This is a genomic window from Niveispirillum lacus, assembly GCF_002251795.1.
Classification (GTDB): domain Bacteria; phylum Pseudomonadota; class Alphaproteobacteria; order Azospirillales; family Azospirillaceae; genus Niveispirillum; species Niveispirillum lacus.
The window spans coordinates 402,310-459,496 of the sequence record NZ_NOXU01000030.1 but is presented as its reverse complement, the minus strand read 5'-3'; the positions used below and the strand labels follow the sequence as shown (position 1 = coordinate 459,496).

The 57,187-nt window shown below is 62.8% G+C and carries 52 protein-coding genes and 2 tRNA genes (2 of these 54 running past the window's edge); 25 read left to right on the top strand and 29 right to left on the bottom strand.

Features of this window, described 5'->3' with window-relative positions; all coding sequences use genetic code 11:
* The 4 genes from CHU95_RS15015 to CHU95_RS15000 all read right to left on the bottom strand — a co-directional run.
* Window positions 1–894: the beginning of a methyl-accepting chemotaxis protein gene (locus tag CHU95_RS15015; protein WP_094457115.1), read on the bottom strand. It extends 1,074 nt beyond the left edge of the window; 894 of the gene's 1,968 nt are visible here — the first part of the coding sequence; its start codon is at window positions 892–894; its stop codon lies beyond the left edge, outside the window.
* Window positions 895–1,110: 216 nt separating this feature from the next.
* On the bottom strand, window positions 1,111–1,485 hold the full coding sequence (locus tag CHU95_RS15010; RefSeq protein WP_281255169.1) for a GcrA family cell cycle regulator: 375 nt from the start codon (window positions 1,483–1,485) through the stop codon (window positions 1,111–1,113).
* A 267-nt stretch (window positions 1,486–1,752) separates the two neighbouring features.
* Entirely contained in the window at window positions 1,753–3,204 is a 1,452-nt protein-coding gene (locus CHU95_RS15005; protein WP_094457114.1) for an NADP-dependent isocitrate dehydrogenase, read from the bottom strand.
* Window positions 3,205–3,416: 212 nt separating this feature from the next.
* The gene (locus tag CHU95_RS15000; protein WP_094457113.1) at window positions 3,417–3,590 is read right to left on the bottom strand and encodes a DUF4169 family protein; all 174 of its coding nucleotides are present in this window, start codon (window positions 3,588–3,590) and stop codon (window positions 3,417–3,419) included.
* 80 nt (window positions 3,591–3,670) lie between these two features.
* Between CHU95_RS15000 and CHU95_RS14995 the strand changes: the two genes are divergently transcribed.
* From CHU95_RS14995 to CHU95_RS14985, 3 genes are all read left to right on the top strand, one after another.
* A complete protein-coding gene (locus tag CHU95_RS14995; RefSeq protein ID WP_094457112.1) occupies window positions 3,671–6,850 on the top strand; it encodes an AsmA family protein in 3,180 nt (1,059 codons plus the stop codon).
* A gap of 69 nt (window positions 6,851–6,919) precedes the next feature.
* Entirely contained in the window at window positions 6,920–7,702 is a 783-nt protein-coding gene (locus CHU95_RS14990) for a 3-hydroxybutyrate dehydrogenase (protein WP_094457111.1), read from the top strand.
* A gap of 51 nt (window positions 7,703–7,753) precedes the next feature.
* On the top strand, window positions 7,754–8,794 hold the full coding sequence (locus CHU95_RS14985) for a patatin-like phospholipase family protein (protein WP_094457110.1): 1,041 nt from the start codon (window positions 7,754–7,756) through the stop codon (window positions 8,792–8,794).
* Between the two features lie 124 nt (window positions 8,795–8,918).
* Here CHU95_RS14985 and CHU95_RS14980 read toward each other — a convergent pair whose 3' ends face one another.
* On the bottom strand, window positions 8,919–9,776 hold the full coding sequence (locus CHU95_RS14980) for an ATP-binding protein (protein ID WP_094457278.1): 858 nt from the start codon (window positions 9,774–9,776) through the stop codon (window positions 8,919–8,921).
* A gap of 211 nt (window positions 9,777–9,987) precedes the next feature.
* Between CHU95_RS14980 and yajC the strand changes: the two genes are divergently transcribed.
* Window positions 9,988–10,326 carry a preprotein translocase subunit YajC gene (gene yajC, locus CHU95_RS14975; protein WP_094457277.1) on the top strand — a complete coding sequence of 113 codons (339 nt, stop codon included), beginning with the start codon at window positions 9,988–9,990 and terminating at the stop codon, window positions 10,324–10,326.
* Window positions 10,327–10,959: 633 nt separating this feature from the next.
* Here yajC and CHU95_RS14970 read toward each other — a convergent pair.
* The 4 genes from CHU95_RS14970 to CHU95_RS14955 form a co-directional block, all read right to left on the bottom strand.
* A complete protein-coding gene (locus CHU95_RS14970) occupies window positions 10,960–14,073 on the bottom strand; it encodes a TonB-dependent receptor domain-containing protein (RefSeq protein ID WP_165772192.1) in 3,114 nt (1,037 codons plus the stop codon).
* A 575-nt stretch (window positions 14,074–14,648) separates the two neighbouring features.
* Entirely contained in the window at window positions 14,649–16,010 is a 1,362-nt protein-coding gene (mgtE, locus tag CHU95_RS14965) for a magnesium transporter (RefSeq protein WP_245838273.1), read from the bottom strand.
* Between the two features lie 38 nt (window positions 16,011–16,048).
* Window positions 16,049–16,669, bottom strand: a complete 621-nt coding sequence (locus tag CHU95_RS14960) for a class I SAM-dependent methyltransferase (RefSeq protein WP_094457108.1) — start codon at window positions 16,667–16,669, stop codon at window positions 16,049–16,051.
* 60 nt (window positions 16,670–16,729) lie between these two features.
* Complete coding sequence (locus CHU95_RS14955) at window positions 16,730–19,021, bottom strand: NADP-dependent malic enzyme (protein WP_094457107.1); 2,292 nt, start codon at window positions 19,019–19,021, stop codon at window positions 16,730–16,732.
* A gap of 246 nt (window positions 19,022–19,267) precedes the next feature.
* Between CHU95_RS14955 and CHU95_RS14950 the strand changes: the two genes are divergently transcribed.
* Window positions 19,268–20,146 carry an FkbM family methyltransferase gene (locus CHU95_RS14950; RefSeq protein WP_094457106.1) on the top strand — a complete coding sequence of 293 codons (879 nt, stop codon included), beginning with the start codon at window positions 19,268–19,270 and terminating at the stop codon, window positions 20,144–20,146.
* Window positions 20,147–20,157: 11 nt separating this feature from the next.
* Entirely contained in the window at window positions 20,158–20,922 is a 765-nt protein-coding gene (locus tag CHU95_RS14945; RefSeq protein ID WP_094457105.1) for a class I SAM-dependent methyltransferase, read from the top strand.
* 167 nt (window positions 20,923–21,089) lie between these two features.
* Here CHU95_RS14945 and CHU95_RS14940 read toward each other — a convergent pair.
* Window positions 21,090–21,174, bottom strand: a tRNA-Leu gene (locus CHU95_RS14940).
* A 181-nt stretch (window positions 21,175–21,355) separates the two neighbouring features.
* Here CHU95_RS14940 and CHU95_RS14935 point away from each other — a divergent pair.
* The 3 genes from CHU95_RS14935 (at window position 21,356) to CHU95_RS14925 (ending at window position 23,538) form a co-directional block, all read left to right on the top strand.
* A complete protein-coding gene (locus tag CHU95_RS14935) occupies window positions 21,356–22,465 on the top strand; it encodes a branched-chain amino acid ABC transporter substrate-binding protein (protein WP_094457104.1) in 1,110 nt (369 codons plus the stop codon).
* Between the two features lie 188 nt (window positions 22,466–22,653).
* Window positions 22,654–23,055, top strand: a complete 402-nt coding sequence (locus CHU95_RS14930) for a response regulator (RefSeq protein ID WP_245838271.1) — start codon at window positions 22,654–22,656, stop codon at window positions 23,053–23,055.
* Window positions 23,056–23,289: 234 nt separating this feature from the next.
* On the top strand, window positions 23,290–23,538 hold the full coding sequence (locus CHU95_RS14925) for a hypothetical protein (RefSeq protein WP_094457103.1): 249 nt from the start codon (window positions 23,290–23,292) through the stop codon (window positions 23,536–23,538).
* Between the two features lie 213 nt (window positions 23,539–23,751).
* On the opposite strand, the gene CHU95_RS14920 is transcribed toward CHU95_RS14925, so the two are convergent.
* The 4 genes from CHU95_RS14920 to serS are packed head-to-tail and all read right to left on the bottom strand — an operon-like array spanning window position 23,752 to window position 27,713.
* Window positions 23,752–25,020: a LysM peptidoglycan-binding domain-containing M23 family metallopeptidase gene (locus CHU95_RS14920; protein WP_245838269.1), complete on the bottom strand. Its 1,269-nt coding sequence runs from the start codon at window positions 25,018–25,020 to the stop codon at window positions 23,752–23,754.
* Window positions 25,017–25,673, bottom strand: a complete 657-nt coding sequence (locus CHU95_RS14915) for a protein-L-isoaspartate(D-aspartate) O-methyltransferase (RefSeq protein ID WP_094457102.1) — start codon at window positions 25,671–25,673, stop codon at window positions 25,017–25,019. Before CHU95_RS14915 ends, CHU95_RS14920 begins: the two co-directional genes overlap by 4 nt.
* Window positions 25,670–26,446: a 5'/3'-nucleotidase SurE gene (surE, locus tag CHU95_RS14910; RefSeq protein ID WP_094457101.1), complete on the bottom strand. Its 777-nt coding sequence runs from the start codon at window positions 26,444–26,446 to the stop codon at window positions 25,670–25,672. The genes CHU95_RS14915 and surE overlap by 4 nt, the downstream gene beginning before the upstream one ends.
* A complete protein-coding gene (gene serS / locus CHU95_RS14905) occupies window positions 26,439–27,713 on the bottom strand; it encodes a serine--tRNA ligase (RefSeq protein WP_094457100.1) in 1,275 nt (424 codons plus the stop codon). Before serS ends, surE begins: the two co-directional genes overlap by 8 nt.
* Before the next feature lie 199 nt (window positions 27,714–27,912).
* Between serS and CHU95_RS14900 the strand changes: the two genes are divergently transcribed.
* Window positions 27,913–28,707, top strand: a complete 795-nt coding sequence (locus tag CHU95_RS14900; protein WP_207762508.1) for a rhamnogalacturonan acetylesterase — start codon at window positions 27,913–27,915, stop codon at window positions 28,705–28,707.
* A 1-nt stretch (window position 28,708) separates the two neighbouring features.
* Here CHU95_RS14900 and CHU95_RS14895 read toward each other — a convergent pair whose 3' ends face one another.
* Complete coding sequence (locus tag CHU95_RS14895) at window positions 28,709–30,187, bottom strand: pyruvate kinase (RefSeq protein ID WP_245838267.1); 1,479 nt, start codon at window positions 30,185–30,187, stop codon at window positions 28,709–28,711.
* A gap of 158 nt (window positions 30,188–30,345) precedes the next feature.
* Here CHU95_RS14895 and CHU95_RS14890 point away from each other — a divergent pair, with 158 nt between their 5' ends.
* The 3 genes from CHU95_RS14890 (at window position 30,346) to thiE (ending at window position 32,625) form a co-directional block, all read left to right on the top strand.
* Window positions 30,346–30,810, top strand: a complete 465-nt coding sequence (locus tag CHU95_RS14890) for a hypothetical protein (RefSeq protein WP_094457098.1) — start codon at window positions 30,346–30,348, stop codon at window positions 30,808–30,810.
* Window positions 30,811–30,928: 118 nt separating this feature from the next.
* Window positions 30,929–31,858, top strand: coding sequence for a class I fructose-bisphosphate aldolase (locus tag CHU95_RS14885; protein WP_094457097.1), 930 nt, complete (start codon window positions 30,929–30,931; stop codon window positions 31,856–31,858).
* Window positions 31,859–31,998: 140 nt separating this feature from the next.
* On the top strand, window positions 31,999–32,625 hold the full coding sequence (gene thiE / locus CHU95_RS14880) for a thiamine phosphate synthase (protein ID WP_094457096.1): 627 nt from the start codon (window positions 31,999–32,001) through the stop codon (window positions 32,623–32,625).
* Between the two features lie 21 nt (window positions 32,626–32,646).
* Here thiE and CHU95_RS14875 read toward each other — a convergent pair whose 3' ends face one another.
* Window positions 32,647–33,093, bottom strand: a complete 447-nt coding sequence (locus CHU95_RS14875; protein WP_094457095.1) for a VOC family protein — start codon at window positions 33,091–33,093, stop codon at window positions 32,647–32,649.
* 60 nt (window positions 33,094–33,153) lie between these two features.
* Between CHU95_RS14875 and CHU95_RS14870 the strand changes: the two genes are divergently transcribed.
* Entirely contained in the window at window positions 33,154–33,741 is a 588-nt protein-coding gene (locus CHU95_RS14870) for a TetR/AcrR family transcriptional regulator (protein ID WP_094457094.1), read from the top strand.
* 4 nt (window positions 33,742–33,745) lie between these two features.
* Here the strand turns inward: CHU95_RS14870 and CHU95_RS14865 are convergent, their stop codons facing one another.
* The gene (locus tag CHU95_RS14865) at window positions 33,746–35,533 is read right to left on the bottom strand and encodes an ABC transporter transmembrane domain-containing protein (RefSeq protein ID WP_094457093.1); all 1,788 of its coding nucleotides are present in this window, start codon (window positions 35,531–35,533) and stop codon (window positions 33,746–33,748) included.
* Window positions 35,534–35,745: 212 nt separating this feature from the next.
* Here CHU95_RS14865 and rpmE point away from each other — a divergent pair, with 212 nt between their 5' ends.
* The gene (gene rpmE, locus CHU95_RS14860) at window positions 35,746–35,967 is read left to right on the top strand and encodes a 50S ribosomal protein L31 (RefSeq protein WP_054166111.1); all 222 of its coding nucleotides are present in this window, start codon (window positions 35,746–35,748) and stop codon (window positions 35,965–35,967) included.
* A gap of 243 nt (window positions 35,968–36,210) precedes the next feature.
* On the opposite strand, the gene gor is transcribed toward rpmE, so the two are convergent.
* The 4 genes from gor to CHU95_RS14840 form a co-directional block, all read right to left on the bottom strand.
* On the bottom strand, window positions 36,211–37,578 hold the full coding sequence (gene gor / locus CHU95_RS14855) for a glutathione-disulfide reductase (RefSeq protein WP_094457092.1): 1,368 nt from the start codon (window positions 37,576–37,578) through the stop codon (window positions 36,211–36,213).
* Between the two features lie 83 nt (window positions 37,579–37,661).
* Window positions 37,662–38,444 (bottom strand): 3'(2'),5'-bisphosphate nucleotidase CysQ, encoded by a 783-nt coding sequence (gene cysQ, locus CHU95_RS14850; RefSeq protein ID WP_094457091.1) that lies wholly within the window; start codon window positions 38,442–38,444, stop codon window positions 37,662–37,664.
* Between the two features lie 13 nt (window positions 38,445–38,457).
* Entirely contained in the window at window positions 38,458–40,788 is a 2,331-nt protein-coding gene (locus CHU95_RS14845; protein ID WP_094457272.1) for a xanthine dehydrogenase family protein molybdopterin-binding subunit, read from the bottom strand.
* Between the two features lie 68 nt (window positions 40,789–40,856).
* On the bottom strand, window positions 40,857–41,117 hold the full coding sequence (locus tag CHU95_RS14840) for a BrnA antitoxin family protein (RefSeq protein ID WP_094457090.1): 261 nt from the start codon (window positions 41,115–41,117) through the stop codon (window positions 40,857–40,859).
* 231 nt (window positions 41,118–41,348) lie between these two features.
* On the opposite strand from CHU95_RS14840, the gene CHU95_RS14835 reads away from it, so the two are divergent.
* Window positions 41,349–42,071: an SOS response-associated peptidase gene (locus CHU95_RS14835; RefSeq protein WP_094457089.1), complete on the top strand. Its 723-nt coding sequence runs from the start codon at window positions 41,349–41,351 to the stop codon at window positions 42,069–42,071.
* Window positions 42,068–42,613: a thermonuclease family protein gene (locus CHU95_RS14830; protein ID WP_245838265.1), complete on the top strand. Its 546-nt coding sequence runs from the start codon at window positions 42,068–42,070 to the stop codon at window positions 42,611–42,613. The genes CHU95_RS14835 and CHU95_RS14830 overlap by 4 nt, the downstream gene beginning before the upstream one ends.
* A 141-nt stretch (window positions 42,614–42,754) precedes the next feature.
* Here the strand turns inward: CHU95_RS14830 and CHU95_RS14825 are convergent.
* Window positions 42,755–42,829: transfer RNA gene (locus tag CHU95_RS14825), tRNA-Val, on the bottom strand.
* 178 nt (window positions 42,830–43,007) lie between these two features.
* Here CHU95_RS14825 and CHU95_RS14820 point away from each other — a divergent pair.
* Window positions 43,008–43,808 (top strand): DUF3108 domain-containing protein, encoded by an 801-nt coding sequence (locus CHU95_RS14820; protein WP_165772191.1) that lies wholly within the window; start codon window positions 43,008–43,010, stop codon window positions 43,806–43,808.
* Between the two features lie 3 nt (window positions 43,809–43,811).
* On the opposite strand, the gene gph is transcribed toward CHU95_RS14820, so the two are convergent.
* Complete coding sequence (gph, locus tag CHU95_RS14815; protein WP_094457087.1) at window positions 43,812–44,489, bottom strand: phosphoglycolate phosphatase; 678 nt, start codon at window positions 44,487–44,489, stop codon at window positions 43,812–43,814.
* A gap of 86 nt (window positions 44,490–44,575) precedes the next feature.
* On the opposite strand from gph, the gene glmU reads away from it, so the two are divergent.
* Entirely contained in the window at window positions 44,576–45,934 is a 1,359-nt protein-coding gene (gene glmU, locus CHU95_RS14810; RefSeq protein ID WP_094457086.1) for a bifunctional UDP-N-acetylglucosamine diphosphorylase/glucosamine-1-phosphate N-acetyltransferase GlmU, read from the top strand.
* A gap of 88 nt (window positions 45,935–46,022) precedes the next feature.
* Here glmU and CHU95_RS14805 read toward each other — a convergent pair whose 3' ends face one another.
* Window positions 46,023–46,514, bottom strand: a complete 492-nt coding sequence (locus CHU95_RS14805) for a YajQ family cyclic di-GMP-binding protein (RefSeq protein ID WP_094457085.1) — start codon at window positions 46,512–46,514, stop codon at window positions 46,023–46,025.
* A gap of 85 nt (window positions 46,515–46,599) precedes the next feature.
* On the bottom strand, window positions 46,600–46,767 hold the full coding sequence (locus CHU95_RS22535) for a hypothetical protein (protein WP_165772190.1): 168 nt from the start codon (window positions 46,765–46,767) through the stop codon (window positions 46,600–46,602).
* 314 nt (window positions 46,768–47,081) lie between these two features.
* On the opposite strand from CHU95_RS22535, the gene CHU95_RS14800 reads away from it, so the two are divergent.
* A complete protein-coding gene (locus CHU95_RS14800; protein WP_094457084.1) occupies window positions 47,082–48,434 on the top strand; it encodes a TldD/PmbA family protein in 1,353 nt (450 codons plus the stop codon).
* A gap of 28 nt (window positions 48,435–48,462) precedes the next feature.
* On the opposite strand, the gene CHU95_RS14795 is transcribed toward CHU95_RS14800, so the two are convergent.
* Complete coding sequence (locus CHU95_RS14795) at window positions 48,463–49,215, bottom strand: response regulator transcription factor (protein ID WP_165772189.1); 753 nt, start codon at window positions 49,213–49,215, stop codon at window positions 48,463–48,465.
* 331 nt (window positions 49,216–49,546) lie between these two features.
* On the opposite strand from CHU95_RS14795, the gene CHU95_RS14790 reads away from it, so the two are divergent.
* On the top strand, window positions 49,547–50,212 hold the full coding sequence (locus CHU95_RS14790; protein WP_094457082.1) for a response regulator transcription factor: 666 nt from the start codon (window positions 49,547–49,549) through the stop codon (window positions 50,210–50,212).
* A 143-nt stretch (window positions 50,213–50,355) separates the two neighbouring features.
* On the opposite strand, the gene CHU95_RS14785 is transcribed toward CHU95_RS14790, so the two are convergent.
* Both CHU95_RS14785 and CHU95_RS14780 read right to left on the bottom strand, forming a co-directional pair.
* The gene (locus CHU95_RS14785) at window positions 50,356–51,426 is read right to left on the bottom strand and encodes an OmpA family protein (RefSeq protein ID WP_094457081.1); all 1,071 of its coding nucleotides are present in this window, start codon (window positions 51,424–51,426) and stop codon (window positions 50,356–50,358) included.
* Between the two features lie 229 nt (window positions 51,427–51,655).
* Window positions 51,656–51,841: a hypothetical protein gene (locus CHU95_RS14780; RefSeq protein ID WP_094457080.1), complete on the bottom strand. Its 186-nt coding sequence runs from the start codon at window positions 51,839–51,841 to the stop codon at window positions 51,656–51,658.
* A gap of 186 nt (window positions 51,842–52,027) precedes the next feature.
* Here CHU95_RS14780 and CHU95_RS14775 point away from each other — a divergent pair, with 186 nt between their 5' ends.
* On the top strand, window positions 52,028–53,062 hold the full coding sequence (locus tag CHU95_RS14775) for an MBL fold metallo-hydrolase (RefSeq protein ID WP_094457079.1): 1,035 nt from the start codon (window positions 52,028–52,030) through the stop codon (window positions 53,060–53,062).
* Between the two features lie 9 nt (window positions 53,063–53,071).
* On the opposite strand, the gene CHU95_RS14770 is transcribed toward CHU95_RS14775, so the two are convergent.
* A complete protein-coding gene (locus CHU95_RS14770) occupies window positions 53,072–53,710 on the bottom strand; it encodes a hypothetical protein (protein WP_094457078.1) in 639 nt (212 codons plus the stop codon).
* 318 nt (window positions 53,711–54,028) lie between these two features.
* Here CHU95_RS14770 and CHU95_RS22750 point away from each other — a divergent pair, with 318 nt between their 5' ends.
* From CHU95_RS22750 to CHU95_RS14755, 3 genes are all read left to right on the top strand, one after another.
* Window positions 54,029–55,300, top strand: coding sequence for a helix-turn-helix domain-containing protein (locus tag CHU95_RS22750; RefSeq protein ID WP_207762507.1), 1,272 nt, complete (start codon window positions 54,029–54,031; stop codon window positions 55,298–55,300).
* Window positions 55,301–55,468: 168 nt separating this feature from the next.
* The gene (locus CHU95_RS14760) at window positions 55,469–56,674 is read left to right on the top strand and encodes a GGDEF domain-containing protein (RefSeq protein WP_094457077.1); all 1,206 of its coding nucleotides are present in this window, start codon (window positions 55,469–55,471) and stop codon (window positions 56,672–56,674) included.
* An 84-nt stretch (window positions 56,675–56,758) separates the two neighbouring features.
* Window positions 56,759–57,187: the 5' end (the start) of a GGDEF domain-containing protein gene (locus CHU95_RS14755; RefSeq protein ID WP_094457076.1), read on the top strand. Its footprint extends 798 nt past the window's final position; only the first 429 of its 1,227 coding nucleotides appear in the window; it begins with the start codon at window positions 56,759–56,761; the stop codon falls past the right edge of the window.

The following is a 57,187-nucleotide window of genomic DNA, read 5'->3' as shown; positions in this document are numbered from 1 at the left end:
CACTTCCTCGCTGCGCTTGTTCATGTAAGTGATGCGGAAATCGTCATTCGGATCGCAGGTCATCACCCCCAGTGGCGCATCCGCGATCATCTGCGCCTGAGCGAAGGCCTGGGTGACCGTGGCACGCAACCGGTCGAAAGCCGTGGCCAAACGGCCAATCTCATCCCGGCGTGTCCAGGACAATGCTTGCGTCACCTTGCCTTCCGACAGGGTGGCAATGGCGGTGGATACCCGGTTCAGCGTAATCAGGATTGTACGGGCCAGGACAAAGGCACAGATCACCGCCACCACGGTCAAAGCTGCATTGACCGACCAGAGCATCGCGAACATCCCGCTCCAGCCTTCGTCGGCAATCAGGGACCGCTCCTGCAACTGGGCACGTTCATCGGTCTCGGCCGCCTCCAGCGCTTTGCGCAGCTTTTCCATGATCGGGGCACTGACATGCTGTGCCACCATCTCGCGCGCGGCCTGAAGCCCACCCGGTTGTTGGGCAAGGGCGATTTCGCGGTCAGCCACCTGGCTGCGCCACTCGGCAGCGACCGTGCCCACAGTGCGCAGCAGCGCCTGGGTGCTGGGTTGATCGGCGGTGAGGGCAATGGCCTCTGTCATCGCCCGGTCAAAACTGACCCGTGCGGGGGCCATCGCATCCAGAAAGCCGGGGTCACCGGTCACCAAAAAACCGCGCAGGCTGCTTTCCTGCTGCTGGACAGCGATCCGCAGAACCGAAACCCGGTCAAGGACCTGATGGCTTTGAGCATTCAGATCGACCGCCCCATGGGTACGGTTAAGAAAGCTCGTGATCCCCAAGCCAGAGACCACCACGACCGTGACGAGAACAGCAAAGGCCAAGTTGAGTTTGCCCATCACGGGAATATCGGAAAGGCGCACAGACATGACACGCTCCGTTTTTACCCCGGCGATTTTTCGCCTGAGTGAAAGCGTGGGCCGCAATTGCTAATTGACTTTTAACAAAAAGGGTCCACCGAGTGGACAAAACGGAAACTATCCGTTTGCACTGCAAAGACTGCCATTTGCATGCAGCGGTGCCATCGCAAAAAAGCCCCGGCACCATCCGGTACCGGGGCTTTTCAGCGGGATTGAAGCGCCGGCTCAGGCCACGCCCAGCTTCCGGTCATCGTCACGCTTGCGGGCGGGCTGATAGGCGATGGCCGCATGTTCAGCGCAATAGGGCAGACCATTCAGCGACGGCTTGCCACAGAAGTGAAAGTCCGGGGACTTCGGATCACCAACCGGCCATTTGCACATCCGCTCCGTCAAGGAGAGGATCGTCGCGCCCTTGGTTGGCTTTTTCTTGATGGGCGACGGCCGACCTGACAGGCCCAGACGATGGGCCTTACCGATCACAGCATTACGGGTCACGTTGCCCAGCAGCTCGGCGATCTCGCTGGCACTCATGCCTTGACCCCAAAGCTGGCGCAGCTTTTCAACGCGCTCTTCGCTCCAGGTGCTTTCCGTCGCTTCCACGTACAGATCCCCTTAATGGTATGGCAATTACCGCGCTGGATCAAACAGTTCACCGTGCCCAAGGCCGTCCCCAACCCCGCGGATCGCTGTCCTTCCGTTCCCAAGCCACTAAATATGGTGGCCTGTTGGATTTCAACCTACCAAATTTGACTCGACTTGTGTAGGGGGCGCCTCACGGATTCCTGTGGGTAACTGCGTTACCTATCCAAAGGGGGGAGAGGACATGTTATCCCCTCCCCCTTCCGGCTGAGTCACCCGACCGAACGGCTATTGTCCGGCTGCTGCGGAGAACCCGTTAGCCCCGTCAAAACTATACAGGCTGGCGGTCTGCACCACGTCCAGACCGGCATCGGCAAAACGGCCCAGCAAGGCCACGATGGTGGCCGGCAAGACCGCCGCCTTACCATCGCCCAGCAGGCGCAGGCGCCAATGATCGGTGCAGAAGGTTTCCGGCGCGCCGTCGGGCCAGACCTTTTGACCACGGTTAGAGATCATCGACAGTTTCAGGTCGTCACCGATCAACCCAGCGACGCGGGCGGCCATATCGTCGCCATTGCCGCCCTTATGGTCCAGAAACACGTCGACGCCGATCAGTTTCTTTTCCTGACGCGCATAATCTTTCAGAGCAATACCGGCAAAGCTCGACTTCTCGCCCACCTGATAGGAGGCGGGGATCAACTGGTTGGGGCGTTCGCCCAGCCGGTCGATCAGGTTCTGGGCAAAGTCACGGGTGCCGACGCGGGCCTTGGACACACCGCGCTTGAAGATATCAACGGTGTGGATGCCATCCTCGATCATGCGCAGCCAGGCATTGTGGATCTTCTCTGCCGCTTCGGCCTGACCGATATGGACCAGCATCATCACCGAGGCCAGGATCAAGCCCGACGGGTTGGCGATGTTCTTACCGGCGATGGTCGGGGCGGAACCATGGATCGCCTCGAACATGGCACACTGGTCGCCGATGTTCGACGACCCGGCCAGACCGACCGAACCCGTGATCTGGGCTGCAATATCGGAGATGATGTCGCCATAAAGGTTCAACGTCACGATAACGTCAAACTGCTCTGGCGTGTCGGCCAGACGGGCGGCACCGATATCGACGATCATGCTTTCATGTTCGATATCCGGATATTCGGCGGCAATTTCATCAAAGACGCGATGGAACAGGCCATCGCTGATCTTCATGATATTGTCCTTCACGAAAGCCGTCACCTTGCGGCGATGGTTCGCGCGGGCATATTCAAAGGCATAGCGGATAATCTTTTCCGACCCCGGACGGGTGATCAGCTTAACTGCCTGGGTCACTTCCTGTGTCTGGCGGTATTCGATACCGGCATACAGGTCTTCTTCATTCTCGCGCACGATGACCACATCCATGGTCGGGTGCTTGGTCGAGACGTAGGGGTGATAAGAAACGCAGGGACGAATATTGGCATAGAGGCCCAACGCGCCCCGGATCGTGACGTTCAACGACTTATACCCGCCCCCCTGCGGCGTGGTGATCGGCGCCTTCAAGAAGACCTTGGTGCGGCGCAGGCTGTCCCAGGCGCTGGGCTCCATGCCATTCATGATGCCGCGCTTATAGACGCTTTCGCCGATCTGGATCTCTTCAAAGGCCAGATTGGCGCCCGAGGCCTGGAGCACCTCCAGGGTGGCGTCCATGATTTCCGGGCCGATGCCGTCGCCGCGCGCGATGGTAATGGGGGTAGGTTCGGTCATGTGAATTTCCTTTCGTCAATGCCCGTCCCCTTCAGCGGGGTTTGCCGGGCCTGGCGGTCGGAAATTACGCGCGCCGCGCCAAGGGCGCAATCGCACCGAAGGTCGGGGCGGCCCTGACCGGGCGGCGCAAGTCGGGAATGACAAAGCACTTTTGTGTCCGGCAGGCCGGCGGGCCGGCATGATCCGAACCGGATTCCAGATGGGAGGGCCGGTCAGTCCAGCTTATGCCCATCCAGATGCTTCTTCGCCGCAGCGTCCTGCGCCGCGCGTTTGCGCTTTTCTTCCTTGGTCAGGCCGAAACGCACACGGTTTTCTGCGGCCTGCGTCTCCTGCGCGGCTTTTGCCTTGGCCTTGCGCGCACGGTTCAGATTCACGATTTCGCCCATTTCATTCCCTATGCTGCGGCGCACCGGTTCTATAGGTTAAGACCGGGTAGCAGAGCAAAGGCAAGAGGGATGGGCAAGGCGTGAAGCGGATCGCGGTGACCCTGGGGCTGACGCTGGCCCTGCTGATCCTGGTGGTCCTGGTCGGGCCGGCCCTGGTGCCCTGGAACGAGTTCCGGTCGCGTGTGGCCGAAGGTCTGGCCGGGCTGACAGGGCGGCAGGTGGTCATCGATGGCGATCTGAACCTGTCCCTGCTGCCCAGCCCCACCCTGACGGCCGATCATGTCCGACTGCTGGACCAGGGGGAACCGCTGGCCAGGATCGGCCGGGTTGCCATGCGGGTCCGGCCCTGGTCCCTGATGCAGGGAAAGGTGACCATTGAACGGCTGACCCTGGACATGGCCGAGATGCGCGCCATCCTGCCGGCGGACAGCCCGGCCCGCTGGCCCCTGGCCCCCTCCGCCCTGGGCGGATCGGTACAGGTGGAAGGTGTCACCCTGCGCAGTGGCTCCCTGGCGCTGGAACGCGCGGGCGGTGCAATCATACGATTGTCAGGCTTGTCGGGCGAAATGACGGCCGGCGGCGCCACGGGACCGTTCGAGGTGACGGCCAGCGGCGCCCTGGATGGACGGCCAGCCCGCCTGACCCTGAACGCGGCGCGCCGGTCGGCCAATGGTGCCGTCCCAGTGCGGGCGGTCCTGTCGCTTAGCGACGCCAAGGCGGAACTGCGTTTCACCGGGACCGTGCCGCCGCCCGACGGGCCGGCAAGGCTGGAAGGCGATCTTGCCCTGCAAAGCCCGGATGCGACCCCGGTGCTGCGTCTGGCCCAGCATCTGGCAGGCCTTGATCTGCCGGAGGGGGGTACCGCGGGTACCGCACCGGCCCTGTCGTTGCGCGGTCGCCTGTCCGTGACACGGCAGAGCATCGGCATGGACGGGATTGAGTTGCAATGGGGGGACAGCCGGGCCACAGGCAGTGTCGACCTGCCGCGGCAGAAGGATACCGTCGGGTCGGTGGTCCTGGCCTTCACCGCCCTGGACCTGGAGGGTCTGGGAGGCGGTCTGCCGGGGCTAAAACCAGCCCTGATGCAGGCCGACCTGAGCCTGGACCTGCTGGCCGACCAGGGGCGCTGGCGCGGGGAGATCCTGCGGGACCTGCGGCTGGTCGGGCGTCTGGGCGGCGGCGTACTGGGCGAGGCCGACCTGTCCGCCACCCTGCCGGGTGTCAGCATCCTGTCCCTGAAGGGGGCCGCCGATTTCAGCGGGGATCAGCCGGTTCTGGCCGCTGATATCGATCTGAAATCCGACAGTCTGCGCGACCTGCTGGCCTGGACCGGGGTGGCGGTGGATACCGTCCCGCTGGAACGGTTACGCCAAGCCCGATTGGCCGGGAAACTGTCGGGAAAGCCGTTGGACTTTGCCCTGACTGATGCGACAGGAACAGTGGATACGACCCGTTTCAGTGGTGCGGTCACCCTGTCACGGCGCGACCGGGCCGGCATCGGCCTGCGGATCGATCTGGACCGGCTGGACCTGGATGCCTATCGCAACCCCGACGCCCCGCCATTATGGCCCATTGTGAAACCCATGCTGGATGGGCTGGACCTGACGCTGGAGGGCAAGGCGCAGCAACTGGTGGTGCAAGGCCTGCCCATCGACGGGCTGCTGCTCGATGCCGACTGGACCGGTCAGGCGCTGACCCTGCGCAATGTCGCCGCCACCGCCATCGCCGGTATCAACATCAAGGCCAGCGGCCATCTCTCCGGCACGGAAGGCGAAAGCTCCCATCTGACGCTGACCGGGTCGGGACCGTCGCTGGCGCCATTGCTGCGGGCGCTGGGTCGGCCGGACCCGGTGCTGGCCGAACGGTTGGGGCCGGTGTCGGTGGAAGCCCGGCTGGTCGGGGATGCCGCGCGGCTGGCTGCCGATATCCGTGTCGACGCGCTGGGCGGCAACACCCAGATGGGCGGCAGCATCGGCAATCCCACGGCCAAGGGCGATGCACAACTGGATGTGAAGCTGCGCAGCACCCTGCCCGATACCGGCAATCTGCTGCGGCTTTTGCTGCCCGATTGGCAGATTGACGGTGGGCTGGGGCCGCTGGACCTGTATGGCAGCATTACGGGCCCGGCCAGCGGCACCCTGACACTGGACACGATCCAGGGCCAGTTTGCAGGCCACAATGCCACCGGCAGGCTGATCTGGACACCCAGCGGGGCTGCCGACGAGGCAGCCCGGCTGGACGGCAGCTTATCGCTGTCGGTACTGGATGCCGACCGGCTGTTGCCGGTGCTGACCCACCGGGACAGGCCATGGGATCTGGGCTGGACCCGCAGACTGAACGGCCGGCTGGACCTGTCGGTACCGCAACTGACCCTGGGCGGTGAAACGCTGCTGAATGCCAGCCTGCCACTGACCATCGGCAAGGGTCTGATCCGGGTGGAGGGCGCCACCGCCCGCTGGCAGGGCGGCGATGCCACTCTCACCGGTGCCCTGGAACAGACGGAAAAATCCGCCCTGGCCACGGATGAGGAAACGGGGACACCGCCGCTGTCAGGCAGTATCGCCCTGACCATCACGGATGCCACGTTGCCGGCAGGCTGGGTCAATACCAGCCTTGGTCTGAAGGGCGGCCGGTTCGATCTGAGCCTGAGCGGGACAGGGGCCGGCCCCAGCCCGCGCGCCCTGCTATCGGCCCTGGCAGGTGAAGGCAAGGCCGCGATGCGGGACAGTCGCCTCAGCGGCCTGGACATGGCACTGGTCGGCAAACGTCTTGCCGAGGGCGGGCCAAAGGGGCCGACCCAGCTACGGACGGCCTTGCGCGCCAATGGCGAGACAGCGCTGCGGACCCTGGCCCTGTCCTTCACCCTGGCCGACCATGCTGCGGCCCTGAGCGGGATCGACGGCCGGAGCGATGCCGGCACCCTCACCGGCGCCGGACGCTGGTCCTGGCAGGAACGAACCCTGGATCTGGGCTTGACCCTGCAACCGGCCGCCCCCAGGGAAGCGCCGGCCATCGGCCTGACATTGGCCGGGCCCGAAAAGACGGGCATCCGCACCCTGGACCTTGCAGCCGCCGATGCCTGGCTGGCCAGACGGGAGACCGAAAGGCTGGCCAAACAAGCCGCTGCCGCCGAGAAAGCCAGGACCACGCAGGCGGCCCCACCCCCACCCAGGCCGCCGCCCACCACCCCCGCCACCAAACCGCCCCCGCCGGAAGGAACAGTGCAGGGAATCCTCGACCGGCTGAAACGGACCCCTTGATTTACAAGTCGAATGGGTATTCAAGTCCCAGACAGCAGAATCTCGAGCCACCAGGGAGTGAGTGCCATCATGTTGAAGGGTAAGGTCGCCATTATCACCGGCTCCACCAGCGGCATCGGCCTGGGCGTGGCACGCAAGCTGGCCGCTGCCGGCGCCGATGTCGTGCTGAACGGTTTCGGCGATACCGCAGAGATCGAAGCGGTGCGCAGCAGCATTGCGGCGGAATTCGGGGTTAAAGCCCATTATTCCGCCGCCGACATGACCAAACCCGACCAGATCAAGGCCATGGTGGACGAAACGGCGGCGACGCTGGGCTCGGTCGATATCCTGGTCAACAATGCCGGCATCCAGCACACGGCCCCGGTCACCGATTTTCCGGCCGAACGGTGGGACAGCATCATCGCCATCAACCTGTCGGCCGTGTTCCATGGCATCCAGGCGGCCCTGCCGCATATGCAGGCCAAAGGCTGGGGCCGGATCATCAATATCGCATCGGTGCATGGGTTGGTGGCCAGCGTCAACAAAGCCGCCTATGTCGCGGCCAAACATGGCGTGATCGGCCTGACCAAGGTGGTGGCACTGGAAAATGCCGAAAGTGCCATCACCTGCAACGCCATCTGCCCCGGCTGGGTACTGACGCCCCTGGTGCAGAAGCAGATCGACGCCCTGGCGGCGCGTGAAGGCATCAGCGAAACCGAAGCGAAGGTGAAGCTGCTGTCGGAAAAGCAGCCGTCCAAGCAGTTCACCACACCCGAGGAGCTGGGCGATCTGGCCGTGTTCCTCTCATCCCCGGCTGCTGCCAATATCAAGGGTGCTGCCCTGACCGTGGATGGTGGCTGGACCGCCCAGTAACCACCAGCCCCGCCCGCACGCTTCTTCTTCACACCCCAGACAAAGTCCATCATGACCCAATCCAGAACTGTCGCCCGCCCCCGTGTTGGTCTCGCCTTGCAGGGGGGTGGGTCGCATGGGGCCTTCACCTGGGGGGTGCTGGACCGGTTGCTGGAGTTGGACCGGCTGGAGGTGGAAGCGATTTCGGGCACCTCCGCCGGGGCCATGAACGGGGCGCTGATGGCCTATGGCTGGCTGACCGGCGGACCACAGGCTGCCCGTGACCTGCTGTACCGATTCTGGCGCCGCGTCGCCAAAGCCAATGCTTTCGGGCCGCTCTCCCCCTCGTTCCTGACACAATTGACAGGCAATCCCAATGTCGAAGCGCACCCGGTCTATGCCGGGTTCGACCTGATGATCCGGATGATGTCGCCCTATCAGTTCAACCCGCTGGGGTTGAACCCGCTGGCCGATGTTCTGGAAGGGCTGATTGATTTCAAGGTGCTGCGCGAGGCGACGGACATGCGGCTGTTTGTCAGCGCCACCAATGTCGCCCGTGGCCGGCTGCGCCTTTTCCAGGGCAAGGATCTGTCGGTCGACTGTCTGCTGGCCGCAGCCTGCCTGCCCTTCCTGTTCCAGGCCGTGCAGATTGATGGCGAGCATTATTGGGATGGCGGCTATATGGGCAATCCCGTGCTGGACCCGCTGATCAAGAAATGTCGAACCAACGATATCCTGATCGTTCAGGTCACGCCCATCGAACGCCCGGATGTGCCCCGCAACCCGACCGCGATTGTCGACCGGATCAACGAGGTCAGTTTTAACTCCATCTTCCTGCGCGAGCTGCGGTCCATTGAGCTGGTGAATGGCCTGTTGGCCCGCGGGGCGATGACCACGCAGGCATCGGGCATGCGCCCCGTCTATCTGCATCGCATTGAAGCAGAGGAACGCATGGGGCATCTGGGCGTGTCCAGCAAACTCAATGCCGACTGGGGTTTTCTGACCGACCTGCGCGATACGGGCCGGGCCGCCGCCGATGAATGGCTGGCCCGGCACGAACAAGATCTGGGCCAGCGCAGCAGCTTTGAAACCGGTCCGCTTTTTGTGCGCTAGCGCGTGATTGCGTGAACGGGAACAGGCTCCCGCCTTTCAGGGGCCTCAAATGCCGGCAGCGCGGGGGCAGCCCCCCCCCTTCGGCAGGATAAGGACCCGCGCTGTGGCGTGCCGCCTTGGGCCGTCACACCAGTTTTTTGCCCGCTGCCCCCGCCAGATCCTGGATCAACTGCCAGGCCACACGGCCGGAGCGGTTACCGCGCGTGACTGACCATTCGACGGCCGCGGCGCGCAACTGTTCCACCGTCAGGTCCAGCCCATGGGCGGCAGCGTACCCTTCGACCATGGCGAAATAGCTGTCCTGATCACAGGCATGGAAGCCCAGCCACAGGCCGAAACGGTCAGACAGGCTGATCTTTTCCTCGACCGCCTCGGACGGGTTGATGGCGGTCGACCGCTCATTCTCGATCATGTCGCGCGGCATCAGGTGGCGGCGGTTGGAGGTGGCGTAGAGCACGACATTGTCGGGCCGCCCCTCAATCCCGCCTTCCAACAGGGCCTTCAGTGACTTGTAGTCGCCATCATCATGGCTGAAGGAAAGATCATCGCAGAACAGGATGCAGCGGCGGTCGGCGCCACGCAGCACCTCCAGCAGCCGGCCCAGCGTCGGGATATCGTCGCGGTGAATTTCGACCAGCGCCAGGGAGCCGGGGGCGTCGCGGTTCACGCGAGCATGCACCGCCTTGACGATGGAGCTTTTGCCCATGCCGCGTGCGCCCCAGAGCAGGGCGTTGTTGGCCGGCAGACCGCGGGCGAAACGCGCCGTATTCTCCAGCAACTGGGCCTTCTGCCGGTCGATACCTTTCAGCAGGTCATACTCAACATAAGCGACACGGGCCACCGGGGTCAGGGACAGGCTGTCCGCATGCCAGACAAAGGCATTGGCGGCCGACAAATCGCCGGTGGGTCGCGCCGGCGGAGCCAGCCGGTCCAAAGCATCGGCGATACGGGACAGGAGGGCAACGAGATCCGGTTCAGCCATGATCATATCACTCTAAATAATGTTGCTGCCCCTTGCACGGCCAGGGTGCTGGGACCAGATGTGATGGCCGCACGCTAGCATGGGGCCGGCTGCGTGCCGAAGCCCGGTTGCCGCATGGCAGTTGGCCGGTTTCAGTTGCAACGGCCCCGATGGCTTGTATAGTCCCGCTGCCGGCACCGCCGGCCATTTAGCAGAATTCGAGGAGCAGTTGATGTTCATTTCCACGGCCTATGCCCAGGCCGCTGCCGGTGCGCCGGGTGGCGGCATGGAATCCCTGATGTCGCTGGCCCCGCTGGTGCTGATTTTTGTCGTCTTCTATTTCCTGCTGATCCGTCCGCAGCAAAAGAAGCTGAAAGAGCACAAGGCGATGCTGGAAGCGCTGCGCCGGGGTGACAAGGTCGTCACCGGCGGCGGTATCGTCGGCACCATCGTCAAGGTCGCCGACGACGAAGCAACGGTGGAAATCGCCGAAAATGTCCGCGTCCGCGTCCTGCGCTCCACCATCACCGCCGTGCTGGCCAAGACAGAGCCGGCAGGCGACGAACGCTAAGCGCCCTTCCCGCCTTGATGCTGACCAATGGTCAGTGTCAAGGCGGTCCCCATCGCCCGAGTACCGTCATTGAGCGAAAGAACCCTGGTGTAGAACGGTGGAGCGTGGCCGGCGGTCGAGCCACCAAACCATCAGGGTCACCATCGCCGCGCGCGGCGCCCCATTCCCGGTAATACCGGGATTGCTGCATTGATTGTGCGGCGAGCAACAAACGACAAATCACATTCCCCGACAATCGGGCCGGTCCTGCGATGATCCAATCCTTTCAGATTGGACGCAGGTCACCTTGTCGTGCCACATAGCCCATCGTCGTTACCCTAACATCACCGGGAGCGACGGTCACAGAATGGCGGCGGGCGGCCATCACCACAAGTAGCCGATTTCGTGTTCTCTGCCCGTCGCGGCGGGCGGCGGCCCTTTGCCGCCATGATATTGAGCACCAGAGCGGTGCCGGGTACCAAGAAACCAGACACCGATCGGCCAAAACACAGGGGCTTGGCAGATCGGTAGTCAAGCTGGTCGGTCTGGCAGGTGCAGCGGACTTCGGTAAGGTCGGCCCGAGGGGGTGCCCCCACGCCGTCTGACAAATGTCTGCTACACCCGCCAACTCAAACCTATCGGTGCAAAGGCGGATTAGAACTTAGCCTGAACACCCAAGTAGAAGTAACGGCCGATATTGTCATAGGCCTCACCATCGGTCGTCCCCAGCAGGTCAAACGGGGGCAGGCTGTTGGTGAAGTTATCGACACCACCATAGAGACGGATCTCCTCGGTGACTTCATACCCAAACCGGATATCGTGCAGATAGGCGGCCGAGTAGTACTTGCGCGGCCAACCATCGGGGTTGGTGGCCGGACGGCCGTCGACAGCGTGCTGAACTTCCCAGTCGGTGATGGCCTGCTTACCGATATAGCGCAGGCCATAACCGATATTGAACTCTTTCCACTTAAAGTCAGCGTCAAACGTGCCCGACCATTCCGGATCGCCCAAGGTGCCCTTTACCTGGGTACGGTAGTCGGGCAGCGTGATGTCGGTGAATTCGTCACGCTTGATCAGATACGACACCAGGGTGCGGAAATCCGCCTTGATGTCATCCGTCAGCATCACCTCGTAGGTCAGGTCAACGTCAATGCCTTCCGTCTTCTGGTTGGCGAAGTTGAACGGACCCGCGCGATAAGCCGGACCGGTGGTCGGGAAGGATACGGTGGCCCCACCAACGATACGGTTCGACTGACCCGCAAACGTGCCATCCGCGTTACGGAACACAGCAGCGCAATAGGCGTTGTTGATCCCGCTCGGGCTGTCATAGCACTGGTCGATGATCGTCTGACCGCCCAGGGTGTTGATCACGTCCTTGATCTTGATCGAATAATAGTCGGCCGACAGGGTCAGACCGTCGATGAAGTCCGGCGTGGCGACAAAACCAATGGTGATGCTGGTGCCGCGTTCTTCGGTGAGGTCGGGGTTACCGGAGCTGACGCCAGACACGCCCGATGCCGGGGTGTTGGTCCAGGGAACGGTCACGCCGTTGACAACTTCCGTCGTCGGCACGCGCGCCGCAGCGCAGTTGGTCCGGCGGTTGGGGTTGTTATTGATGTTGTTGGCGCTGCAGGGGTCATTCAGGCCGTTCACAAATCCCTGCGTCGAAGCACCGTGCAGGTTGAGCAGGGTCGGTGCGCGCACTGACCGTGCATATCCGCTGCGGAAACGGATATCGCTGGTCGGGGCGTAAGTGCCACCGAAATTATAAGCGAACACCGTGCCGACATCATTGTTGTAGTGCGACAGGCGACCCGAACCATTCAGCGACAGTTCCTCGGCGAATGGCAGATCGGCCAGCAACGGCACGCGCAGTTCGGCGAAGCCTTCCGTCACTTCCATCGCAGGCGGACGGAAGGGAGCAAAGGCATTCAGGAAGGTCACACCGCTGGCAGTAACATCGTCGTAGATGGAGTACGCGGTTTCACGGCGATACTCACCACCAATGGCGAAGCTGGCCGGGCCGGCAGGCAGCTCAAACAATTGCGAACTGTCACCGCTCACGAAGGCGCTGCCAACAAACTCGGTCGCCTGCTGCTTGCGCGAGGAGGTGTAGCCGAAATAGTTCAGGGCTTCACGAGAGACAGAACCATTGCCGAACAGGTTGACCGGCACGCAGGACGGATCGTCGTTGGTCGTCGACGCATCGGCATTGACACGGCAAACGATGGTCCCAGCGGCATTACGGACGGCATCACGGGCATTGTTGAACTTGGCCGTGATGATGTTGCCATTGGTTTCATAATAGGTGTCGACGTGGCCGTAATTGATCGACGCCTCATAGCGCCAATCATCATTGAACTCGCCGTCGGCACCAACAACGATACGATAGGTATCGCGTGTATGCTGTTCGCCGCGACCACCAAAGTCAACGTTGAAGCGTTGTGCAGTGAAGGTCGTCGCGCCAGGCGCCAAGCTGTTCACCAGCAGGGCGCGGCTCGCGGCAGACAGGAACGGGTTATCGATGCTGAAGCTGTTGTTGTGGAAGGTCGGCTGGCCTTCCTGATTGGCCGTCACCTCAACATATTTCGCCTCGATGAACGGGCGGAATGCAGGGGCGACTTCATAATGCGCGATGATGTTCGACGACTTGCGCTCCAAGCCCGGCTGCAACATGCCGGTCAGGCGAAGGGTGGAACCCTGGCCGCCGATGGAGTTACCCGACCCGAACGGACGGAAGTCAGTTGTGACCACGTTCTCGACGAGTTGACCGCTATCATTAAAGACAAAGGTCTTGCCCAACTCAGCCCCGGTATTGCTGCGCTGGCCCGTACAGTTCAGGGCACGGCGGGCAACAACTGCCGCATAGTTGGCAGCCGTCGTCGCAGGCAAAGCCGGGCATGTGGAGGTGTAGAGGCCACCTTCGGAAATCGTAATATTGCGGATACCACGCAGGAAGGTACGGTCAGCCGTACCATTGCCCGTCGAGGGCTCGCCGATCACGTTTTCGGTGAGGTTAAACTGGCTGCGGCCAGAGAAAGCACCGGTCTGGCTGTCACGGTCGGTGAAATAAAGCGTGTCGGAGTCCGCCATCTCGAACGACATGGCGAAATTGCCACGCCCTTCATCGAGACTGATGCCCGTTGCCACGCTGGCAGTGTAGGAGTCACGGTCGCCCTTGCCGGACGTGCCCACCTGCAGGCGGGCCGTGGTGCCCTCAAAGTTGCGCTTGGTGACGAAGTTGACGACACCGGCCACGGCGTCGGAACCATAGACAGCCGAATTGCCGCCCGTCACGACATCAACCCGTTCCAGCAGATCGGACGGAATGGTGTTGGTATCAACGGTGAAGGAGCCGGGCTGTGCGGTGATGTGACGACGCCCGTTCACCATGACCAGCGTACGAGCAGTCCCCTGACCCCGCAGATCCAGCACGTTGAGGCCAGCGGTGCCGATAAAGGCTGTTGAGTTAGCCTGAGAGAAGGTGGAGCGGAAGGAGGGCAGCTTGTTCATTGCATCGCCCAAGGACACATTGCCCTTCAGCACCAACTGCTCCGCTGTCACGCTCGTGACGGGCACCGGAGAGGTCGCGTTCGGCGACGCGATGCGCGAACCCGTGACGATGATTTCTTCCAGCACCAGAGGTTCTGCACCGGCAGCCGGTGCGCTCTGGGCAATAGCGGTGGAACCGTTCACGAAGGTCGCGGCAACGCCTGTCAGGAGGGCCGCGCGAATAGCGCGTCCCGGCAGCTTCTGTTGAATTTTCATCTCTAACCCCATTTTTATCCCCACAAGGCGACCGGCGGCCCACTCCATCCGGCATGTCCGAGACCTCACAGGTTAGCAGCAGTTAACGACGCCGAAATTCTTGCGACAAGGAGAGCGTACGTATCGTCCGTAAAGAGGTCTGCACCTGTTGCACGTCTGCAATACCCCTGTAAAATTGTAACATTATATCGCATTGCTGGCTGAAACGGGGTTATTAATTACCAAAATACTATTGCAATAGTTACTATGTTTCGTTTCAGGCATTGCGCAAAGAGATTTGCGCTCTGGCCGCGCAAAATTGTGGCAATATTATTGCAAAATAATACGCATAATCAAAATTATATTTCAGCCTTTGCTCCAGAATAATAAACTAAGAACCGCTGAAGGGTCCTGGCCGTTTTTAAAATGAAAACTTGCCGCCAGACCGAAGACACCAGCGCTGTCGACGAACAGAACGCAGAGAAGGATTCGGCGCAGGCCAGTCATCATGCGCAGGCATGATATCGAACGGCGGTCGGCTTTATGCAGAAGCCCCCCTGGTATGGCCAAGGCATCCAATGCGCCTGGGCCCCCTGTCACAGCAGAATGACTGTGGCCAGACCCAGAAAAGCCAGAAAGCCGACCACATCGGTGACCATGGTCAGGAAAACACCGGAAGCGACGGCCGGGTCGATTTTCATCCGGTCCAGCACAAAAGGGATCAGACCGCCAAACAAACCGGCACAGATCAGATTGATGACCATGGCGCCGGCGATCACCAGGCCGATCAGTGACTGACCGAACCAAAGGAAAGCGATCCCACCGACAATACCGGCCAGGGCCATTCCGTTCAGCAGCCCCACCAGCACTTCTTTGCCGATAACGCGGGCGGCATTGGCGGTGGTCAGTTCCTTGGTCGCCAAGGCCCGCACCGCGACCGTCAGCGCCTGGGTGCCGGCATTGCCGCCCATGCTGGCCACAATGGGCATCAAGGCGGCCAGGGCCACGACCTGGGCAATGGTGTTGGTGAACTGGTTGATGACAGTGGCCGAAATCAGGGCCGTCACCACATTGAAGGCCAACCAGCGGAAACGCGAGCGCGCCGTGGACAGCACCGCACGGTAGAGGTCATCCTCCCCCACGCCGCCCATGGCCAGCAGGTCGGCCTCCGCCTCCTCTTCAATCACGTCCACCACGTCATCAACGGTGATGACCCCAACCAACCGCCCGCCCGCATCAACCACGGGGGCCGAGACCAGACCATAATTGCGGAACAGGCGTGCCACCTCCTCCTGGTCCATGGTGACGGCAATACGATGAATATCCTCATGCAGGATATCCACCAGCTTCACCCCGCGTCTGGACCGCAGCACACGCGACAGCGGCACACTGCCGACCACCCGATGCATTGGGTCGACCACAAAGATGTCGTAGAACTCCTCGGGCAGATCAGTGTCTTCGCTAGTGGCAGCGGCGCGCAGATAATCCAGCAACCCGCCCACGGTCCAGAATTCCGGGACCGAAACAAACTGCCGGCCCATCAGGCGACCGGCGGAATATTCCGGGTAGGTCAAGCCCTCCTCAACCAGGGCACGGGCCTCGGGCGGCAGGTTGGCGAGGATGGATCGCTGCGCCTCTTCATCCAAATCCTGAATCACATCGACAGCGTCGTCGGTATCCAGTTCGGCCACGGCCGCAGCCAATGCCTTGGGCTCCAGCCGCTCGATCACCTCGTCACGCAGATCAATCGAGAGATAGGCCAGAATTTCCGCGTCAAATTGCGGCCGCAGCAGCGCGATCAGCAGTTCGCGCCGATCCTCATCCGCCTGCTCCAGCAGGTCGGCAATATCGGACGGGTGCAGTTCCGCCAGGGCCGCCGCAGCGCTTTGTGCATCGCCGGCATCCAGGAAATCGGAGATCTCATGCATCTGCGCCCGGTCAGTGTCCTGCACGGTCACACCCCGCCCCTCAATCAATGCCGCACCGGAACGCGACCCTATCGCTCTTCGGGAAAATGCGCCGCAGCCAGTTCCCGCAGAGCATTATCGTTGAGGGCCGCGTTGGAGGCGACCATCCACAGATCGAAGAATGGATAACCACGCGAGATGCCAGCAATCGCCTTGAAACCGGCATCCTTCAAGGCCGCCGCCATGCTGTCACGGGTGAAACCCGTACGATGAAGCATGAACTGGTTTCCCGCCGCCAGCGACGGACGATAACCGAACAGAACATCGATGGCGGCAATGGGACCTGCCGGCGACACGGCATACGGTTCCATCAACCGGCCTTTCGCCACCAGGGTGGCAATCCCCTGCAGATCGGGGCAGACAATGATCATGAAGCCATCCGGCTTCAAAATTCTGCGGCATTCGGCCAGGGCGACCGGCACCTCATGGGCGTAATGGTGCTCCAAGCTGTGCGAGGAATAGACGGCGTCGATGGAACCGGTGGCGATCATGTCCATCTTGGTCATCGGCCCCACAATGTCCGCACCAACTGCGGGGTCGATGTCGAGCCGGATCTCCTGCCAGTCATCACCAGCAAAGACCTTGGTCGTATTCTGGCGCCGCTTCTCGCCGCATCCGGCATGAAGGAATGTCTTTAACCCAGCCGTCATACCATCATCCCGATCCTGAAGATGAACGGACCGCCCGATGGGCGGCCCGTTAAACCAGCCTCAACGCTCCTGTGCCGCGCCCAGACTATGCATTTGCGCATCAATAACGGCCAGCGCCGACATGTTGACGATGCCACGAACCGTGACCGAGGGCGTCAGGATATGAGCGGGTTTCGCCGTGCCCAGCAGCACCGGCCCCACCGTCAGCCCGTCACCCAGCACCTTCAACAGATTGAAGGACACGTTGGCGCAGTCCCGGTCCGGCATGACCAGCAGGTTGGCCGATCCGTGCAGACGGCTGTTGGGGAAAATGCGGCTGCGGATTTCCGGGCTGATGGCCGCGTCCGCATGCATTTCGCCTTCGACCTCCAGGTCTGGATAGCGCGCGGTGATCGCCTGCAGCGCTTCGCGCATCTTTACAGCAGACGTGTCGTTATGGCTGCCGAAGCTGGAATGGGACAGAAGCGCGATCTTGGGCGACAGGCCAAAGCGCCGCACCTCTTCGGCCGCCAGATCGGTGATATCGGCCAGTTCGGAAGCGCTGGGCACAGCATTCACGTAGGTGTCGGTCAGGAAGAATGTGCCACGATTGAGAATCAGCACCGACAGGGCGGCCATCACGCGCGCACCCGGCTTTTTGCCGATCACGTCATTCACATGCTTCAAATGCCAGTCATAAAGACCGACAGTGCCGCAGATCAGGGCATCGGCATCGCCTTTTTCCACCATCAGCGCCCCGATCACGGTGCTGTTGGTGCGGACCACCTGACGGGCGCGGTCAGGTGAAACACCGCCACGTTCCATCTTGCGGTGATAGGTCTGCCAGTAATCATTATAGGCAGGGTCGTTCTGCGGGTCGATCAGACGTACATTGTCATCCAACCGCAGCCGCAGGCCCAGCTTCTCGATGCGGCGGGCCACAACCTCGCGCCGGCCGATCAGGATCGGCTGGGCGATGCCGTCATCCATCACCTGCTGGGCAGCGCGCAGCACCCGCTCCTCCTCACCCTCGGCATAGGCGATGCGGCGCGGGTCGGCCTTAGCCTTGGCAAAGACCGGCTTCATCAGCAGGCCGGAGCGGAAAACAAACTGGCCCAACTGTTCGAGATAGGCGTCAAAATCCCTGATGGGGCGGGTGGCCACGCCGCTATCCATGGCGGCCTTGGCCACGGCGGGGGCAATTTCCAGAATGAGACGCGGATCGAAGGGGCGCGGGATCAGATATTCCGGGCCGAAGCTGGGCGGCGCCTCGCCATAAGCCATGGCGACAACATCATGCACCTCCGCCTGGGCCAGCCGTGCGATAGCGTTGACCGCGGCGATCTTCATCGCCTCGTTGATGGTCGTCGCCCCCACATCCAGCGCGCCGCGGAAGATGAAGGGAAAGCACAGGACATTGTTGACCTGATTGGGAAAGTCCGACCGGCCGGTACCGACGATAGCATCCGGACGCACCGCCTTAACCTCATCCGGCATGATCTCCGGCGTGGGGTTGGCGAGCGCCATGACGATCGGATTGGCCGCCATCTTCTTCACCATATCCTGGGTCAGGACACGGGGAGCGGACAGGCCCAAGAAAATGTCAGCGTCGCCGATAATGTCGTCCAGGGTGCGGGCGTTGGTCGGCTTGGCATAGCGTTCCTTGCGCGGGTCCATCAGTTCGGTACGGCCCTGATAGACCACACCCTTGATGTCATTTACCCAGACATTGTCGACCGGCAGACCCATATCGACCAGCAGATCCAGGCAAGCCAACGCCGCCGCTCCGGCACCGGAGCAGACCAGCTTCACCGACGCGAAATCGCGGCCCGTCAGTTTCAGCGCGTTGGTGATGGCGGCGGCCACGATGATGGCGGTGCCGTGCTGATCATCATGGAAGACGGGAATCTTCATCCGGTCCCGAAGCTTCTTCTCAACATAGAAGCATTCCGGCGCCTTGATATCTTCCAGATTGATGCCGCCGAAGGTCGGTTCCAAGGCGGCGATGACATCGACCAGTTTGTCGGGGTCTTTTTCGCTGATCTCGATGTCAAAGACATCAATACCGGCGAATTTCTTGAACAGCACACCCTTGCCTTCCATCACCGGCTTGGAGGCCAGAGGACCAATATCCCCCAGGCCCAGGACGGCCGTGCCGTTGGTGATGACCGCCACCAAATTGCCGCGGCTGGTATATTTCGCGGCATTGGCCTCATCCTCGACAATCGCCTCGCAGGCATGGGCGACGCCGGGGGAGTAGGCCAGCGCCAGATCGCGCTGTGTGGCCAACGGCTTGGTCGGCGTCACGGCGATTTTGCCGGGAACAGGAAGGCGGTGGTAATCCAACGCCGCATCGCGGAAGGCATCGGTCATTTCAGGGTGAACTCCCAACAAACCTGAACGGATTTTTGTTGGTCCCTAGTTAGGCCCGGAGTGCGGCCCCTGTCCAGCCATTGGGGGATGCGATCCGCAGGGATCAGCCCCGATGACGACAGCCGGCCGGCTGTTCCCTTGACCATGCCGTTTATGTCATGCTCCGCCGCGATGGACGCCGCCGAGAATTTCTTTAGAATATCGAGCGTTTGGCCAGCGTAGCCCCCGCGCGAAGGAAGCGATGTGATGTCCCTGCCCGATGGCAATCTTGATCCGGCGAGCTTCTGGAACAATTTCCGATACTATATTGACTTCATGCGCACGCAACTTGGCGTTCAGAACATTGAATTCCAGCCGAAGCCGGGCCGCGGACTTTATGCGCAGAACAGCGCGTCACCCGACACCGCCACAATCCGTACACGCTGCGATTCCGCCATCACCCCGATGTCGCTGGCCAATCATCACTGGCAGATCGAAGAACTGCTATTCACCAAGAAGGTGCTGGACACGGTGCCAGCGGCCGTTCTGGTCGATGTGGGCGCCAATATGGGCCTGTTTACCCGGCAGGTATTGGGCTGGTGCGGCAATGTTAAACGCGCCTTCGCTTATGAGCCGGAACCGGAGAATTTCGCCTGCCTGCTGCATAATCTGGCCTGTTTCGACATGGTCGTTCCGGAAATGGTAGGGTTGGCCGAGACCGACGGCGTTTTCCGGCTGTTTTTGGACCTCCAGAATTGCGGCAATAACAGCCTGGTGTCCGATGATCTGGCCGGGGCGCAAAACAAGGGCGCAACAGAGGTCCGGGTGATCAACGCCGCTGTCGAAGCGCGTCGCTGGCAGGAACCGGGTCTGCCGATCTTCTATAAATCCGATACGCAAGGGTATGATGAGAAGATCATCACATTGCTGCCGGATGAGATCTGGGACCAGGTCATCGGCGGGGTTATCGAGATCGAGAATATCGACAAGCCCGCTTTCGAGATGGAAAAATTCATCTCTTTCCTGGATCGGTATGAAAACAAGGTCATCCTGGACCGGCCGGAGACCATCGTCTCGACCAGCGATGTTCTGGGATATCTCAATCGTGGTAAGGGGCCCGGCGTCGACCTTGGCTTCTGGAAATAAGGAACGACATCATGGCCAAGTCAAAATCGGTAGCGCTGCGGCTTTTCGAAATCTACAAAAAGAATGGTTTCATGCTCTCTTCTGAGCTGGAGCCTGAATATATGAAGACGGACAAGTTCGTCTTCACACGCCTGTATATCGGCCATATGAACCAGACCTATCATCTGGGCATCGCCATGCGGGAAATCGCCTTTCTGGAGTCGCTGAGCAGCCTGGCCGACTTCAAGAATATCTTCATCATCGGCAATAGTTTTGGTTTCAGCACCCTGGCCCTGGCCCTGATGAACCCGCAAGCCAAGGTGGTTGCCATCGAGATCGGGATGGAGCCATTCACTGAAAAATGGATCGAGGCCACCAACATCATCGCCCAGGCCGAAGGGCTGAATGTGAAAGTCGTGCAGGGCAGTTCGCCGGACAATAATGCCGAGATCATCGAACGTGAATTGGGTGGATCCATCGATTTTGCCTTTGTCGACGGGCTGCACACCAATGAGGCGGTGCAAAAGGATTTCGACAGCCTGCGCCCCTTCGGCCACGAGCGCACGATCTATGGTTTCCATGATGTGCTCGCCCATAAGATGGTGGAAGGCCTGTCGGCGGCGGTCGGCCGCAACCCCATTCCCACACAGATTTTCTTCGCCACCCCCTCCGGCATCGCGTTGGCATCGGCGGCGTTCCCGGAAGGATTCGATGTGTTCTGTGACCTGTATGGCAGCAACAGCCTGACACAGGCCATCCTGCAAAAGGGTGTGGCAGCCGTGGTGCCGGCGGCGTAACGGCCAAAACCTGCCCTGATGGCACCCCCGTGCGGGGCCGGCGGTCGTCGGCCCCCCCTCCGGCGCCAGGACATGTCCTGCAACATCGTTCGTTCGATATCAGCGCAGAGACCCAAAAACACGAAGCCCCGGAACATCACTGTTCCGGGGCTTTCGCAACTGGGTCATGGTGCGGCCGAAAAGACTCGAACTTTCACGGGTTGCCCCACAGCGACCTCAACGCTGCGCGTCTACCAATTCCGCCACGGCCGCAAACACATGCCGGAAGACCGCTTCTGGTTTGTCACCGTCGGCGGTGCGGGGTGGATAGCAAATCGCAGGCGCCGCTTCAAGCACCAATCGTCATCGCTTTGATGATGTACGGATTTGACGGGCCGGGTCCCCGTGTTAGCTTCACCAACACGGACAACGCCCTCGCAGGAGATTGGCGACAATGAACTTGAAGAAGAGCTTCGCTGCTGCCCTGGCGGCCGCAACCATGTTGACCGCCATGCCGGCCTTTGCCGACACGATCGTTGGTCTGGTGGCGCCGCTGACTGGCCCCAACGCCGTGTTCGGGGAGCAGATGCGCCGGGGCGCTGAAATGGCCGTAGCCGATATCAACGCCAAGGGTGGCCTGCTGGGCGAGAAGCTGGTGCTGGTCAATATGGATGACGCATCCAACCCAAGCCAGGGTGTGGCCATCGCCAACAAGCTGGCGACCCAGGGCGGCGTGGCAGCGTTCGGTAACTTCAACTCCGCCGTTTCCATCCCCTCCTCCAAGGTGTTCGCCGATGAGGGGATTGTCATGATCAGCCCGGCATCGACCAACCCGCAATTGACCGAACAGGGCCTGACCACCGTCTTCCGGACCTGTGGCCGCGACGATCAGCAGGGGGATGTCGCTGCGGCCTGGCTGCTGAAAAACCACAAGGATGGCAAAATCGCCGTCATCCATGACCAGACCACCTATGGCCGCGGTCTGGCAGAGGCCACGCGCGCCGCCCTGAACAAAGGGGGCAAGAAGGAGGTCATGTTCGACGCCGTTAATGTCGGCGACCGCGATATGTCGGCCCTGGTTACCAAGATGAAGGATGCCGGCGTCAATGTGGTCTATTTTGGCGGCCTGCATACGGAGGCCGGCCTGCTGGTCCGCCAAATGGCCGATGCCGGCCTGAAGGCTGTATTCATGTCGGGTGACGGGGTGGTCAACCAGGAATTCTGGAACATCGCTGGTACCTCGGCGGAAGGGGCCCTGGTCACCTTCGGCAATGAATATCGTGACAAGCCGGAAGCCGCTGATGTGGTGAAGCGTTTCCGCAGCGCCGGATTCGAACCGGAAGCCTATACGCTGTACACTTACGCCGCCGTTCAGGTCTGGGCCGGTGCCGCGACGAAGGCAAAGACGGTCGATGCCGACAAGGTGGCTGCCAGCATCCGGGACGGTGTCTACACAACGGTGATCGGTCCGCTTTCCTTTGACGCCAAGGGTGACCGCAAAGTCACCGATTACATCGTCTATCGCTGGAGCAACGGCAAGTACACGCCAATCCCCGGTCAATAACCGACCAAGGCCCCGGTAAGGCCCCCCGGCCGGGGGGCCTGTTTGCGTATGACTTATGCCTTTCGGCAATAGACAGTCACCTTGGACTAGCATATTGACCGGGTTGCCGCCGGGGCCGGCGCCGGGCTATCAAAGAAGAGACCCTGGTACCTGCCCGCCAGGCAACGTTCTGGAGAACAGGGAAAGCGGTGACCGTGTCCATCAGCCCGCTGAAGGTGATGATCGTCGAGGACGACGCGCTGGTTGCGCTGGGCGTCCGCCTCACCTTGAGCGAGCTTGGCCATGATGTCGTGGGAATCGCGGCCTCGGAACTGGAAGCCCTGGCCGTGGCACAGGCGGAAAAGCCGCAACTGGCCCTGATGGATATCAGGCTGCGGGGGGCCAGCGACGGGGTGCAGGTGGCGCAGCGACTGTGGCAGGAAGCGCGGGTCCGCTGCATTTTCCTGTCGGCTTACGCCGATGACCAGACGATGGCACGGGTGGCCCAGACACGGCCCCTCGGTTTTGTCCAAAAACCCTATTCGGCCCAGCAACTGAAAACCGCGCTGGAGCAGGCGCGCAACCGGTTGACCGAAGCGGACGGACGGTAAGCCTCTGAAAATCCATCAGCGCGGCATGGCATTGCCGCAATTGATTGTGATATTGCCTATGCAGGCAGCAGCGGTTGAAGCAGATCGCCAGGAAAATACGCAAAACCTGGAGAAAACCGCATCGACGCTGTTGTCAACAGGACCTCAAGGCTTCAAGGTTGGAGCGTTGAAGCATACCCGGCGTCAAGGGGATGGGCCCTTGGCTCCGACCACAAATAAGCGAAGGAGCGAACAATGCGCGTGCTTCCCCTGGTTTTTGCCGGCCTGATGGTTGTCGGTCTGGCCGCCTGTGGCAAGAAGGAAGAGGCTGCGGCCCCCGCCCCGGCCCCGGCCGCTGAGCAGCCGGCCCCGGCCGCCGAACCCGCGCCGGCCCCGGCAGAAGCCCCGGCCGCCCCCGCGGAAGCCACCCCCGCTCCGGCTGATGGCGCGGCCCCGGCCACCCCGCCGGCCGAAGGCACCACGCCGCCGGAAGGCAACAAGTAAGACAAACCTGCCTTGGTCGATGACGATCAAGGCAGGTTTACGCTGCCGCAAGAGTGCGGGCGGGTTACGGCCTGCCCGCACACTGCCCAGGACAAAGCTGAGGCCGGTTGGCGTTAACGCCGTCGCCGTGGGCAGTGGATCTTCGGCAAATAAATGGAGGGCCGGGTACCGTCGGGGTGCCCGGCCCTTTGTTTTTGATGAGGACAGCAGCCGCTATTTTTCCAATTGGTCAACAGGGTTCAACACCTGTTCGCCCTTGCGAATGGCAAAATGCAACTGCGAGGAACGGACATTTCCGGTCTGGCCAACCGTGCCGATCCCCTGCCCGCGCGTGACGCGCTGCCCCTGTTCAACCGCCAACGCATCCAGATGGGCATAGACGGTCACCCAGCCGCCATCATGACGGATCAGAACCAGATTGCCGAAGGATTTCAATTGATTACCGGCATAGGCAACGACCCCGTTTTCCGCCGCCATCACCGCCGTGCCCTTTGGCGCCCCGATATTGATACCATCATTGCGCAAGCCGCCCGGTTTTTCACCGAATCCTGACAGGATCGGCCCGCGCACGGGCCAGAGGAAACGGTTTCCCGCGCGGGCTGGGGGTACATCATCCCGTGGCGGTGGCGGCGGCGGAGTGACCGCAGCCACCTGGGCCGTTGGTGGCGCAGCCACCTGGGCCGGTGGTGGCGCAGCCACCTGGGCCGGTGGTGGCGAGACCTGTGGCGCCGGTGTCGCAGCGGGGCGCCGGTCAGGTGTGACAGGTGCTGCCGGGGCCAGGGCCGGCGCCGGCGCAGCGGCAGTGGGTGCGGGGGGCAGGCTTTCCGTCTCCACCCCCCGTTTGCCAGCCGCCGCGACAGGCGGGGCCAGAGGGGCGGCGGCGGGACGCGGCGGTGCGGTTGCTGCCGCAGGCGGCGGCGGCAGGGTCGCCACCTCCACCGCCGGGCGCTGCGTACGCTCCGCCGGGCTGGAACTGGCCGCCGGCGGCACTTCCGGTTTGCGACTTGGCGCCGGAATGGCGGGTTTCAACGCTGGCGGCGGCGGGGCGGCCGCGACCGATACCCCGGCCATCGGGCTTTGCCCCGGCAACCGCAAACTCTGCCCAGCCTTCAGGGTGTAGGGATGCTGCAACCCGTTGAGACGGACCAGTTCGGCCATGTCGACCTGGTATTGCCGTGACAGGCCGTACAGCGTGTCACCCGCCTTCACCACATAGAGTTTGGGCAGCGGCAGCAGCAGACGCTGTCCCGGCTGGAGCATAAACGGCGCGGTCAGCCCGTTGGCCTCGATCAGGTCACGGACCGGAACGTTATATTGCTGCGCCAGCTTGTACAGCGTATCGCCGCGGGAAACGAAAATGGAATTCACCGGCGCTGCAGGCGCCCGCGCGGCTTTGCTGGGCAGGTCACCCTCTGTCGAGCAGCCGGAAAGCAGCAGACCCGACAGCATCGTGGCCAGGGCGAGGCGGAAGGCCATCTTCATGCCGACACCGGGTCCGGGGCGACATCCGGCAGCAGGGGGACAAACCTGACGGGCCACAGTACCTCTCGCTTCAATCCATCCTGATCCCGGCGGATACGCACCACATTCAATGCCCGGTGATCCGGGCCCAAGGGGATCACCATGATGCCACCAACCGCGAGTTGGTCCATTAGATCACGAGGCGGGTTACCTATGCAACCTGCGGTGACCAGGATGCGCTCAAAGGGCGCTGCCTCTGGCCATCCCCGAATCCCATCCCCAACCCTGGCCGTCATGTTATGCAGGCGCAGAGCGGTAAAGCGTTGCTCCGCCTCCTGCGCCAGCGGACGGTGACGTTCGATTGTATAGACCCGGCGGGCAATTTTGGCCAGGATTGCCGCCTGATATCCGGACCCGGTTCCGATTTCCAGTACCTTGTGCCGGTCACCCAGTTCCAGGGCCTGCGTCATCAGGCCCACCACTTGCGGCTGGCTGATGGTCTGACCATGGCCGATGGGCAGAGCCGTATCCTCATAAGCCTGATCACGGAACGGGCGCGGCACAAACAATTCGCGCGGGATCAGTTCGATGGCCCGCAGGACATTGACGTCCGTCACCCCCTGGCGGCGCAGCAGCATCAGCAACCTGATCTTGCGCGCCGCCCCGCTGGTCATGCAAAGACCCCTTTCAGGTTCTCCAGACAATCGTAATGGGTCAGGTCCAGGAAAATCGGCGTAACCGCAACGCCGCCATGGTTGACGACATGCACGTCGGTATCAGCGGGCACATCCTCATCCCCGCGCGCGGCACCGATCCAGAAATAACGCCGGCCGCGCGGGTCGATCCGTTCATCCAACTCGTCCCCGATCTTGCGGTTGCCGTGGCGGACCACATGCACACCGGTCACATCGCCGACAGCAACGTCGGGATAGTTGACATTCATCAAGACCAGCTTCGGCCAGTCGGCGGCCATCACCTTGCGCACGACCTGTGGGCCCAAGGCCTTGGCAACGGCCCAGTTGGGCGGGCCGCCATGGGGCATGCGCTGGCTCATGGCGATGGCGCGCACCCCCAGCAGCGTGGCCTCCATGGCGCAGGCGATGGTGCCGGAATAGGTCACATCCTCGCCCAGATTGCTGCCATGATTGATGCCCGACAGAACCAGGGCCGGCTTCTTGTCGGCCATGAAATGGTTGATGGCCAGCAACACGCAGTCGGTGGGCGTGCCATCAACGGCATAACGTTTCGGCCCCAGTTCGCGCACGCGCAACGGCCGATGCATGGTCAGCGAATGGGAGGCGCCGGACTGCTCCGTCTCTGGCGCCACCACCCAGACATCGTCGGTCAGGTCGCGGGCAATCGCCTCCAGCACGGCCAGCCCCTGGGCATGGATGCCGTCATCATTGCTGATCAGGATGCGGGTGCCGGTGAAATCGAAATCAGCCATTGAGGGCAATCCGCTCCAGCCCGCCCATGTACGGGCGCAGGGCGTCCGGGATCAGGATGGAGCCGTCAGGCTGCTGATAATTTTCCAGCACCGCGATCAGGCAGCGGCCCACGGCGGTACCGGAGCCGTTCAGCGTATGCACGAACTGTGTCGACTTCTCCCCCTTGGCGCGGAAGCGGGCCTTCATGCGCCGGGCCTGGAAGTCACCACAGTTGGAGCAGGAGGAGATTTCGCGGTACGCAGCCTGGCCCGGCAGCCAGACCTCGATATCGTAGGTTTTCTGGGCCGTGAAGCCCATATCGCCCGAGCAAAGCGTGACCGTGCGGAACGGCAGGCCCAGACGCTTCAGCACCGTTTCCGCCGCATCGGTCATCCGCTCATGCTCCGCCGCCGACTGATCGGGCCGGGTGATGGAGACCATTTCCACCTTGTAGAACTGATGCTGGCGGATCATGCCGCGCGTGTCACGCCCGGCCGACCCGGCCTCCGACCGGAAACAGGGCGTGCGGGCCGTCAGGCGCAGGGGCAGCTCCTCGGCATCCAGGATGGCGTCATTGACCAGATTGGTCAGCGGCACTTCCGCCGTTGGGATCAGCCAGAAACCGTTGGTGGTCTGGAACAGGTCCTCGGTGAATTTCGGCAACTGGCCCGTGCCGAAAGCGGCGTCATCCTTGACCAGCAGCGGCGGGGACACTTCCTCATAGCCGTACTCGGTCGTGTGGATGTCCAGCATGAAATCGCCCAGGGCCCGCTCCAGCCGGGCCAACTGTCCACGCAGGACCGTAAACCGCGCACCCGACAGCTTGGCCGCCAGATCAAAGCTCATCAGGCCCAAGGCTTCGCCCAGCTCAAAATGCTGCTTGGCGCCCACGATTTCCGTTGGCGTGCCGACGCGGCGGATTTCGACATTGTCATGCTCATCCTTGCCGTCGGGCACATCCGGGGCGGGGATGTTGGGATAGGAGGCCAGAATGCGGTCCAGCTCGGCCCCCAGTTCCTTCTCGCGTTCCTCAAGCTGCGGCATCTTTTCTTTGATCGCCGCGACCTCATCCAGCAGGGGTTGGGCGTCCTTGCCCTCCTTCTTATAGGCGCCGATCAGCTTAGACGCCTCATTCCGGCGGGCCTGCAGCTCCTGGGCCTGCGTCTGGCAGGCACGGCGTTCCTGATCCAGTTCCAGGATGCGGGGAGACAGCGGTTCCACACCACGCCGGGCCAGGCCGGCATCAAAGGCAGCGGGATTGTCGCGGATGGAACGGATGTCGTGCATGGAAAACCAGAAGCCTAGGGGTCAATCGGTGCCCCGTTTATAGGGGCGGAGAGGGCAGCGCGTAAAGCGCCCACAGGGGGGAAGGTACGGATCGGAACATAACAGTATCTGACGGCCAAAGACCCTTGCCCTGGCCGCCCGCTGCGCCTATTTTGCCACCGGCTTGAAAGTTGTCATACAAATCTGCGGGAGGATGGCGATGCGGTACTGGATGTTCCCGGCCCTGGCAGCCCTGCTGCTGTCAGCGCCAGCGGCGATGGCCGAGCGCATTTTCATTGCCGGGGACAGCACGGCCGCCCATTACGCCCCCGACCGCTATCCGCAGATGGGCTGGGGCATGGCGTTGGCCTGTAATCTGGACGGCACGGTGACGGTGGAAAACCGGGCCATGGGCGGCCGCAGCACCAAAAGCTTCATCGCCGAAGGGCGCTTTGATGCCATTGCCAAGGATATCGCCGCGGGCGATACGCTGCTGATTCAGTTCGGGCACAATGATGCCAATCAGGCGCGGGAGGAGCGCTATACGCCCCTGCCCGCTTTCCGTGTCAATCTGCTGCGCTTCATCGCCATGGCCCGCGAAAAGGGCGCGCAGCCCGTTCTGCTGACACCGGTGGCGCGCCGCAGCTTCGCCCCGGATGGCAGCATCAACGACAGTTTTGCCACCTATGCCGAGGTCACGCGGGCAGTGGCGCGAGAGACGGGCACCCCGCTGATTGATCTGGGCTATGACAGCCGGGTCTATGTGCATGGGCTGGGGCCGGAGCCAGCCAAAGCCTATTTCCTGCATTACAGCAAGGAACAGGCCCAGGCTGCTGGTTACACACGCTGGGCCGAGGGCATTGCCGACGACACCCATTTCAGCGAGAAGGGGGCGCGGGCCATGGCATCGCTGGTGGCGACACGGCTGCAGGCGTTGCCCCTGCCCGTCTCCGCAAAGGTGCGACCACAGCCGGCCGCAAACCCACCGACACTGGGAGGGCCCACCTGCCCCTGACCTACCAGGATTTCAGGGCCCGCAAGGTGGGGGTTTTCTTCACGATATGCCCATCCATGCGGGCCAACAGCCGGTCCAGCAGATCGACAGCGGCCGCCACCGCCGGACCCTTGTTCAGCATCACGCATTCGGCCCGTGCGGCCATAGCAGCATCCGTCATTTCCCCGCGCGACGGCACCCCGTCCTTTACCAGATCCTCCAGCACCTGCGTGGCCCAGATGACGGGTACACCAGCCGCCTCGCACAGCCAGAGAATTTCCTCCTGCATTTCCGCCACACGCTCGAACCCGATTTCGGCGGCCAGATCACCGCGGGCGATCATCACACCGAAGGGCCAGTCCTTTGCTGCTGCCCGTGCCATCAGGCCCGGCAGGTTGGTCACAGCCTCCGGCCGTTCGATCTTGGCCACCAGCCCCGGCTTACGCTCCACGGCGCAGCGGTCCAGGGCGCGCTCCAGCAGGTCGATATCCTCAGGCCGGCTGACAAAGGAATAGCCAATCATATCGGCACATTCGACAACGGTGGCCAGATCATCCTGGTCCTTGTCGGTCAGGGGGGAAAGGCCCAGCGCCGTGTCGGGCAGATTCAGCCCCTTCTCGGGCTTCAGTTTCACGCCACCGCCCTTGGCCCGGACGATACGGATGATAGCCGTGTCGCTGTCCACCCCCTCCACCACCCCTTCCAGCGCACCATCGTCGTAGCGCAGCCGCTCACCCGGCGACAGGCGGCGCACGATCTCCGCCAGCGACACAGCCGCCGCAAAGGGAGCATGCGCATCGCACCAAGGCTCGCCCGACGCCACCAGCCGCAGGGCATCACCGGCCTGCAAGCGGGCCTTCTTCTCCTTTGTCCGTACCTCGCCCGTGCGAATCTTTGGGCCTGCAATATCCATCAGAATGGATAGCGGCCGGCCCACCAGCGAGGCGGCACGGCGCGCATGCGCCGCCATCGCCCGCCAGGCGGCCGCATCATCATGGGCGCAGTTGATCCGGACGATGTCCATGCCACGCCGGGCCAGATCCAGAATCATATCCGGGTCGGCGGCGGCGGTGCCGGGCAGCGTCACCATGATACGGCAGCGGCGGTGAGGGGCGGCTGGTCCCAGCAGCGCATCCGCAGCGGTTGCTAACCGGACCTCGCCGGCAAAGAAGGCAGCCTCCAAAGGGGCGGCAACCGGATTGTCCCGTCCTGCCAGGGCTGCCAGCGCCGAGATCACCGCGTCCAGGGTCGGCAAAACCCGGCCTTCCAGCCGGCCCAGCGACGACAGCCCCAACGCCATCAGGCGCCGCTGCACAGGACGCAGATCGTGTCGGCGCAGGGCCAGATAATGGGACAGGTTGACGATGCCGTCCGGTACTGGCCTGGCCACCTCCCACGGCTCCAGCGTGTGGGCCGCGTCCGCCAGCACCAGGGTGCGCAAGGCTGCGAGTTCCGCCAACAGCGTCTGCGCCGTCATTTCCGTATGCGGTGGGTCCTGCATTCGCCCCTTCTGAGTCATTCCTGCACCTGATCGCTTGTCCAGGGAGCAGCATAGGCGGCGGTCATGACAGGCCCGTGACGGCGCGCCGGCATTCAGGTAGAGATGGCGGCCCCATATCGGGGTTAACAGAACCCGTCCCAGACCCCGAAGGAAGTGTCATGACGGTGATGGATTGCGCCCTCTCCATCGACTGGTCCACCGTCCCCGCCGTGCGGGTGGACGGGCTGGAGGCCGGAAGGATGGTTCTCGACATCGCGCAGGGCCGGCCGGTCAGGCTGGTCTCGGCCACCGGTATCAGCGGGCTGGCCGGTGCCGGATGGTGGGCGGGATTGCAGGAGGTCTGGGCCGCCCAGGCGCCAGGCCCCTTCCAGGCCCTACTGGACTGCGCTGACCTGCCCGGCCTGGTACTTTCTGCCTTGCGCGCCGGCTGCACCGACATCGCCTTTACCCCTGGCCCTGCGACTCCAGATGGGGTGCTGACCCGTCTGACATCGTTAGCAGAGGCCCATGGTGCCCGGCTGCACCCCGCGCCGCTGCTCACAACAGAGGTGTGCTGGCGGCGCAACCGTGGTGCCACGCTAAAGCAATACCTGACGCAACATATTGATTTCAAAACAATGTAACGGAATCTAGGCCACTATCTCGTAATGTCGTCACGTTGCTTTACGCCGGTGCCTGCGATATCAAACCCGCACCCACATGAGGGCCGAAACGGCCCGCCGAACTGGCAGGAAAACGAAGATGAAGCTGACCCGCCGCGTTAAGGAAATCCTTTCCTGGTATGAGAGCGACAATCCCGGCACCAAGGCCAATCTCGCCCGCATCCTGATGGAAGGCCGCCTGGGCGGCACCGGCAAGCTGGTGATCCTGCCTGTCGACCAGGGTTTCGAGCATGGTCCGGCCCGCAGCTTTGCCATGAACCCTGCCGCCTATGACCCGCACTATCACTACCAGTTGGCCATTGATGCCGGCCTGTCGGCCTATGCAGCACCACTGGGCCCGCTGGAAGCCGGTGCCGCCACCTTCGCCGGCTCCATCCCCTTGATCTTGAAGATGAACAGTGCCAACAGCCTGTCACGTCTGAAAGAAGGGGCCGATCAGGCCGTCACCGCCAGCGTTGATGACGCGCTGCGCCTGGGCTGTTCGGCCATCGGCTTTACGATCTATCCCGGCTCCGACGCCATGTTCGGCCAGTATGAGGAAATCCGCGAACTGTCGCGCGAGGCGAAGTCCAAGGGCATCGCCACCGTCATCTGGTCCTACCCGCGCGGCGGCGACATCTCCAAGAAGGGTGAGCTGGCGCTGGACGTGGATGCCTACGCCGCCCATATGGCCGCCCTGCTGGGCGCCCACATCATCAAGGTCAAGCTGCCGACCGCCGACCTGGAACAGGACGAGGCGCGCAAGATCTATGAAAAGCACAATATCCCGCGCGAGACCCTGGCCGAGCGCGTGAAGCACATCACCCAGGCCTGCTTCAATGGTCGCCGCATCGTTGTCTTCTCCGGCGGCGCTGCCAAGGGCGAGGATGCGGTGTATGAGGATGCCCGCGCCATCCGCGATGGCGGCGGCAACGGCTCCATCATCGGCCGCAACGCCTTCCAGCGTTCCCGCGAGGACGCGCTGGCCCTGCTGGACAAGCTGGTGCGTATCTACCAGAACAAGGAATAAGGGTTGGTCCCTGTTCCCTTCTGCGCCGCCCGGCGTGGATAGCAGGGGTCAAGTGCACCGGCCCTTGCTATATAGTGCCCGTTAAGGGGCCCGGCGTGGTTCAGCCCGCCGGGCCTTTTCTTTATCGTTCAGAGAAAACCATGTCCGACTGCCGCCTCTACCTGATCACCCCGCCCAAGATCGATCTCGCCACCTTCCCCGCCCTGCTGGCCTCGGCGCTGGATGCGGGCGATGTGGCCTGCGTGCAGTTGCGGCTGAAGGATGTGGGCGACGATGTCATCCGCCGCGCCATCGACGCCCTGCGCCCCGTGGTGCAAAGCCGGGAGGTAGCCTTCATCCTGAATGATCGGCCCGACCTGGCGGCGGCGGGTGGCTGTGACGGCGTGCATGTCGGGCAGGAAGACACGCCCTATGCCCAGGCGCGCAAGATCATGGGCCGCGACGCCATTGTCGGCGTCACCTGCCATGACAGCCGGCATCTGGCCATGGTGGCGGGAGAGGATGGGGCGGATTACGTCGCTTTCGGTGCCTTCTTCGACACGGCCACCAAGGACCCCAAGGCCCGGGCCGAGCCGGAAATCCTGTCCTGGTGGCAGGAAATGATGGAAGTGCCTTGCGTGGCCATTGGCGGCATCACGGTGGATAATTGCGCCGTCCTGGTCGATGCCGGGGCCGACTTCCTGGCCGTCAGCGGCGGGGTGTGGGGGTACAAGGATGGTCCGGCGGCGGCCGTGAAGGCCTTCAACAAGGTGATTGCGGGGGCGTGATCGCCCCCACCGTCCCAGCGCTCACGCACCCGTTTCCGCGTTCCAGCGGCGCTGCATCTCTTCCGGGCTGACCTGTTCGATGGTTTGGGACAGCATCCAGCGATGGCCGAACGGGTCCATGATCATGGCGCTGCGTTCACCAAAGCTCTGGTTCGCGGCGGCCCGGATCACCATCGCGCCAGCCTCTGCGGCGCGCGCCAGATCCTCATCAACCGCCTTGGTCGCCAGATACAGCGTTACCGGCGTGCCGCCCACCGTATCGGGGCTCAGCGCACCGAAATCCGGATATTCATCCGACAGCATGATGGTGCTGTCCCCCAGGCGCAGTTCGGCATGGCCGATGCGGCCATCCATCGGGTCGGTCATCCGGAAAATCTCCACCGCCCCGAAGGCGCGACGGTAGAAATCGATCGCCGCAGAGGCATCTTTCACCGTGAAATAGGGCATAACCGCCGTAATGCTGGACATTTGTCACCTGCTGCCGTTTAATTTTAATTACGATACGTTTCGTTTCGAAATGAGTCAATCATGAATGATGTGAAGCCACGTGGCCGCCCACCCAGCACCGCCGCCCGCGAAAAGGCCCTGGCGGCGGCCCATGCGATTTTAATGGAGGAAGGGTTTGGCCGTTTGACGGTGGAGGCGGTGGCCGCCCGGTCGGGCGTGGGCAAGGCAACCCTCTACCGCAACTGGACCAATGCCTGCGAACTGGCCATGGCCGCCCTGATCGATGGGGTGCCGTTGGCACAGCCGGGCGGTGAGACGGGCCTGAAAGCGGCCCTGACGGCGCAGATGCAGGCCCTGGTTCAGGCCTTTGCCACCACACGCGGCCGGCAGATCGCCATGACGCTGGCCGCTGCCGATCCGGAAAGCGAAATGACACGGGCCTTCCGCAACCGCGTCATCCTGTCCAGCCGGGAGGCGGGGCGAAACCTGATCATTGAGGCCGCCCGCTGCGGTGAAGTCCCGCCGCCCGCGGATATCGACACCCTGCTGGATATGGTCTACGGCCCCGTCTTTTATCGAATCCTGGCGGGGCATCAGCCCTTAAACGCGGTTTTCGCAGAACGGTTGGCCGACAACGCGGTCACCATCCTGACCGCAGCGCGCCCCTGACCGTCTATGCGAATTGGAGCGCCGCCAGCCGCGCATACAGACCCTCCTGGCGCAGCAATTCCTCATGCGTCCCCTCTTCCACCATCCGGCCGCCATCCAGCACCACGATACGGTCGGCATTGACGATGGTGGCGAGGCGGTGAGCGATGATCAGAGTGGTGCGGTCCTTCATCAGGGTTTCCAGCGCCGCCTGCACCAGCCGCTCGCTTTCGGCATCCAGGGCCGAGGTGGCTTCATCCAACAGCAGCAGCGGGGCGTCACGCAGGATGGCGCGGGCAATGGCGATTCGCTGGCGCTGCCCACCCGACAGGCGCACGCCCTTTTCACCCAGGAACGTATCGAATCCTTCGGGCATCGCCTCAATGAAGTCCAGCGCATGGGCAGCAGCGGCGGCGGCCCGCACCTCCGCGTCCGACGCACCGGGACGGCCATAACGGATATTTTCCAGGGCGCTGGCGGAGAAGATCACACTGTCCTGCTGCACGATGCCAATACGTGACCGCAGGTCGGATGGGTGGGTCTGGGCGATGTCCACGCCATCCAGGCGCACAGAGCCCTCCTGCGGGTCATAGAATCGCAGCAGCAATTGAAAGATCGTGGTCTTGCCCGCCCCCGATGGCCCGACCAGGGCCACCCGCTCACCGGGCCGCACCGTCAGCGACAGACCGTCCAGCGCGCTGTCCTTGGGCCGGGAGGGATAATTGAACCGCACCCCGTCGAACCGCACCTCCCCCTGCGTGGGTGTGGGCAGGGGCAGCGGATGGGCCGGTGCCCGGATATCCGGCACCTTGGACAGAAGGTCGAACAGCCGTTCGGTGGCGCCGGCAGCATTGGCAAGGTCGCTGGCCACCTCTGACAAGGCACCCACAGCCCCCGCCACCATGACGGCATAGAAGATGAAGGCCGAAAGCTGACCACCGCTGATCCGGCCGGCAATGACATCATGCCCACCGATCCACAAAACGGTGCCGATGGCCCCGAACACCAGCATGATGACCAGCATGGTCAGCCAGGATCGCGCCTTGATCCGGCGCAGCGACACCTTCACCGTATCCTCAACCGAACCGGCAAAGCGGTCGATCTCCAGCGGTTCGCGGCCAAAGGCCTGCACCGTGCGGATACCGCCCAGCACCTCATCCACGCGCGTGCCGATATTGGCCACCGCATCCTGGCTGGCGCGCGACAAGGTACGGACCTTACGCCCGAACACCACGATCGGAGCCACCACCAGCGGCACCACCAGCAGCACCAAGCCCGTGAGTTTGGGGCTGGTCAGCAGCAGCAGGACCAGCCCGCCCACCAGCATCAGGGTATTGCGCAGCGCGATGGACACGCTGGTGCCGATCACCTGTTGCAGCAAGGTGGTGTCGGTGGTCAGGCGTGACAGGATTTCACCCGTCTTATTGGTCTCATAAAAAGCGGGCGACAGGGTGACCAGATGGTCGAACACTTTGCGCCGGATATCCGCCACCACCCGTTCGCCGATCCAGGACACCAGATAGAATCGGGCGAAGGTCGATACGCCCAACAGCAGGATGACCACCAGCAATACCAACAGCGCCTGGTTCAGCAGGTCGGCATTACCGGCGGCGAATCCATGGTCTACCAGCGCCTTCAACCCCTGACCCAACCCCAGAACCGTACCGGCCGCCACCACCAACGCCGCTGTCGCTCCGGCGATCCGGGCGCGATACGGCTTCAGGAACGGCCAAAGCAGGCGCAAAGGCTTCAGATCGCGGGGCGGGCGCCCCTCGGCAGCAGTACCGTCGACGCGATTGTCACGAAAGACCAAGGAAGTTGCTCCGCGAATGAAGAAAGCGGGTAGAAATCCATATCATCCCGTGGTAACCGCATGGCCGCGTCAGGGCAACAACAACGCCCCGTTGACATAGCTGCCGCGCCGAATGTGATCAGCCCAGCCTTGCATCCATGCAGGGTTGGATGGGGTTGCCTTAACCCCAGGCTTTGTATATAAGCGCGGCTTCGATTTAGGGACTGCCGACCATGAAGCCTGATATCCACCCCGCGTACCACGAGATCACCGTTGTCATGACCGACGGTACCTCTTTCAAGACCCGCACCACCATGGGCAAGGCCGGCGACACGCTGCGTCTGGACATTGATCCGAAGTCCCACCCGGCCTGGACGGGCGTGCAGAAGCTGCTGGACACTGGCGGCCAGATCGCCAAGTTCAACAAGCGCTTCCAGAGCTTCGGCCTGAAGTAAGCTGCTTGGCCGCAAGGCAAACGAAAAGCGCCGCCGGGGCATCCTGGCGGCGCTTTTTGTGTTTGGGCTAAAGCGCCAGGGCATGACCATTGCCCTTTCTCGCCTTCCCGGCGAAGGCCGGGATCCAGGGGCCAGATGCCCGACACCTCCGCAGCGTCCCTAAAATGCAGCGGAAGGGTTTGAGCCTATGCCCCTGGGCCCCGGCCTTCGCCGGGGAGGCTGTGATATTGAGAGCCCCCCCCGTCACGCCGGGTCCGGCGCCTTTGTCCGCATTGTCACAAACTCCTCCGCCGCCGTCGGGTGCAGACCGATCGTATTGTCGAAGACCTGCTTGGTAGCACCGGCATTCATGGCCACCGCCACACCCTGGATCATCTCCGGCGTATCGGCGCCGACCATGTGACAGCCCACCACCTTCTGCGTGGCGCGGTCCACCACCAGTTTCATGAAAGTGCGCTGATCACGGCCGGAGAGCTGGTGGCGCATGGGCTTGAAATTGGTGCGGTAGATATCGACGCCGCCGGCCAGGGTGGCGCGGGCCTGCTCCTCCGTAATGCCCACGGTCGCGACAGGGGGGATGGAAAACACGGCGGTGGGGATATTGTCGTAGTTCACATCGCGCGGGCGGTTGCCATAGAGACGGTCGGCCAGCACATGCCCCTCCGCCAGGGCCACCGGCGTCAGGTTCACGCGGTTGGTGACATCGCCCAGGGCATAAATCGACGGCACCGACGTCTGGTACTGGTCATTGACGGTAATGGCCCCGGCCTGGTCCGTCTCCACCCCGACATTTTCCAGGCCCAGCCCATAGGACATGGGCTTGCGCCCGATGGCATAGACCACCGCGTCGCATTCCAGCACGCTGCCGTCCGACAGATGGGCCAGCAGACCGCTTTCGGTCTTTTCGATGCGGCTGATGATGGTGTGCAGCTTCAGGTCGATACCGGCCTTGCGCACCTCATCGGCCACGAAATCGCGGACATCCTTGTCGAATCCACGCAGGATCTGCGCACCCCGGTAAAGCTGGGTTACCTTGGCACCCAGCCCGTTGAACAGGCTGGCAAATTCCAGCGCGATATAGCCGCCGCCGGCCACCACGACCCGGCGCGGGAACTCTTTCAGATAGAAAACCTCGTTCGAGGTGATGCCATAGTCCCTGGCACCCGGCTGTTCCGGCAGTTCCGGCCAGCCGCCCGTGGCGATCAGGATACGTTCCGCCGTCACCCGCGTTCCATTCACCTCCACTGTATGGGCATCCACGATGGTGGCCCGGCCTTCGAAAATCGTGACGCCAGCGCCTTCCAGCAGGCGGCGATAGATGCCGTTCAGGCGGGCGATCTCCGCATCCTTGGCGGCGATCAGGGCGTTCCAGTCATGGCGGATATTGTCTGCGGCCCAGCCGTAGCCGGCAGCATCAGCAAAGGCCTGGCCATATTCGGCGCCAAAGACCAGCAGCTTTTTCGGTACGCAGCCGACATTGACGCAGGTGCCGCCGAAATAGCGTTCTTCCGCCACCGCCACCCGTGCCCCATGCCCCGCCGCGATGCGCGACGCCCGCACCCCGCCGGAGCCGGCGCCAATGGTGAACAGGTCGAAATCATACTGGGACATGGGGACGGTTCCTGTGGATGAAGGGATCAGTTCAAATGTAGGGATGATGAAGCGTCAGCGATGTGACGGGCATCGCATCCCCGTTATGCGCCACCCCAGGCCACGAAGTGCGGGTTCAGGAATGTGGGGGCCTTGCCATAAGGGAACGGCTCGCCATCCAGCAGGGTCAGGCAGCCGCCGGCCCCGATCAGCACGGCATGGCCCGCCGCGATATCCCATTCACAGGTCGGGCCTAAGCGCGGATAGACATCACCCACCCCTTCGGCCACGCGGCAGAATTTCAGCGAACTGCCCGCCGCCACCCGGTTCGCCACGCGGCGGCCGGTCAGGAATTCATCCACCGCCGCATTGTCGGCATGGCTGCGCGAGGTCAGGACCGTCAGGCCCACCGCCGGCACAGGGCGGACCTGGATCGGCTCATCCTTCCGCCCTGGTGCGCCCCGCACCGCCGTGCCGGGGCCAGCAGCGGCATAGATTGTGCCGCCGACGGGCAGCATGACCACGCCCAGCGCTGGCGCGCCGCCCTGGATCAGGGCGATATTCACCGTGAACTCGCCATTACGCTTGATGAATTCCTTGGTCCCGTCCAGCGGATCGACCAGCCAGAAGGTACCGGATGAGATATCAGGGACGCGGCCCGCCGCCACCTCCTCCTCCGTTACCACGGGGATATCGGGGGTCAGCCTGCGCAATGCGGACAGGATGATGGCGTCGGCATCCTGATCGGCGGCGGTGACGGGGCTGCCATCGGCCTTCGCGGTTGCCTCCGCCCCCGCCTCATAATGGCGCAGGATGGCGGCGGAGGCCTGTTCAGCGGCCGTACGGACAGCGGGCAGCAGCGCCGCCAACTCTTTGGCAGATAGCATTGTCAAACTCTCATCATGCCGCGGTCGCGGCTTTCGCGGAATGGATCAGACGCCACAGCACCGGTGCCGTGGCGGGCATATCGACATGGGTGACGCCATGGTCGGCCAGGGCATCGACCAGGGCATTGATGATGGCCGGACAGGCGCCGATGGCCCCGGCCTCCCCCGCCCCCTTCAGGCCAAGCGGATTGGTGGCACAGGGCACGGGCCGCAGGCTGAAATCAATCATGGGCAGATGGTCGGCGCGCGGCATGGCGTAATCCATGAAGGACCCGGTCAGGAGTTGGCCCGACTCCGTATCGAAGCGGATCAGTTCCAGCAGCGCCTGCCCCATGCCCTGCGCGATGCCGCCATGCACTTGGCCCTCCAGCAGCAGGGGATTAAGCACCGTGCCAAAATCATCGACCACGGTATAGCGTTCGATACGCGGCACGCCCGTGTCGATCTCCACCGAGATTTCAACGACATGCGTGCCATTGGGGAAAGTGTTGGACGGCGGGCTGTATTTGCCCTTGCCGCGAAAGACATGGCCATCCGCGTCTGGTTTGGCCGCCGCTGCCACCTCAATAAAGGGCACGAAACGGTTGGAACCGGTAACGGCAAAGCCCCCACCCGCATCCGTCACCTCAAACCGCAAGGCATGCTCATCGGCCTCCAGCAGCCTTGCCGCCACGGGCCGGGCCTGACTGATCACATCCGCCGCCCCGTCGCGCACGGCGGCACCACCCGTGGGGATGGAACGGGAGCCGCCGGTACCGCCCCCGGTCTTCACCACCTGGCTGTCACCCTGCACCATGGCGATGGCGTCGGGTTCGATCCCCAGAACCTCGGCGATGACCTGTTTATACGCCGTTTCATGCCCCTGCCCGTTTGATTGCGTGCCGATCAGCAGCAGGACGGACCCGTCGGGCTTCACCAGCAGTTCCGCCGCCTCCGGCGCCCCGCCCGAACAGGCCTCAATATAGGTGGCGATACCCAGGCCCAGCAGCCGGCCCTGCTCCCGCGCCTTGGCCCGGCGCGCGGGGAAGCCCGCCCGGTCGGCGCGTTCCAATGCGGCCTCCAGCGTGCCCGCGAAATCGCCGCTGTCATAGACATGGCCCAGGGGCGTGCGATAGGGCATGGCAGAGGGCGGGATCATGTTCAGGCGGCGGAATGCCGCCGGGTCCTGCCCGATCTCCCGCGCGGCCTTGTCGATCAGCCGTTCGACCAGATAGGCCGCCTCCGGCCGTCCCGCCCCGCGATAGGCATCGACGGGCTGTGTGTGCGTATAGACACCGCGCACGCGGGCATAGATCGCGGGGATGGTATAGACACCCGACAGCATCTTGGTCTGGCCGTCAGTCTGGATATAGGTGGCGTAGTTCGACAGGTACGCCCCCATATTGGCAATGATATCGGCGCGCAGGCCCAGGATGCGGCCCTCCGTGTCCAGCGCCAGTTCGGCGACGCTGACATTGTCGCGGCCATGATCGTCGGACAGGAAGGCTTCTGCCCGGCTGCTGGTCCAGGCCACCGGCGCGTCCACCTTCCGCGCTGCAAAACAGGCCAGCACATATTCGGGATAGCAGAACAGCTTCATCCCGAATCCGCCGCCCACCTCATGCGTCAGCACATGGAACCGGGCCCTGTCCTCGCCGAAGATGCCGGCCAGCATGTCGCGCATATCATGCACGCCCTGGCTGCCCACCGTCAGGCGCGTGATATCGGCCCCGGTATCATGTTCGGCCAGACAGGCGCGGCCTTCCAGCGGGTTGGCGGACAGGCGGTTATTGATCAGGTCCAGGCGGACAATGCGTGCGGCCCTGGCAAAGACATCGTCCGTCGCCGTCCGGTTCCCCTTCTCCCAGTCATAGGCCAGGTTGGCGGGGACATCGCCATGCACCTGGGCTGGGTGCGTCAGGGCGGCGGCGGTATCGACCACCGCATCCAGCATGTCGTAATCGACCATCACCGCCTCGGCGGCGTCCATCGCCTGATACAGGCTGTCGGCCACGATGAACGCCACGGGTTCGCCGACATGGCGCACGAAACCGTCAGCCAGAACGGGCCGGTGCTTCATATGCAGGGTGGTGCCCGCGCGCACGCGCAGCGGCACAACACAGGGGATATCCTTGATCCCCGCCTGTTTCAGGTCGGCAGCGGTGAAGATCGCCTGGATGCCGGGCATGGAGGCGGCATCGGTCGTATCGATGGACAGGATGGCGGCATGGGCGTGCGGGCTGCGCAGCACATAGCCCACCTTCTGACCGGGCATGCGGACATCGTCCGTGTAACGACCAGCCCCACGCAGCAGCCTTGTATCTTCACTACGCGGGACGGGCTGTCCGATACCGAACTTGGTCATGGGCGAACGCTCCTGGCCGAAGGATCGCCCGATCATAGGGGATGGCGCGGCGGGAGCAACCTTCCCGCTTACTCCTCCGCATCATGGTCGGCCATATAGGCGCGCAGGGCGGCGTTGATGCGGGCCTGCATGGCGCGGTGGCCGCCACCGTGACGACGGAACCAGTCGATCAGATCGCCATCCAGCCGCAATGTAACGTCGCGTCTGTCCCGGCCGCGCGGGCGTGCTGGTGACCAGCGGGGACGGTCAGACATGGGATCGGGCCGATCCGGACCCAGCAAGGCCGCCCGTTCGGCCGGGGTGATCAGCATTCCGCCTGGAAATGACATCAGCGTCCTCCTGCCAGCCCCTCGGCTGGCCTGTTCGTGCCCCTGTCGCCCCAACGGAAAAGATCAGGCAAGGTTCCGTGTCTGCCCTGTGACAACACACTACCCTTTCCTTCACGCTCCATATTGGAAACAACTGTCGCGGGGACAAGAGGACCTTTGGTGTTAACCCCGCTTCCGGAGGGCGGCTTAGGTCTGTACAATCCGCCACACACAACAGGGGCGATACCCGACATGTGCGGGCGGTTTGTACAGAAATTCCTGAAGGATCTGGCAGACGCATTCGATGCGCGGTTGCGCGAGGATCTTTCGCCCCGGTTACTGCACCCACGTTTCAATATCGCACCAACGGCAGAGATCGGGGTCATCGGGTTGGACCGTGCCGGCAACAGGTCAGTCACCGCCATGCGCTGGGGACTGGTCCCTTCCTGGGCACAAGATACAAGCGGGGCGGCCCGCATGATCAATGCCCGTAGTGAAAGCGCTGCTGACAAACCGAGTTTCCGTGAGGCCTGGCGTAAGCGCCGAGCCGTCATTCCCGCCGATGGTTTTTATGAATGGCCCCAGACGGGCGACCGCAAACAGCCCTGGTACGTCTCCCGCGCCGATGGCCACCCCATGGGGTTTGCCGCCCTGTGGGAGGTGTGGCGCGGGGGCGAGGGGGAGATGTTGTTTACGACCTGCATCCTGACCGCGCCCGCCAATGACGACCTGGGCCGCATTCATGAACGTACGCCCGTCATGCTGATGAATGCGGAGGCGGTGGCGTGCTGGTTGTCGCCAGAGACGCCGGAGATTGCGCGCCATGGCCTGATGCACGCGCCCGCGCCCGGCAGCCTGCGGCTGTGGCCGGTCACGCCGCTGGTCAATGCCGTCCGCAATGACGGGCCCGACCTGGTGGCCCCCTATGATCCAACGGCAGTCATCGCGCCCATTATGACGGGGAGCCTGCTGTGAGGGGGGCCTGTCTGATCCTGTTTATGCTGTTGGCCCTGCCGGTCTCGGTGCTGGCCCAAGGCGCCGGCAACAAAGCGCCCGTCAAAGGCATCGGCGCCGCCAAGGAGGGCGATCTTGTCACGGTCAAGGGACAGGAATTCCGCCTGTTTGGAATCGACGCCCCGGACAGAGGGCAAACCTGCGTCAATGTCCGTGGGCAGAGTTATGATTGTTTTGCCCTGTCGACCCGCATTCTGGAACTGCTGATCAATAACATGCAGATCGAATGCACACCACGGGGCCAGTCCGCCGCCTCGGGACCGACATTGGCCGTTTGCCGGGCGGAAAACGGTGATGATCTGGCCTATGCCATGGTGGAGCGCGGCATGGCCCTGGCCTACCGGCCCCTGAGCTTTGACTATATATCGATCGAGGCGCGGGCCATTTCTTTCCGACGGGGCCTGTGGGGCGGCCGGGTTGAGCCACCCTGGCTGTGGCGATCGCGGGAAACGGAACGCAAGCTCGACGAGATGCGCAAACCCAAACAGCCGGGCGCGCAGTAACAGGTATTCCGTTCGCCGCAACGCTGTCCCGGCGCAGGAAGGAACCCAAGGCAACGACCAGCACTCGTGTCAGCAAAGCCCTGATCTGGAAAGCAAAAAAGCCACCGGCACAGGGCCGGCGGCTTTTTGGATACCGAAGGATGGTGGGCGCGGCAGGGATTGAACCTGCGACCCCCGCCGTGTGAAGGCGATGCTCTCCCGCTGAGCTACGCGCCCATCCGTCGTCGGTGGAGCGGGGTTTTAGGGGGTTGGGGACGGCCTGTCAAAGGGAAAAGTCGAAAGCCCGGTGATTTTTTTCGGCACATTGATGGAAATCCTTGTCGGACAAGACGTTCCGACCCACATTGCCCTCACGATTGCCGCACGCAGTGTTGAGAGGCCCACCGACATGCGCATGTTCCGCTGCCTCCCTTTCGCCCTTCTGGCCATAGCGCCAACCACGGTGGCCACCGCCAACCCGGCACAGGGGCTATCGCTGACCTACGCGGTGCATGTCGGCGGCGTGCATGTACTGGACGCCGATGCGGAAATGGCACTGGGCGCCAACGGTTATCGCGCCGGTTTGAAGATGCAGACAGATGGTTTCCTGGGCCGGGTGGCGCAGTGGAAAACCGATGTCCGCGCGCAAGGGCTGCTCTCCGGAGCCCTGCCACAGCCGCGACAATTTACCGCCCATGGCAGTTGGCGTGACCAGCCGCGCATGACCACTGTGGATTATACACCCGACGGCACGCCCACCTTGACGCTGGCCAATCCGGAACCGGAAAAGGACCGGGAACCGGTGCCCGTGAACCTGCGCCTGGGTACAGTCGACCCGGTTTCCGCCATTGTGGCCGTTCTGGACCAAGTGGCGAAGAAGGGGGATTGCGACATCACCGTGCCCGTTTATGACGGGCGTCAACGCTATGATCTGGTCTTCGCCACGCAAGGCCCGGCGACGCTGGAGGCAACGGACCTGTCGGTCTATGCCGGCCCGGCGACGGCTTGCACGGTGAAATACAAGCCGGTCGCCGGCCGGTGGAAGGAAAACCGCCAGCGCGACCGCGATCGGGAGGGAGCCAAGCGCAAGGACATCCCCGTCACGCTCTATATCGCCCCGGCCATTGCTGGCGGTACGCCTGTACCTGTGCGGCTGGAGATGGACAGCCCGCTGGGGGCGGTGAAGGTGCACCTCTCCACCGTCAAGGCGGTCTAACCCTTACACCAGCCGCGCCAGCGCGGTGGGCAAGTCCGCGAACCGGTCGATGATGATATCCGCGCCCAGTTCTGCCAGCGGCATGCGCGGATAGCCATAGGCGACGGCCACGGCCGGCACGCCGGCCCCCCGCGCCGCCGCCACATCATTGGCATTGTCGCCGACCATCACGGCCCCACCCGCATCCACGCCCAACCGGTCCATCACGAACAGCAGCGGGTCGGGATGCGGCTTCCGGCGCGCCACACTGTCCCCGCCCGCCACCGCATCGAACAGCGTGTCCAGCCCCAGTTCGCCCAACAGATCGACACTGATCCCCGCTGGCTTGTTGGTACACAGGCCCAGGCGATGCCCAGCCTGCTTCAAGGCGGTCAGTGTGTCCACCACATCCGGATAGATACAGGACCGATCCACGGGCAGCGCGCCATAGATCGCCAGATACCGCGCCGTCATCGGCCCCAGCTCAGCGGGTGTCAGGGCCACACCCGTGGCGGCGAAGGCCTGCTCCACCAGCCGTCCCGCCCCATCGCCGATCATGTGATGCACCATGGACAGCGGCAATTCCCGCCGGCCTTCCTGGGCCAGCAGCCGGTTCAAGCCCAGGGTGATATCGGGCGCGCTGTCAGTCAGGGTCCCGTCGAAATCGAAGATCAGGGCGGGAAACCGTTTCAGGATGCTCATCGTCTCTGCCGCTTCCGCTTGGCTTTCGCAGGGGTCTGTATGATACAGGGGGCCAGCTTAGACAAACTGCCGACCGGCCCGCCACCATGCCCCAACGTCCGCTCGCCTGCATCATCCTTGCCGCCGGCAAGGGCACACGCATGAAATCCGATCTGCCCAAGGTGCTGCACCCGCTGGGTGGCATGCCGATGGTCAATCATGTGATCCGAGCGGCAGAAAGCCTGTCACCGGAAAAGATTGTGGTCGTGGTCGGGCCCGGCATGGACAATGTTGCTGCTGCCGTTGCCCCGCACCCGACCGTGGTGCAGGAACAGCAACGGGGAACGGGGGACGCTGTGAAGGCGGCCCTGGGTGCCCTGGCGGGCTTTAGCGGTGATGTGCTGGTCCTTTATGGCGATTCGCCCTTGATTACGCCGGCGACCCTGTCGGCCATGGTCGCTGCACGCGCCGGCGGACAGAACCCGGCGGTTGTGGTTCTGGGCATGCGGCCTGCCGATCCGGGCGCCTATGGTCGCCTGATTCTGGGCGCCGATGGCGGGCTGGAGAAGATCGTCGAATTCCTGGATGCCAGCACCGAAGAACGCGCGGTCACCCTTTGTAATGCCGGGTTCATGGCGTTTGACGGGGCCCGCATGGGCACATTGTTGTCCGGGATCGGCAATCACAATGCCAAGGGCGAGTATTATCTGACCGATGCGGTGGCGGTCGCGCGGATGGCGGGCTGGAGCTGTGCCGTGGTCGAAGGGCCGACCGACGATACTGCCGGGGTCAATAGCCGCGCCGAACTGGCGGGTATCGAACGGATTTTCCAGGGCCGGTTACGGCAGGCCGCCATGGCCAATGGGGCCACCTTGCTGGACCCTGACACGGTGTATTTCGCCGCCGACACGGTGCTGGGCCGGGATGTCACGGTGGGCCAGAATGTCGTGTTCGGACCGGGCGTCACGGTGGAGGACGGGGTTGAGATCAAACCTTTCAGTCATCTGGAAGGTGTGGTCGTGCGCAGGGGCGCCATCATCGGCCCCTTTGCCCGGCTGCGTCCGGGCAGCGATATCGGCGAAGGGGCCCATATCGGGAATTTTGTTGAGCTGAAAAACACCAAATTCGGGGCCGGCGCCAAGGCCAACCACCTGACATATCTGGGGGATGCCGATGTCGGCGGCGGGTCCAATATCGGGGCCGGCACCATCACCTGCAATTATGATGGCGTGCTGAAGCATCGCACCCGCATTGGGCAGAATGTGTTCATCGGCACCCATTCCACCCTGGTGGCGCCGGTCTGCGTGGGGGATGGGGCCTATACCGCCGCGGGTACAGTCGTGACGCGCGACGTGTCTGCCGAGGCCCTGGCCATCAGCCGTGCCCCGCAGGAAGAAAAGGCCGGTTGGGCAACACGATACCGTGCCGCTAAGCTGGCGCTGAAAGCCAAGTTGGGAAAAACCTAACACCAGGGCGGCGACCCGGCCGGATCAGCGCATCCCTTACCTTCCCACAGCGCAACGGGCATGGGAGGGTAAGGGCCAGCCGCACGAATCAGTCGCGGAAATTCACATATTGCAGGGGCTGCTCGATCTTCAGGCCCTTGACCATGGCAATGGCAGCTTGCAGATCGTCAATTTTTTTGCCGGTCACGCGCAGCTCGTCGCCCTGGATGGAGGCCTGGACCTTCATCTTGCTGTCCTTGATGGCCTTGGTGATCTGCTTGGCCAGGGTCTGGTCAATGCCCTGCTTGACCTTGATCGTCTGGCGCAGGGTGCCACCGGCAGCGTTTTCTTCCTTGCCCCAGTCCAGGCAACCGGGGTCCAACTTGCGGCGCACGAAATAGCCTTTCAGCATTTCCTGCAACTGCGCCAGCTTGGTCGAATCCTCCGTATGGATGTGGATTTCGCTCTCCTTCTCCTTCACTTCCAAGGTGGATTTGGAGCCTTTGAAATCGAAACGCGTCTGAAGCTCACGCACCACACCCTGAACGGCGTTGTTCACTTCGGCAATTTCGGTCTTGGAGACGATGTCGAAAGAAGGCATCGGGGAAAAGTTCCTGACAACGGATTGAATGCAGGACACAGACTAGCATCCTGCATCACCGTGCGTCATCCTTCCACGCCGGGGGTCAGCCTTTCGGCAGGGCCACGCTTGCCTGGTCATGGGCCATAGCCGCACCACCGGCATGGGCCGACTGTTCGCCGGCGGACAGGGCCGCCACCACAAACAGACCGCACAGGACCAGGGCTTGCAGGACCATGGCGGCACGCTGCTTCAGATTTGTCGCTTCACGCATAACGGCCTCCTCTGTTGTCAGTTCAGCTCAAGCACAGGGGCGGTTTCTGGTCCGCCGGAAACCCGCGCTTGAGGCCGGATGTTGATCCTGGGCATCGCCCCGATACCCATGCACCGACTATATAAGCGACTCTTTAACATGCAAATGTTTATATTGTCTCTGGGGGGTTAACGGGCCGTAACACCCATACCCTGTTGCACGTACAGCACAGGGACACACCGTCGCGACGGGTGCTTTGGCCCTTTGCGGGCCAGGGGGCGAATGCTAGATGTCTGGTGACCGCCCTGTGCCGGGCCGTGGATACGGGAAATGTGATGAGCAAGCCCAGTTTCGATCAGGACGCCGCCAATCTGCTGGACGATCTGATCCAGCGCGCCCGCCGGGCGGGTGCCGACGCGGCCGATGCACTGCTGGTGGATGCGGCGTCACTGTCATTGTCAACGCGGCTGGGCCAGCCGGAAGGACTGGAACGGTCGGAAGCCGGCGATCTGGGCCTGCGCGTGTTTGTGGGCCGGCGCATGGCCGTGGTTTCCAGCACCGATCGTAGCCCCCGCATGCTGGCCGAGCTGGCCGACCGCGCCGTGGCCATGGCCCGCGCCGTGCCGGAGGACCCGTTCTGCGGGATCGCCGACCCTGACCAGATTGCCCAGACCTGGCCGGATCTGGACCTGCTGGACAGTGCGGAGCCGACAGCGGCCGACCTGATCGCCGCTGCCAAGGAAACCGAGGATGCCGCCCGCGCCGTGGCCGGCGTCACCAATTCCGACGGGGCCGATGCCAGTTGGAGCCGCAGCGCCGTGACGCTGGTGGCCAGCAATGGTTTTGCCGGCGGGTATGGTGTGTCACGCCGGTCGTTGTCAGTCTCCGTCCTGGCCGGTGAAGGGACCGGCATGGAACGCGACTATGATTTTCATTCCACGGTCTATGGCAGTGATCTGGAAAGCCCGACAGAGATCGGGACACGTGCAGGCCAGAAAACGGTGGCCAAGCTGAACCCCCGCAAGGTGAAGAGTCAGGCTGTTCCCATCATTTTTGACCCGCGCCTGTCGGGCGGATTTGTCGGTACCTTCTGCGGGGCCATATCGGGGGCCGCCATTGCACGCGGCACAAGTTTCCTGAAAGACCGTCTGGGCCAGGACGTGTTCGGCAGCGGCATCCGTATCGTCGAGGACCCGCATATCCGCCGTGGTCTGCGATCCAAGCCGTTCGACGCGGAAGGTCTGGCCAACCAGCGGCGGTGCCTGATCGAGGACGGTGTCCTGACCACCTGGATTCTGGACCTGCGCTCTTCGCGTCAACTGGGCCTGTCGCCCACCGGCCATGCCACACGCGGCACGGGCGGCCCACCGGCCCCCAGCCCCACCAATGTGTATATGGAACCCGGCCCGCTGTCGCCCAAGGACCTGATGGCCGATATCCGGCAGGGTCTGTATGTGACGGAGATGATGGGCCAGGGTGTGAATGGGGTCACTGGTGACTATTCACGCGGCGCCGCCGGTTTCTGGATTGAGAATGGTGAAATTGCCTATCCGGTCAGCGAAATCACCATCGCCGGCAATCTGAAGGACATGTACCGCCGCCTGACCCCCGCCAGCGACCTTTGCCGGCGATACGGCATTGATGCCCCGACCCTGCGCATCGAGGGGATGACGGTCGCGGGCGTGTAGAACCGTCAGACGCCCGCGGCGGGACCCGTCAGTCGGCGCGGAAACCGGTACGGGCGGCCAGAATGGCGATCTGGGTGCGGTTGCGGGCGCCCAGCTTCTGCATCATCGCGCGCACATGAACCTTCACGGTGCCTTCCAATACGCCCAACTGCCGGGCGATCTCTTTGTTGGAACAGCCGGACAGCAGCAGACGGAAAATATCGCGCTGACGGTTGGTCAGGCGGGAGACCGATGCCATGTCGGCCTGATCTTCCGCCACCGGGGCCGCGACAGACGGGGTCAGCATGGCATAGGGCATCTGCACATAGCCTTCCCGCGTCAGCGCCAGCGACACCGCCTCCGCCAGAACGGCACTGGGGTCGCTTTTCAGCAGGCAGGCAGAAGCCCCCGCCGTCAGCAGGGTGCGGGTTTCCGCCGGGGTGAAGCCGGATGACATGATGATGGTGGGCACACCCTGCACCCGCGCAAGGAAATCGGCGATGGCCGCCATCCGTTCGCTGCCCAACCCGTCAGCATCCATCAGGATCACATCGGGAATGCTGGTCGCCTGCGCCAGGAGAACCAGGGCCTCTGCCGGGGTACCAGCCTGCCAGGTCTGCGCCCCATCATTCAGCGATGACAGGGTCAGCGCCAGACCGTGCCGGACCAGGGCCTGCGGATCAATGATCAGGAAACAGCGGCGGCGCACGCCGGACACGGCATCGACCCCGGAAGGTCGCGCGTACGTTTCCATGGACACAACACGCAGCGGATTACCGCCCCGGCGCACAGCGATGGTCATCACGACCTCCAGCAAACGGGCATCCAGTCCCGGTGTTAACCTCACGTACATATTCGTACGGATTAAGTCCTCTCGCAACCTCCTTCTGGTCAATTGATTCAGAATCTGTTTATATTCTTCACAGGACGTGAGTTGTTATGAATTTAGATCGAAATTCGAAGTTTTTATCCTTTGCAGTTACTTCGATTATCGATCTATCGATTGTATTTTAACTAAAGTTTCAGCGACAGGCCCAAGAGGCTTGGAATCATGGGAAAAATTCCCGTCGAATGCGGCATGCGCCTGGTTCAGCGGCGATGGGAATGGGCTGGATCGAAGGGGGTATGCGGGGATGACATCCGGGTCCGTGGTGCTGGTCGATCATGACCAGTTGTTCAGTGCAGCGCTGGCCGCTCTCCTGGAAGAAGAAGGCATGGCGGTGGACTCACCCCTGCCCTCGCTGATGGCGGCCGAACAGGCCCTGGCGCAACCACCGGCGCCAGCCCTGATCATCACCGACCCGGCCGGCCTTGACCGTACCGACGATGGCGATGCGCTGCTGAGGTTGCGGCAGGCCGCACCTGAGGCACGGATTCTCGTGCTGAGTGCTGATCTGAGCCAGCCGGCCCTGGCCCGCAGCCTGGCCGCCGGCGCCCATGGTCATGTGTCGAAGGGCGCCTCCTTTAACGCGGTGCTGCGTGCGGTCCGCCTGATCTTGATGGGACAGGCGGTCTACCCGGCCGCCGCGGCCCAGGGATTGGGCCAATCACCCAGTGTAACCACCACTGCCGGGGACACGCAAAGCCAGTCCGGGGGCGCCGACCTGTCACCGCGTGAAACCCAGATCCTGGCTTGTGTCATCAGCGGTCATTCGAACAAGGCCATCGCCCGGCGCCTGTCGATCACGGAAAGCACCGTGAAGATGCATTTCAAAAACGCCATGCGGAAGATTAATGCCGGCAACCGCACCCAGGCCGCCATCTGGGCGATGGAGCATGGCATCGCCCCGATGGCGTAATGCCCGAACGAGCCGTTGCAAAAACAGATCAAAATTAAATCAAATAAAACGCTGATAAAATAAAAAAGGCCGCTGTGTTCAGCGGCCTTTTTCGCGGCACCCGCCGGTCATGACTGACCGGCGGTTCCATTCCGTGGTTGCGATCAGGGGAACACGATCACGGCGCGACGGTTCGACGGCTCACGCACGCCATCGGCGGTCGGGACCAGCAGGTCGGTCTCACCCTTGGCTTCCACGGCGACCTGGTTCGCCGGCAGACCCTGGCTGACCAGATATTCGCGGACGGCTTCGGCGCGACGCTGCGACAGCTTCTGGTTATAGTCGGTCGGACCGGACGTGTCGGCATGGCCGGACACGTTGATCTGCACGATCTTGCCAGCCTTGGCATCGCGGGCGACGTTCTGGAGAACCTGCTGCGCATCGGCCGACAGCACCGAACGATCCCAGTCAAAGAAGACCGTAAAGTTACGGGTGATGGTCGGTGCAGCGGCCGGTACCGGCGCCGGAGCGGGGGCAACCGCCGGGGCCGGCGGGGGAGCGACAATGGCGGCAGCCGGCGCGGGCTTCTCCGGCGCAGCGCCGAAGACAGTGCGGACGCCGATCAGCACGCTGTGGGAGTTATAGTTGCTCTTGTAAGCCGGGGTCTCGCTCTTGAACTTCAGGTCATCCATGCCCTGGTAGCGATAACCGAAGGTCAGATCGAGATCCGGGGTCAGCGCGTAAGAGACGCCCACGCCCAACTGATAGGCGAAGTTGTCCTGCGCGGCGTTTGAATAGTAAGGGGCGGTGAAGACGGGACCGACATTGTCGGTATCGACCCAGCCCCAGCCCAGGCCGGCGCTGACATAGGGACGGAACGGCGACCCGACATCGAATTCCTTCTGCACCACACCCATCAGGGTAAAGGTGGTGACGTCACCGATCGGATTGCCAAGGTTGGCGCTGATCTTGTCGACCTGATGGACGGCATAGCCGCCCTCAACGCCCAGACGCAGACCATCACCGAACTGATAACCACCCTCCAGCACAGCGGCGATGGTTTCCTTGGTGTTGACCTTGTTGGTCGTGGCGGCGGTCTTCAGGTCCAGATCCTGCAGCCAGTTCACACCGATCTGCGACCCGATATACGGGCCTTCCGGCAGGTTCTGCGCCGAGGCGGCCATGGGCAGCACGAGTGCCAGTGCAGTTCCCATCAGCAAATGGTGCAGTTTCATCTTTCATTCTCCTTATGGGCCCTTGGGGCGATCACCTTTTCGTCGGGACCTGAAAACGGGCGACGATCCCGGCGGCGACCTGTTCTGTCACGGCCGTGCAGGCAAAAGCCCGCGCGTCCGGTCACACCAGACTTACAGAAATTGTTGTGCCGACTCAAGGTGGCAACTTCATGGCCAAACATACTAGCCCATATGGCTAAACAATCACGCAGGAGAATTTGCGTTTGTTCTACGCCGCGCTGCGAAAGGCTTTCATGGCTTCCCGACGGGCCGCCACACCATCGTGGAAGCGCTGGCCATGCAGACGCTGCACAGCAGGATGGACCGCGTGAAACACAAGTTCTTCCTCCATCACCACCAGCAGACCCAGCGCTTCTTCGTCAATTTCAATGATGACGCCGGTTTGGGCATTCATGCGACCGCACTCCCTGAACGGATATTGTGGCGCCGGCACCACTACCCGAGCGATCATGACGCTTGCCATCATGGTTCGATGACAATCAGGGAGGCATGGCATATCGCGCCGGTCTGCCCTATGTCTTGACCAACCCCCTGTCGGCGGTCCGATCAGGACCCGCCCCGATGAAAGGCCCGACCGACCGTGAACGCCCCGGCCCCACAGGACCTGTCGATCACCATCACCCAGACTGCCCCCGGCGTCTGGGGACTTCGCCTGCCCCTGCCCTTTCAGTTGAACCATATTAATGTCTGGCTGTTGGCCGACCGGATGGACAATGGGCGCCCGGCCTGGACCCTGATTGATACCGGTGTGGCCAGCAACCTGACACGCAGCCTGTGGGACCAGGTTGCCGCAGAATTTCTGGGGACGGCGCCGGTACGACGCGTCATCGTTACCCATTTCCATCCTGACCATATCGGTCTGGCAGATTGGCTGTGCCAGCGTTTCGATGCGCCGCTCTGCATGACCCGGACGGAGTGGCTGCTGGCCCGGATGCTGTGCCTGGACCATTCAGACGAAATCGCCGAGGCGGGGCGCCGCTTCTACAGCGCTATGGGGCTGGAGGCCCCGGTGCTGGCCGCCCTGACCACACGGGGCAATGCCTATGCCCGTGGCGTGCCGGTGGTCCCCGCCACGTTTGATCGGTTAACGCAGGGTGACCGTCTGTGTATCGGCGACCGTACCTGGACCATCCTCACCTCTGGCGGGCATTCACCAGAACATGCCTGCCTGTACAGCACAGACGGCGAACCGGTGCTGATTGCCGGCGACATGGTGCTGCCTCGTATCAGCCCCAATGTCAGCGTCTGGCCAGCCGAACCTTTTGCCGACCCGCTGGCGGAATTTCTGGACGGGCTGAAACGGCTGCGCGGATTACCAGCAGACACCCTGGTCCTGCCCTCACACGGACCGGTCTTCCAAGACCTGCACGGACGCATCGACGCGTTGCTGCACCATCATGCGGAACGGCTGGCCGAGGCCGAGCGTGATTGTTCGGCCGGCGGGCGGACTGTGGCGGAGATCACCCACAGCATGTTCAACCGCACCCTGGACACCCATCAGATGAGTTTTGCGGCGGGCGAAGCCCTGGCCCATCTCAACCATCTGGTGGCAACCGGCCGTTTGCAACGCCATCAGCGCGCGGCAGATGGCGTCTGGCTGTTCACCATTCCCTGATCCGCCAGATCAGGGGGCTGCACTTTTCGACTTGGTCTTGGCTGCCCCGGCCGCAGCGCCGGAAGCCGCAGGCGCGCGGGCCGGCGCCGCCTTGGCTGCCGCCGCCGCGTCCGCCATCAGCACCGTCGGCGCCGGGCGATCACAACGCGGTGCATTGGCGACCCGGACACCATCGGCATCCGGCAGCAGGCCACGTTCGATCTCCTCCAGGCTGGCCGTCATTGCCGCCGTTACCAGCGGTGCATGGGTTCCACAAAAGACTGGGGTCGTCAGCGCAATGGCCCGCTGTGACGTTTCATTGGCCAGGCGCGTGCGGAACGTGTCGAAGGTGCGGGTTGGATTGCCACTGGTCGTGCGTTTGTAATAGGCGACCAGGGTCTTTTCCCATTGCTGGATACGGGTCTGATGCTTCAGCGTAAACTGCTTGTACTTGTTGAACAGGCTGACTTCACCCTTCACATCCATATGCTGACAGGTAAGTCCCACCACCATCAGTTCGGTATGCAACCGGATCCCCTGTTCGGCTGCAAATTCCGGCACTGAATAACAGGGCCCCTTGGTTGACGCGGCCAGGGCCGGGCCTGCTGCCAGCAGGGTGGCAAGGGAAACAGCGCCAACAGCGCGCGCGACCGAACGGAAAGACAACATGCGGACAGATCCGTGGCGACGGGATGGAATGGCGCGGACTGTGCCGCAACCGGTCCTGTCCCGCAAGAGGGCGGGTCATCCACGCCTGATTTCGTTGCCCAACCGGTCCGGTCCCAGTCCCCAGCCAAGCACACATGCACGCCATGCCCGGTTTTTTTATCGGCACTGCGCAGTTTCTCTTTCAATTCGAGAACAATTCCCCCATATCTGAACACACAAATCCTGGCAGACCCTTCCGCTGGCAAGCCGAGACCCAACCGGTCCCTGCAACAAGGCCTGTACATCCGGCAGGTCCGCCTGAGACTGTGAATCCGCTGCATGACGCATGAGCCTCTCTGGCAACCGAGTGATATCTTGAACGCCGAAAACGAAGGTGATGCGGAGTCCCCGAAGCGTCGGGGCCGTATTCCGCAATCCGCTTGGCCGAGAATTCTGGAGCGCTACAGGGCGGGCGCCACGCTGTCCGCCATCGCCCGGGAATTTGACTGCACGCCCAGCGCCATTTCCTACATCGTCCGCAAGGCCGAGGCCGCTGGTCTGAGCGGCGAAGGCGAGGAAATGGTAGAGGCAACCCCGGCCGCACCGATCCCGGTGGAACCAGCCCCGGTTTCCGTCGCCGCCGAGGGAGCACGCCCGCGCCGGGCCGCCCGCGCCGCGGAAGCCCGCGCGCCCGAGGCTGCGGTTGAAGATACCGCCTCCGGTAACTCCGTCAGCATCCCGGCCCCGGCGGCCGTGGAAGCGCCGGCTGACCCGGTGCTGACCGCGCCCCCGGCCACCGAACCATCCCGGGAAAGCCCGTTCCACCACGATAGCGGCCGCCATGGCGAGGTGCCGCGTCGCTTTGAGGCGCGGGACAATCGTCCGCCGCGTGACCTTCGAGAGGGACGCCCCGAGCGGGGTGAGCGTTTCAACCCGGAAGGGCGCGAGCCGCGTCCGGATCGGGAACCCCGTATGGACCGCGAACCGCGTATGGACCGTGAACCGCGCCAGGACCGTGAACCCCGTATGGAGCGCGATTTCCGGGGTGAACCGCGTCAGGATCGCGAACCCCGTCAGGATCGCGGTCCGCAACAGGGTGACCGCCGTCAGCAGCAGGGCAATCTCCGCTTCCCCCAGGGTGGCCAGCCCGGCCCGCAGCGTGACCGTTTCGGGGAGCGTCCGCCGCGTGACCGTCTGGAAGCCCGCCCGCCGCGTGAGTTTGATCGCGACCGCGGCGGTAGTGGAAACGAGTTGCGTGGCAATGACCGTCCGGCGGTGGATTACACCCCCTCCGACAATCCGGCTGAGGTCGTCTATCCTTATCGCCAGCAGCAGCGTAATCCAGCCCGCCTGGAAGCTGCTGAAGTGCCGACGGTGCCGGCCGATGAACGGATGGATGCCGCAGCCAAAGCCTGTGCCGAAGCCTATAAGGCCTGGAAGGGCCAGACGGGTGGCGGCGTGCAGGGTTTGACCGACGCGCTGCATGAGCTACGCAAGGTGATCGCGCGCATGGAGATTGAAATCTCTGCCAGCCGCAAGGAAGAACTGCGCCCGATCCCCTTCACCTCCTACCGTACCAATCTGCCGCCGCCCCAACAGCCCCGGGGCTGAAGCTGAAGGTTGCAGGATATACAATCCAGATGAAGGCCTCGTCAGATGACGGGGCCTTTTTCTTTGCCGGGTCCCAGACAAATTGCCGATGACAACTAAGGCTTCTGTTCTATAATACCCCCTAAAGATTAATCCAAATGGTGGGTCGGTCGGGAGCATGACGCGAGCATGACAATGGTGCAGTTTTTCACCTTGTCGACGCTGATCGGGGCAGTCGCTTTGATCAACTTTGTTGCTATGGCGATCGTCTGGCGCATTCACCATGACATGAAGGGGCTTTCTGCCTGGACCGGGTCACAACTTGTTGTTGCCACCGCTTGGTTCCCCAGCCTTTTTGTCAATCTCGGGCTTGTTGGTGATCCCTATTACACGGCCTTCAACAATGTGATGAACCTGGCCGGGCTGCTGTTGCTGCTGGAAGGCGCTTTACGGTTCCGGGGAATCGGGTCGGGACAGGCGCGCCTGCCCTGGTTGGTGATGACCTTTTTCATCACCATTGTCATGTCCCTGATCAATCGTGACGATCCGATTGCCCGCTATCTTTTCCATGATGCCGTGGCTGTGCTGCTACTCTGTGCGGCGGCGGCTGCCATGCTGTGGCGGCCCGCTTCCTATCAGCGGCTGGCGCATGGATTGACAGGATTCTATCTGCTGGTCCAGGCGGTGACTTATCTGAGCCGCTGGTGCCTGGCGATTGCGGCGTCCTTGGGCTGGACCGACCTGGAACCGCAATCCCTGAATTTCACGATCTTTGCCATCCTGGTTCTGTGCTGCCTTGGAACGCTGTATGGGCTGATCCTGTCGATCAATGCCGAAGCACGCCAGCAGGTGGTCCGGATGGGACTGCTGGACCCATTAACCGGTTTGGATAATCGCCGGGCGCTGCACCAGGAATTGTCCCGGTCGCTCGCAATGCGCGGTCGGACCGGCGATCTGCTGGGTATCGCCTATTTTGATCTGGATGGCTTCAAACAGGTCAATGATCAGTTGGGCCATGAGGCCGGTGATGCGGTTCTGGTTGAAGTGGCCCGACGGTTACGGCAGTTCGTGCGGGCGCAGGATGTGGCTGCGCGTGTCGGTGGCGACGAGTTTGTCGTGCTGCTGCATGGCCTGCGTGACACCGCATGCCTGTCGAGCGCCCGCGACCGTCTGCGGCAAGCCATAGAGGGTCCTCTGTCATTCATTCCACATCGTGATGTGGATATCCGGATCAGCGTGGGGACGGCCCTGGCGCCCTTGCATGGCGAACAGGCGGACATGTTGTTACGCAACGCCGATGCCAGCATGTACCGGGATAAACGTGGCCGGCGGACAGCGTCCGCACCACAGGACCTTGGCGAGTATGCCGAGGCCGGTGATCCGCTTCCATCCTGACGGATAGGGCGGAACCTATCGTGATGCACCGGTTACGGGCATAGGATCGAACAAGGTTTTCAAGGGATTTGGCGGGCTGCGCGGATGCCGGTGCTGGACTATTTCACCATTTACGCGGTTGTGGCGGCGCTGGCGCTGATCAATGCAGTGGCTTTGGTCATGGTGTGGCGCATCAACCCGACCGTACCGGGACTGGGCATCTGGAGCCTGTCGCAATGCCTGCATGTGACGGCGTGGGTACTGTCGGTCATGGTGATCCAGGGGTTGGTGACAGGCCCCAGCTACACCTTGATCAATAACTCCCTCAACCTTGCCTCCATGATCTTGTTGTTTGAAGGGGCGATGCGGTTCCGGGGTTTTGGAAACCCGGCAACGCGGCAATGGTTGATCCTGGCCGGCATCGCCATGGTGGTGGGCATTTCGATCCTGAACAAGGAAAACATGATCCGCCGCTATATCTGGCATGATGCCATCTGCGTGGCGATGCTGATCGCGGCGGCGGTCACCATGATG

Bases quoted from the DNA above. Each gene is read 5' to 3' on its own strand.
- CHU95_RS15005 (WP_094457114.1), bottom strand. From the start codon at position 3,204: ATGACCGAACCTACCCCCATTACCATCGCGCGCGGCGACGGCATCGGC.
- CHU95_RS15000 (WP_094457113.1), bottom strand. From the start codon at position 3,590: ATGGGCGAAATCGTGAATCTGAACCGTGCGCGCAAGGCCAAGGCAAAA.
- CHU95_RS14990 (WP_094457111.1), top strand. From the start codon at position 6,920: ATGTTGAAGGGTAAGGTCGCCATTATCACCGGCTCCACCAGCGGCATC.
- CHU95_RS14985 (WP_094457110.1), top strand. From the start codon at position 7,754: ATGACCCAATCCAGAACTGTCGCCCGCCCCCGTGTTGGTCTCGCCTTG.
- CHU95_RS14980 (WP_094457278.1), bottom strand. From the start codon at position 9,776: ATGGCTGAACCGGATCTCGTTGCCCTCCTGTCCCGTATCGCCGATGCT.
- yajC (WP_094457277.1), top strand. From the start codon at position 9,988: ATGTTCATTTCCACGGCCTATGCCCAGGCCGCTGCCGGTGCGCCGGGT.
- CHU95_RS14970 (WP_165772192.1), bottom strand. From the start codon at position 14,073: ATGAAAATTCAACAGAAGCTGCCGGGACGCGCTATTCGCGCGGCCCTC.
- CHU95_RS14960 (WP_094457108.1), bottom strand. From the start codon at position 16,669: ATGACGGCTGGGTTAAAGACATTCCTTCATGCCGGATGCGGCGAGAAG.
- CHU95_RS14955 (WP_094457107.1), bottom strand. From the start codon at position 19,021: ATGACCGATGCCTTCCGCGATGCGGCGTTGGATTACCACCGCCTTCCT.
- CHU95_RS14950 (WP_094457106.1), top strand. From the start codon at position 19,268: ATGTCCCTGCCCGATGGCAATCTTGATCCGGCGAGCTTCTGGAACAAT.
- CHU95_RS14945 (WP_094457105.1), top strand. From the start codon at position 20,158: ATGGCCAAGTCAAAATCGGTAGCGCTGCGGCTTTTCGAAATCTACAAA.
- CHU95_RS14935 (WP_094457104.1), top strand. From the start codon at position 21,356: ATGAACTTGAAGAAGAGCTTCGCTGCTGCCCTGGCGGCCGCAACCATG.
- CHU95_RS14925 (WP_094457103.1), top strand. From the start codon at position 23,290: ATGCGCGTGCTTCCCCTGGTTTTTGCCGGCCTGATGGTTGTCGGTCTG.
- CHU95_RS14920 (WP_245838269.1), bottom strand. From the start codon at position 25,020: ATGAAGATGGCCTTCCGCCTCGCCCTGGCCACGATGCTGTCGGGTCTG.
- CHU95_RS14915 (WP_094457102.1), bottom strand. From the start codon at position 25,673: ATGACCAGCGGGGCGGCGCGCAAGATCAGGTTGCTGATGCTGCTGCGC.
- surE (WP_094457101.1), bottom strand. From the start codon at position 26,446: ATGGCTGATTTCGATTTCACCGGCACCCGCATCCTGATCAGCAATGAT.
- serS (WP_094457100.1), bottom strand. From the start codon at position 27,713: ATGCACGACATCCGTTCCATCCGCGACAATCCCGCTGCCTTTGATGCC.
- CHU95_RS14900 (WP_207762508.1), top strand. From the start codon at position 27,913: ATGCGGTACTGGATGTTCCCGGCCCTGGCAGCCCTGCTGCTGTCAGCG.
- CHU95_RS14895 (WP_245838267.1), bottom strand. From the start codon at position 30,187: ATGCAGGACCCACCGCATACGGAAATGACGGCGCAGACGCTGTTGGCG.
- CHU95_RS14890 (WP_094457098.1), top strand. From the start codon at position 30,346: ATGACGGTGATGGATTGCGCCCTCTCCATCGACTGGTCCACCGTCCCC.
- CHU95_RS14885 (WP_094457097.1), top strand. From the start codon at position 30,929: ATGAAGCTGACCCGCCGCGTTAAGGAAATCCTTTCCTGGTATGAGAGC.
- thiE (WP_094457096.1), top strand. From the start codon at position 31,999: ATGTCCGACTGCCGCCTCTACCTGATCACCCCGCCCAAGATCGATCTC.
- CHU95_RS14875 (WP_094457095.1), bottom strand. From the start codon at position 33,093: ATGTCCAGCATTACGGCGGTTATGCCCTATTTCACGGTGAAAGATGCC.
- CHU95_RS14870 (WP_094457094.1), top strand. From the start codon at position 33,154: ATGAATGATGTGAAGCCACGTGGCCGCCCACCCAGCACCGCCGCCCGC.
- rpmE (WP_054166111.1), top strand. From the start codon at position 35,746: ATGAAGCCTGATATCCACCCCGCGTACCACGAGATCACCGTTGTCATG.
- gor (WP_094457092.1), bottom strand. From the start codon at position 37,578: ATGTCCCAGTATGATTTCGACCTGTTCACCATTGGCGCCGGCTCCGGC.
- cysQ (WP_094457091.1), bottom strand. From the start codon at position 38,444: ATGCTATCTGCCAAAGAGTTGGCGGCGCTGCTGCCCGCTGTCCGTACG.
- CHU95_RS14845 (WP_094457272.1), bottom strand. From the start codon at position 40,788: ATGACCAAGTTCGGTATCGGACAGCCCGTCCCGCGTAGTGAAGATACA.
- CHU95_RS14840 (WP_094457090.1), bottom strand. From the start codon at position 41,117: ATGTCATTTCCAGGCGGAATGCTGATCACCCCGGCCGAACGGGCGGCC.
- CHU95_RS14835 (WP_094457089.1), top strand. From the start codon at position 41,349: ATGTGCGGGCGGTTTGTACAGAAATTCCTGAAGGATCTGGCAGACGCA.
- CHU95_RS14820 (WP_165772191.1), top strand. From the start codon at position 43,008: ATGTTCCGCTGCCTCCCTTTCGCCCTTCTGGCCATAGCGCCAACCACG.
- gph (WP_094457087.1), bottom strand. From the start codon at position 44,489: ATGAGCATCCTGAAACGGTTTCCCGCCCTGATCTTCGATTTCGACGGG.
- glmU (WP_094457086.1), top strand. From the start codon at position 44,576: ATGCCCCAACGTCCGCTCGCCTGCATCATCCTTGCCGCCGGCAAGGGC.
- CHU95_RS14805 (WP_094457085.1), bottom strand. From the start codon at position 46,514: ATGCCTTCTTTCGACATCGTCTCCAAGACCGAAATTGCCGAAGTGAAC.
- CHU95_RS22535 (WP_165772190.1), bottom strand. From the start codon at position 46,767: ATGCGTGAAGCGACAAATCTGAAGCAGCGTGCCGCCATGGTCCTGCAA.
- CHU95_RS14800 (WP_094457084.1), top strand. From the start codon at position 47,082: ATGAGCAAGCCCAGTTTCGATCAGGACGCCGCCAATCTGCTGGACGAT.
- CHU95_RS14795 (WP_165772189.1), bottom strand. From the start codon at position 49,215: ATGACCATCGCTGTGCGCCGGGGCGGTAATCCGCTGCGTGTTGTGTCC.
- CHU95_RS14790 (WP_094457082.1), top strand. From the start codon at position 49,547: ATGACATCCGGGTCCGTGGTGCTGGTCGATCATGACCAGTTGTTCAGT.
- CHU95_RS14785 (WP_094457081.1), bottom strand. From the start codon at position 51,426: ATGAAACTGCACCATTTGCTGATGGGAACTGCACTGGCACTCGTGCTG.
- CHU95_RS14780 (WP_094457080.1), bottom strand. From the start codon at position 51,841: ATGAATGCCCAAACCGGCGTCATCATTGAAATTGACGAAGAAGCGCTG.
- CHU95_RS14770 (WP_094457078.1), bottom strand. From the start codon at position 53,710: ATGTTGTCTTTCCGTTCGGTCGCGCGCGCTGTTGGCGCTGTTTCCCTT.
- CHU95_RS22750 (WP_207762507.1), top strand. From the start codon at position 54,029: ATGACGCATGAGCCTCTCTGGCAACCGAGTGATATCTTGAACGCCGAA.
- CHU95_RS14760 (WP_094457077.1), top strand. From the start codon at position 55,469: ATGACAATGGTGCAGTTTTTCACCTTGTCGACGCTGATCGGGGCAGTC.